This is a genomic window from Nocardia jejuensis NBRC 103114 (assembly GCF_001613145.1).
GTDB lineage: Bacteria > Actinomycetota > Actinomycetes > Mycobacteriales > Mycobacteriaceae > Nocardia > Nocardia jejuensis.
On sequence record NZ_BDBU01000019.1, the window covers coordinates 115343 to 173013 of the forward strand.

The 57671-nt window shown below is 62.2% G+C and carries 44 protein-coding genes (1 of these 44 cut by a window edge); 25 read left to right on the forward strand and 19 right to left on the reverse strand.

Translation table 11 applies throughout. The annotated features are described in order from the left end of the window. From eccD to NJ1_RS15865, 7 genes are all read left to right on the forward strand, one after another. A protein-coding gene (gene eccD / locus NJ1_RS15835; RefSeq protein ID WP_281202129.1) for a type VII secretion integral membrane protein EccD crosses the window boundary here: on the forward strand, positions 1–129 show its 3' portion. Its footprint begins 1320 nt before the window's first position; only the last 129 of its 1449 coding nucleotides appear in the window; the start codon falls outside the window, past its left edge; it ends in the stop codon at positions 127–129. Further along, complete coding sequence (mycP, locus tag NJ1_RS15840) at positions 129–1484, forward strand: type VII secretion-associated serine protease mycosin (protein ID WP_084478303.1); 1356 nt, start codon at positions 129–131, stop codon at positions 1482–1484. The genes eccD and mycP overlap by 1 nt, the downstream gene beginning before the upstream one ends. Beyond that, positions 1481–3193, forward strand: coding sequence for a type VII secretion protein EccE (eccE, locus tag NJ1_RS15845; protein WP_067694224.1), 1713 nt, complete (start codon positions 1481–1483; stop codon positions 3191–3193). The genes mycP and eccE overlap by 4 nt, the downstream gene beginning before the upstream one ends. A gap of 160 nt (positions 3194–3353) precedes the next feature. Beyond that, positions 3354–3569 (forward strand): helix-turn-helix domain-containing protein, encoded by a 216-nt coding sequence (locus NJ1_RS40515; protein ID WP_245717406.1) that lies wholly within the window; start codon positions 3354–3356, stop codon positions 3567–3569. A gap of 74 nt (positions 3570–3643) precedes the next feature. Then, positions 3644–4642, forward strand: coding sequence for a discoidin/SUN/FTP domain-containing protein (locus NJ1_RS15855; protein ID WP_067694227.1), 999 nt, complete (start codon positions 3644–3646; stop codon positions 4640–4642). Positions 4643–5118: 476 nt separating this feature from the next. Continuing rightward, positions 5119–5349, forward strand: coding sequence for a hypothetical protein (locus NJ1_RS39720; protein ID WP_169813150.1), 231 nt, complete (start codon positions 5119–5121; stop codon positions 5347–5349). 139 nt (positions 5350–5488) lie between these two features. Continuing rightward, the gene (locus tag NJ1_RS15865) at positions 5489–10336 is read left to right on the forward strand and encodes an NAD-glutamate dehydrogenase (RefSeq protein WP_084478305.1); all 4848 of its coding nucleotides are present in this window, start codon (positions 5489–5491) and stop codon (positions 10334–10336) included. Positions 10337–10376: 40 nt separating this feature from the next. Here the strand turns inward: NJ1_RS15865 and NJ1_RS15870 are convergent, their stop codons facing one another. Beyond that, positions 10377–11420 carry an SPFH domain-containing protein gene (locus tag NJ1_RS15870; RefSeq protein ID WP_067694676.1) on the reverse strand — a complete coding sequence of 348 codons (1044 nt, stop codon included), beginning with the start codon at positions 11418–11420 and terminating at the stop codon, positions 10377–10379. Positions 11421–11622: 202 nt separating this feature from the next. Between NJ1_RS15870 and NJ1_RS15875 the strand changes: the two genes are divergently transcribed. Both NJ1_RS15875 and NJ1_RS15880 read left to right on the forward strand, forming a co-directional pair. Then, entirely contained in the window at positions 11623–13155 is a 1533-nt protein-coding gene (locus NJ1_RS15875) for an amino acid permease (protein ID WP_067694234.1), read from the forward strand. A 423-nt stretch (positions 13156–13578) separates the two neighbouring features. Further along, positions 13579–15657: a serine/threonine-protein kinase gene (locus tag NJ1_RS15880; protein WP_245717416.1), complete on the forward strand. Its 2079-nt coding sequence runs from the start codon at positions 13579–13581 to the stop codon at positions 15655–15657. Between the two features lie 4 nt (positions 15658–15661). Here the strand turns inward: NJ1_RS15880 and NJ1_RS15885 are convergent, their stop codons facing one another. Then, positions 15662–16015 (reverse strand): DUF1707 SHOCT-like domain-containing protein, encoded by a 354-nt coding sequence (locus NJ1_RS15885; protein WP_157574002.1) that lies wholly within the window; start codon positions 16013–16015, stop codon positions 15662–15664. Positions 16016–16215: 200 nt separating this feature from the next. Here NJ1_RS15885 and NJ1_RS15890 point away from each other — a divergent pair, with 200 nt between their 5' ends. Further along, positions 16216–16953, forward strand: coding sequence for a MerR family transcriptional regulator (locus NJ1_RS15890; protein WP_067694243.1), 738 nt, complete (start codon positions 16216–16218; stop codon positions 16951–16953). A gap of 713 nt (positions 16954–17666) precedes the next feature. Here the strand turns inward: NJ1_RS15890 and NJ1_RS39115 are convergent. The 4 genes from NJ1_RS39115 to NJ1_RS15905 all read right to left on the reverse strand — a co-directional run bounded on the left by NJ1_RS39115 (position 17667) and on the right by NJ1_RS15905 (position 23315). After that, complete coding sequence (locus NJ1_RS39115; protein ID WP_157574003.1) at positions 17667–17804, reverse strand: hypothetical protein; 138 nt, start codon at positions 17802–17804, stop codon at positions 17667–17669. A gap of 1137 nt (positions 17805–18941) precedes the next feature. Beyond that, the gene (locus tag NJ1_RS15895; RefSeq protein ID WP_067694246.1) at positions 18942–20912 is read right to left on the reverse strand and encodes a gamma-glutamyltransferase family protein; all 1971 of its coding nucleotides are present in this window, start codon (positions 20910–20912) and stop codon (positions 18942–18944) included. 240 nt (positions 20913–21152) lie between these two features. Beyond that, positions 21153–22265 (reverse strand): helix-turn-helix domain-containing protein, encoded by a 1113-nt coding sequence (locus tag NJ1_RS15900; RefSeq protein WP_169813151.1) that lies wholly within the window; start codon positions 22263–22265, stop codon positions 21153–21155. Between the two features lie 33 nt (positions 22266–22298). Then, positions 22299–23315 carry an AraC family transcriptional regulator gene (locus tag NJ1_RS15905; protein WP_084478313.1) on the reverse strand — a complete coding sequence of 339 codons (1017 nt, stop codon included), beginning with the start codon at positions 23313–23315 and terminating at the stop codon, positions 22299–22301. Positions 23316–24033: 718 nt separating this feature from the next. On the opposite strand from NJ1_RS15905, the gene NJ1_RS15910 reads away from it, so the two are divergent. The 3 genes from NJ1_RS15910 to NJ1_RS15920 all read left to right on the forward strand — a co-directional run bounded on the left by NJ1_RS15910 (position 24034) and on the right by NJ1_RS15920 (position 27841). After that, positions 24034–25071 carry an SAM-dependent methyltransferase gene (locus NJ1_RS15910; protein WP_169813152.1) on the forward strand — a complete coding sequence of 346 codons (1038 nt, stop codon included), beginning with the start codon at positions 24034–24036 and terminating at the stop codon, positions 25069–25071. Next, entirely contained in the window at positions 25059–25676 is a 618-nt protein-coding gene (locus tag NJ1_RS15915; protein ID WP_067694252.1) for a TetR/AcrR family transcriptional regulator, read from the forward strand. Before NJ1_RS15910 ends, NJ1_RS15915 begins: the two co-directional genes overlap by 13 nt. Positions 25677–27493: 1817 nt before the next feature. Next, complete coding sequence (locus tag NJ1_RS15920; RefSeq protein ID WP_067694255.1) at positions 27494–27841, forward strand: hypothetical protein; 348 nt, start codon at positions 27494–27496, stop codon at positions 27839–27841. A gap of 906 nt (positions 27842–28747) precedes the next feature. Here NJ1_RS15920 and NJ1_RS15925 read toward each other — a convergent pair. Further along, the gene (locus NJ1_RS15925; RefSeq protein WP_067694258.1) at positions 28748–29164 is read right to left on the reverse strand and encodes a hypothetical protein; all 417 of its coding nucleotides are present in this window, start codon (positions 29162–29164) and stop codon (positions 28748–28750) included. Between the two features lie 211 nt (positions 29165–29375). Beyond that, entirely contained in the window at positions 29376–29729 is a 354-nt protein-coding gene (locus tag NJ1_RS15930; RefSeq protein WP_157574004.1) for a hypothetical protein, read from the reverse strand. 839 nt (positions 29730–30568) lie between these two features. Here NJ1_RS15930 and NJ1_RS15935 point away from each other — a divergent pair. Together NJ1_RS15935 and NJ1_RS15940 are read left to right on the forward strand one after the other, a co-directional pair. Then, positions 30569–31738, forward strand: a complete 1170-nt coding sequence (locus NJ1_RS15935) for a histidine decarboxylase (RefSeq protein WP_169813153.1) — start codon at positions 30569–30571, stop codon at positions 31736–31738. 623 nt (positions 31739–32361) lie between these two features. Continuing rightward, entirely contained in the window at positions 32362–33408 is a 1047-nt protein-coding gene (locus NJ1_RS15940; protein WP_067694268.1) for a helix-turn-helix transcriptional regulator, read from the forward strand. A gap of 110 nt (positions 33409–33518) precedes the next feature. Here NJ1_RS15940 and NJ1_RS15945 read toward each other — a convergent pair whose 3' ends face one another. Together NJ1_RS15945 and NJ1_RS15950 are read right to left on the reverse strand one after the other, a co-directional pair. Beyond that, a complete protein-coding gene (locus NJ1_RS15945) occupies positions 33519–34298 on the reverse strand; it encodes an alpha/beta fold hydrolase (protein ID WP_084478375.1) in 780 nt (259 codons plus the stop codon). Between the two features lie 1155 nt (positions 34299–35453). Then, on the reverse strand, positions 35454–36794 hold the full coding sequence (locus NJ1_RS15950) for a class I SAM-dependent methyltransferase (protein ID WP_169813154.1): 1341 nt from the start codon (positions 36792–36794) through the stop codon (positions 35454–35456). A 363-nt stretch (positions 36795–37157) separates the two neighbouring features. Between NJ1_RS15950 and NJ1_RS15955 the strand changes: the two genes are divergently transcribed. Both NJ1_RS15955 and NJ1_RS15960 read left to right on the forward strand, forming a co-directional pair. After that, a complete protein-coding gene (locus tag NJ1_RS15955; RefSeq protein WP_157574005.1) occupies positions 37158–38405 on the forward strand; it encodes an MFS transporter in 1248 nt (415 codons plus the stop codon). Positions 38406–38571: 166 nt separating this feature from the next. Beyond that, positions 38572–39864, forward strand: coding sequence for an LRV domain-containing protein (locus NJ1_RS15960; protein WP_157574006.1), 1293 nt, complete (start codon positions 38572–38574; stop codon positions 39862–39864). 835 nt (positions 39865–40699) lie between these two features. Here NJ1_RS15960 and NJ1_RS15965 read toward each other — a convergent pair. The 8 genes from NJ1_RS15965 to hppD all read right to left on the reverse strand — a co-directional run bounded on the left by NJ1_RS15965 (position 40700) and on the right by hppD (position 47997). Then, on the reverse strand, positions 40700–41275 hold the full coding sequence (locus NJ1_RS15965) for a hypothetical protein (protein ID WP_067694282.1): 576 nt from the start codon (positions 41273–41275) through the stop codon (positions 40700–40702). A 345-nt stretch (positions 41276–41620) separates the two neighbouring features. After that, positions 41621–41845: a DUF397 domain-containing protein gene (locus NJ1_RS38115; protein WP_084478321.1), complete on the reverse strand. Its 225-nt coding sequence runs from the start codon at positions 41843–41845 to the stop codon at positions 41621–41623. 26 nt (positions 41846–41871) lie between these two features. Further along, the gene (locus tag NJ1_RS15970) at positions 41872–42090 is read right to left on the reverse strand and encodes a DUF397 domain-containing protein (RefSeq protein ID WP_067694285.1); all 219 of its coding nucleotides are present in this window, start codon (positions 42088–42090) and stop codon (positions 41872–41874) included. A gap of 680 nt (positions 42091–42770) precedes the next feature. After that, complete coding sequence (fahA, locus tag NJ1_RS15975) at positions 42771–43955, reverse strand: fumarylacetoacetase (protein ID WP_067694287.1); 1185 nt, start codon at positions 43953–43955, stop codon at positions 42771–42773. Continuing rightward, complete coding sequence (locus NJ1_RS15980; RefSeq protein ID WP_067694291.1) at positions 43952–44839, reverse strand: hypothetical protein; 888 nt, start codon at positions 44837–44839, stop codon at positions 43952–43954. The genes fahA and NJ1_RS15980 overlap by 4 nt, the downstream gene beginning before the upstream one ends. Next, positions 44836–46035: a homogentisate 1,2-dioxygenase gene (locus tag NJ1_RS15985; RefSeq protein ID WP_067694294.1), complete on the reverse strand. Its 1200-nt coding sequence runs from the start codon at positions 46033–46035 to the stop codon at positions 44836–44838. Before NJ1_RS15985 ends, NJ1_RS15980 begins: the two co-directional genes overlap by 4 nt. 101 nt (positions 46036–46136) lie before the next feature. Further along, positions 46137–46700, reverse strand: a complete 564-nt coding sequence (locus NJ1_RS15990) for a MarR family winged helix-turn-helix transcriptional regulator (protein WP_245717407.1) — start codon at positions 46698–46700, stop codon at positions 46137–46139. 91 nt (positions 46701–46791) lie between these two features. Beyond that, complete coding sequence (gene hppD, locus NJ1_RS15995) at positions 46792–47997, reverse strand: 4-hydroxyphenylpyruvate dioxygenase (protein ID WP_067694297.1); 1206 nt, start codon at positions 47995–47997, stop codon at positions 46792–46794. A 160-nt stretch (positions 47998–48157) separates the two neighbouring features. Between hppD and NJ1_RS16000 the strand changes: the two genes are divergently transcribed. The 6 genes from NJ1_RS16000 (at position 48158) to hisC (ending at position 55327) form a co-directional block, all read left to right on the forward strand. Beyond that, positions 48158–49783, forward strand: a complete 1626-nt coding sequence (locus NJ1_RS16000; protein ID WP_245717408.1) for an FAD-binding oxidoreductase — start codon at positions 48158–48160, stop codon at positions 49781–49783. 16 nt (positions 49784–49799) lie between these two features. Beyond that, complete coding sequence (locus tag NJ1_RS16005; protein WP_067694300.1) at positions 49800–50258, forward strand: nuclear transport factor 2 family protein; 459 nt, start codon at positions 49800–49802, stop codon at positions 50256–50258. A 32-nt stretch (positions 50259–50290) separates the two neighbouring features. Continuing rightward, positions 50291–51106 (forward strand): N-acyl homoserine lactonase family protein, encoded by an 816-nt coding sequence (locus tag NJ1_RS38120; protein ID WP_084478325.1) that lies wholly within the window; start codon positions 50291–50293, stop codon positions 51104–51106. A gap of 193 nt (positions 51107–51299) precedes the next feature. Then, positions 51300–51785, forward strand: coding sequence for an Lrp/AsnC family transcriptional regulator (locus NJ1_RS16015; RefSeq protein WP_084478327.1), 486 nt, complete (start codon positions 51300–51302; stop codon positions 51783–51785). A 148-nt stretch (positions 51786–51933) separates the two neighbouring features. Further along, entirely contained in the window at positions 51934–54153 is a 2220-nt protein-coding gene (locus tag NJ1_RS16020; RefSeq protein WP_157574007.1) for a cytochrome P450/oxidoreductase, read from the forward strand. A gap of 73 nt (positions 54154–54226) precedes the next feature. Next, entirely contained in the window at positions 54227–55327 is a 1101-nt protein-coding gene (hisC, locus tag NJ1_RS16025) for a histidinol-phosphate transaminase (protein WP_067694310.1), read from the forward strand. Between the two features lie 17 nt (positions 55328–55344). Here the strand turns inward: hisC and NJ1_RS16030 are convergent, their stop codons facing one another. After that, on the reverse strand, positions 55345–55932 hold the full coding sequence (locus NJ1_RS16030; protein WP_067694313.1) for a TetR/AcrR family transcriptional regulator: 588 nt from the start codon (positions 55930–55932) through the stop codon (positions 55345–55347). A gap of 130 nt (positions 55933–56062) precedes the next feature. Here NJ1_RS16030 and NJ1_RS16035 point away from each other — a divergent pair, with 130 nt between their 5' ends. Both NJ1_RS16035 and NJ1_RS16040 read left to right on the forward strand, forming a co-directional pair. Next, positions 56063–56422, forward strand: coding sequence for a nuclear transport factor 2 family protein (locus tag NJ1_RS16035; RefSeq protein WP_067694316.1), 360 nt, complete (start codon positions 56063–56065; stop codon positions 56420–56422). Between the two features lie 63 nt (positions 56423–56485). Continuing rightward, complete coding sequence (locus tag NJ1_RS16040; RefSeq protein ID WP_067694319.1) at positions 56486–57466, forward strand: aldo/keto reductase; 981 nt, start codon at positions 56486–56488, stop codon at positions 57464–57466. The last annotated feature ends 205 nt before the right edge of the window (positions 57467–57671 follow it).

A 57671-nucleotide genomic window follows, 5' to 3' on the forward strand; every position in this document is an offset into this window, starting at 1 on the left:
CTGCCTGCCATGCGGCTCTCACCGGTAGTACGCCGCACGATCGACCTCATCGAATACACATTCGTGCTCACCATCCCCATACTCACCTGCTGGATCATGGGCATCTACACCGCCATGCGAGGGCTCTGATGAGACTGCGTGCCGCGCACGCTCTGCTCGCCGCGCTCTTGACCGTAGCCGCAGGCATCGCGCCAGCTGCAGCGGTACAGCCACCCGCACCGGTGACCGCACCACCGCCCGACGGGGACAAACCGGGACCGGAGTACCCCACCAAACAAGACAAGGGATGCGTCGCAGTCGGTGTGCTTCCCCACAGTGACCTCGCTCAGGTACCTCCACCCGAACGCGCCCTGGACCTACGCCGAGTCCGCGCGTTGAGCTCCGGAGCGGGAATCACCGTCGCGGTCATCGACACCGGGGTCAGCCCGAACATGCGCCTGCCCACCCTCGACGGCGGCGGCGACTACGTCCAATCCGGCGGCGACGGACTGTTCGACTGCGACGCACACGGCACACTCATCGCCGGCATCATCGGCGCCGCACCCGACCCCGCCGACGGATTCACAGGCGTGGCCCCCGATGCCCGCATCCTGTCCATCCGCTACCGATCCGGAGCCTTCACCCAAGACGGAATCGCCAACTACGATCCTGCCCAACAACTCTCGACACAAATGCGGATCCTGGCACGAGCCATCACACGCGCAGCGAACCTCGACGCGAACGTGATCGCCATTGCACTACCGATCTGTGTACCCGCCACTCTCGCGGTGGACCACTCGAGCCTGTCCGCTGCGATCAACTACGCCACCCGAATCAAGGGCGCACTCATCGTGGCCGGGGCAGGAGACACCGGCAACGGCTGCGAGCAAAACCCCGGCATCGATCCCGCCCGCCCCAACGACCCCCGCAACTGGGACGGCGTCAAGACGATCTCCACACCCGGGTGGTACTCCACCGATGTACTGACCGTCGGCTACACCACCGCCACCGGGGAGACCGTCTCCGAATCACTGACCGGCCCCTGGGTCTCGGTCGCCGCACCCGGCACCGGGATCGAATCACTCGGGCCCGGCGGCGGCGACCTGATCAACGGCGTCGGAGCTCCCGACAAACTCTCCGCAGTCGGAGGCGCCTCATTCGCCGCGGCCTACACCGCCGGCGTGGCAGCCTTGCTACGCTCCCGATTCCCCAACGAAACCCCAGCCCAGATCGCGGCCCGACTGCAAGCCAGCGCACACGCACCAGCACGCGGCATCGACAATATCGTCGGCGCAGGCATGATCGATCCCCTCACAGCCCTGAGCTACCGCACCCCGCCCCCCGCCCCCGCGGGACTCTATGGCGCCACAACACTGACTATTCCGGCGCCACCACCCGCCAAGGACCCGCGACCCGCAATCACGGCGCTGTGCGTCATCATCACCGCGCTCCTGCTCGCCATCAGCTCGACTGCGGCGTACCGCACGCTCCGGAGGCGGGGTTGACCGAACCACGCATCGCAGTCGGCACAATCGGCAGAACCCCCCTGGCGGTACTGATCATCGGTGGTGGACCCGCCTTGGCCGCGATATCCACCCGCACACCATGGTGGGTCACCGCGATGCTGGCCTCGGTCGCGATCACCATGACCGCCCTGCGGGTGCGCTCACGCACACCCGCAGAATGGCTTCTGATCTGGGCCGACTACCGACTCGGGCGCAACACACCATCAACACCCCACACCCTCGCAGCGGACCTGATCGATATCGACACCGCCGCCGGCTCGTGCGGTATCCGCAGGGGTGAGACAACACTGGCCGCGATGATCCAACTCGCCCCGAACCTGGACCTGCCCACCATCATCACCGAACAGACGGTGTACACCGAAGACACCCTTCCGGTGGCCCTGCTCCTACCACTGCTGAATCAGTACGGCATCACCGTCGATATCGACATCGTGACCACCGGCCGGCGAGTCCGCCCGAACGGCGACTACAGCATGCTGTACGACCAACTGATCGGCTCGCACCCTGTCATCGGCGAACGCCGGACCTGGCTCGTGGTCCGTCTGGATCAACACCGCAACCTTGCAATGATGACCCACCGCGGACCCAGCGCCGTCGCGGGCCCACGCGCCCTGGCCGCGGCCACCCATCGCATCGCATCACGACTGCGTGAGCGCGGGATTATCGCCCAGGTCCTGCCCTCCGCCGCGGTCCGAGAGGCAACCCTGTTGCTGCACACCGGAGTTCGCGCACCCGATCTGCAGCAGCAATGGGACCACCTGAGCGTGGGCACCGCCGCACGACGCGTCACCAGCTTCACCGTCGACTGGAACCGACTCGGCGACACCGCGCTCGATGACTGCTGGAGCTGGAACCGCGGCTGGACCACCGTCGTCATTGGACTGGCCCACCACCAGGACGGGCCACGCGGCCTGGTCCGATTCGTCGGACCCGAACCCGAACACCCGCTACCTCCCTACCTTCGCCCACTGCCCGGCCGCCAACTCGACGCCTTCCTCGCCACCCTCCCAGGAGAAAAATCGGTACACCAACTACCCCGCCGCCGCGACGGGAGCAACCTCGCATCCACCACACTGCTACCTGAACTGTTCGTACCCATCGGACCCAACGGCCAGATCCTGGGCGCCATCAGCGGTCAGCCGCACCACACCCTCGCGATGCCGCTGTACGACCCGGCCCGATACCACCCCCGCCGCCGATCCATCGACATCCGAGCATCGCTACCGGTCGCCCAGCAGATCGTATTGCGCGCCATGGTCGTCGGGGCCAGCGTAGAAGTGCACTCCTCTCGCGCACACGCCTGGATACCCCTGGTGCACGCGGTCGGAGACCCGCTCTCACTGCGACTGGCGGCCAACCCCGATGAACAGCACGAGGATTCGAACACCCCACCCGCGACCCTGATGGTGTTCGACCAGATAACGCCACGTGGCTCTGGCGCCAACACCACCCTCACCATCGGGGACCCCGGCACCCGGCCACGCAAATCACCCGACCTTGCCATCGAACAGATCGACGAGGCCACCGTCGAGGTCGGCATCCCCCTGCACACGGTGCGCGTCGACCTCATCGAGCCCCGCGGCGAAACCCGATACTTCGAACAACCACCGAACCCGGTCAGCACCGACCCCGCAGCCAGCGACGCGTCACCATCGCCACACCCGCAGATCCCGATCCCCGGTCGATGAAATGAACGGGGACGGGGAAGTAGTGTCCTGGGGTGTGGTAACGGATTCGAAATCGCAGGACGGCGATGCGCGATCGCTCGGTGAAAACCTCGAGCAAACCCCGAGACAGGCTGCAGCGGCGATATTTTCACGCCGGCTCTCGGCGTTGATCTCCGAATCGATGGTCTCGACCGAAGACGGCGCGACACGATCGCTGACCCTGTACTCCCTCGCACAGCACCTGGAGTTGGCATACCCCGATGTGCCTGTCTCCCAATCGGGTCTGTACCGGCTCATCCATGGGGACGCCATACCCCGCCTCGATCTGATCATCGCGCTGGCACGCGTATTCGACGTACCACCGGAATATTTCGTCACCGGAGAAAGAGACCGCTGATCACCCCAAAAGCCTTCTCGGCAGCGGGAATAGCGTGAACTCCTACCGGCGCTGGGCTCGATACCATCCCAGCCATGCCAGACACCGACCCGGGAGATGTCTTTCTTCAACACCGGGAAGCGGTCCTGGAAGCATTGCTGTCCGACCCGTCACTGAACTGGACCGGAACCCCGGAGCCGGAACAAACCCGGCTCGACGGGGTCGACGAAGACCCATTCACCCCCGGTCTCACACCAGCATCCGGTAACGGTCCGAAGGCCAGCGAGCGGATCCTCGCTCTGTTGAACGGACAGAACGCCGATACCGACACCGAGCGGTCGGACTACGTCCCCGCCGATACCGACTACGCGCAGACCCCGGGTACCGAGGACAACACGCAATCCTCGGCCTCCTCCAGCGACTCGCGTGCCTCCCTAGCGCGACGGGGCGCACCGATCCGCGCTCTGCTCCCGCGCATACGCGAACCCAAGGTGGCATTGGCCATCGCGGCTGCGTGCACGTTGGTGGTGGCGCTGGCGATCCTGACCTCCGGCGGTGAAACCGAGCCCACGAACAACCCGGCGGTGCTCGCCACCGGCACCGGTTCGCCCGATCCGCTCACCCCGACCCAGCCCGCCACCCCGACCACCGCCGTGGGATCTCCCATCCAGATCAAATCCGCGCAATCGCACTGCCCTCCAGGCGGTACGCCGGCAATGGACGCGTTCGCCGGAACCGGTAAGGCATGGTCGTGCCCGCGCGCCTACAAAGTCGACGGTCAGATCCTGATCATCGATCTGGGCCGCTCCTATCGAGTCGACTCCATCGGTGTCGTACCAGGATGGGACGCCAGCACCCCCGACGGTGTCGACCAATGGGTGAAATACCGTACTGCCAGCCGGGTTTCGTACCGGTTCGATGACGCCAACGCCACCACCTACACCCAGCAGACCCTGGACCAGCGCGCGTTGGTCATCACGAAGGTCAGCCCGGAGATCAGCGCCACCAAGATCGTCGTGACCGTCCTCGAGTCCAAAGGTGACCCGGTCCTCAACTCGATCGCCCTGTCCTCGATGGTGGTCACCGGACATTGACCGCGCACGATCTGATCTGCGGATACTGCGCGCACCTCAGCCCGGGCGGCGCGGCACGTTGCGCACACTGCGGAGCGCCACTGGCCAAGGCAGTCGCCGACACAGCGCGTACAGGCGAGGCCTTGACCGGTCCTGTTCTCGCCGGCGCCGAAAAGGCCATCGGTCCGATAGGCAAGTCAGTCGAAGCCTCGATCACGGCGATCACCGCCACAGGGTCGCCGTTGCGGCGATGGTGCGCAACTCTCGCAGGGGCTGTCCCTCTGGTGGCCGTGGCCGTCTTTCTGCTGCGCTCGTGCGGCCCGATCCTCCCCCCGATCGGGTGGAGTACCCCGGTCAGCTGGAGCACCCCGGTCACCTCACTGCCTCAGACCTTGCGCTCGGCCGCGGTATGCCACGAGGCAGGTGTCAACGGCGACCGATGCACCATTGCTGCGGATGATCCGCTACTGGCGGCCGGTGTCGGAGGAGGCAAGGAATTGGCCTTCACCGTGCGCATCGTCACCGCCGATCAACTCGCCAACGACCTGCAACAGTGGCGGTCGGTCAAACCCACGCTGGTCTCGGACGGCACAGCATTCGTCGCGATCAGCCCCACATGGAGAATCTGGTACGCCGAAACCCGGGCAGGCCTACAACTCGAAACCAGCCCGCTGCCCAGCGCCGGCGCCGCTCGTGCCTTCTTGATGCGATCGGGACTCCTGCGCTGACCGGGACCGGGTCGTTCCCACCCGCGGAGAGCCACGACCGCAGAATTTGTTACATTAATAGATGAGCCGTTACATAACGGCACAATAAACAGGTGCTGTAGCCTCGGGTGCGGCCCGGATATCGGGAAGGTGCACAACGATGGTGCCGACCACACTACCGATGGTGTCGTGGCAGAAACTCCGCGAAGATCCCGCAACCCTCGAAGCGGTCTACTTCCGGTGGATACGTCCCGACACGAGCGCCACGACGGTGACCGATCGCGCAGGGCAGATCTTCCACCGCCACCTCGAACTCGCCGAAGCACGACGACCGGGTGTGGCGCTCACCCGCGTCTACCGGCCGGGAGACGAGAGCGGACTCGGCGCGGCCATCCAGATCGTCAACGACGACATGCCCCTGCTGGTGGATTCGATCACCTCCATGCTGCGCCGGCACGGCGTCGCCGTCAGCGAGGTCATCCACCCGGTCTTCGATGTGAGGCGCGATGACCGTGGCCGCGTATGTGCGGTCGCCTCGGCAGATGTCCGCCGCCACAGCACCGATACGATCGCCGAGTCGTGGATCCACGTGCAACTAGACCCCACCCTCGAGCACACACTGCTCGACCACATCGCACACACACTGCCCGATCTGCTCGCAGCCGTCAGAGCAGTAGCCTGCGACACCCCCGCTATGGCAGTCACGCTCTCGAAGGTGGCGAAGACTCTCGACCGTGTCCCCACCGACGACACTGATGTCGAGAACACCGAGAACGCACGGCTACTGCGCTGGCTCGGAGACGGCCACTTCAACCTGCTCGGCTACCGATACTGCAGCCCCGCAGCAGATTCCGCGACCACCACCGACCCAGGACTGCATCCCGAAGCAGGTCTCGGGATCCTGCAGCAGCACATCGGCGCAGACCTGACCATTGCGACACTGTTTCCTGATCCACCGATGCTGCGCATATCCAGCGGCTCGCTCGACGGTGTACTGCCCGGCGCGCCGGACGGCTACATCATCACCGTCGCAGACAAGCCGAACCGCGAGTCCGAACACACGGTCCATGGCGCTCACATGTTCATCGGAACCTTCACCGTGACCGGACATCACGAGAACATCCTGGACATCCCTGTGATCTCGGGGCGAGTACACCAGGTCATGGAGTGGGCCGGGGTAGCGATCAACTCGTTCGCCGGTCAAGAATTGCTCGAGATGCTGCAGAGCTTCCCGCGCGCCGAACTGTTCCTGACCGACGCACGCCGCTTGTTCGACACCGTCTCTGAAGTAATGGACTTGAGCCGACGTCGACACGTACGGCTGTTCCTTCGTCCCGATCCCCGCACGAACGCGGTGTATTGCCTGGTCTATCTGCCCCGCGACCGCTACTCGAGCGACGTTCGCCTGCGCATGCGCGACATCCTGCGCACAGAACTGGGCGGTGAACAGATCGACTACTCCGCCAGGGCGACCGAATCCGAACTCGCCGTGGTCTACTTCACCGTCCACCGCCCCACCGGAGCCTCCGCCGCGGACGTCTCGGAAAAGAACCGCGAACGGATACAAGAACTTCTGTTCGCCACCACTCGGTCGTGGTCCGATCTGCTGCTCGCCGAGGCGGCCAAGAGTTCGTCCGTACCCCCCGAACTCGCCGCCGATTATGCCGCCGCTCTGCCCGCCGCCTACCGCCAGGAATTCCCACCATCGCGCGGACTTGCCGACCTTCATCGGCTCCACGCTCTCGTCGAGGGCGGTATCGATACCCACCTGTATCGCCAACCCACCGCCAAGACAGGGGAGTGGCGGTTCGCGCTGTATGTACACGGCCACGAGGTGTCCCTGAGCAGAGTACTGCCCATCCTGCACAGCCTCGGCGTCGAAGTCATCGACGAGCGACCGTATCCGCTGACCCTCGCCGACGGATCACGACGCTGGATCTACGACTTCGGCCTGCGCGTCCCGCTGGACATCGGTGAGACGGATCCGTTGCCGGGCAACGATATCCGCCAGCGCGTCACCGACGCAGTGAGCGCCATGTGGTTCGACGCGATCGAGGTCGACGGCCTCAACGAACTGGTGCTCCGCGCCGCACTGTCATGGCGGCAGATCGCTGTCCTGCGCGCGTACGCGCGCTACCTGCAGCAGGCAGGCTTCGCTTACTCCTTCGGCAACATCACCCGCGTACTGCAAACCCACCCCACCATCACACGTGCGTTTCTCCAACTGTTCACCGCTCGCTTCGATCCCGACTCCGCAGGTGAACTCGGCACCATCCGAGCACAGAGCCTCGAGAACGAATTGAGCGCCCAGATCGACGCCGTGGTGAGCCTGGACACCGACCGAATCCTGCGTGCCCTGCTCGAACTGATCCGTGCGACCCTGCGCACCAGCTACTTTCGCGACGATCGGATCAGCAGCGACCGCGACTACCTGTCGTTCAAGCTCGATCCTCGACGCATCACCGTACTGCCCCAGCCCCGGCCGCAATTCGAGATCTTCGTCTACTCACCCCGGATCGAGGGCGTACACCTGCGCTTCGGACCCGTCGCACGGGGCGGGTTGCGGTGGTCGGACCGCCTCGAGGATTTCCGCACCGAAATTTTGGGATTGGTCAAGGCACAAGCGGTGAAGAACGCGGTCATCATACCGGTCGGCGCCAAGGGCGGTTTCGTGGTGAAACGCCCGCCCACCGCCACCGGCGACACGGTCGCAGACCGACAGGCCCTGCAGAAGGAAGGTGTGCGATGCTATCGCACCTTCATCTGCGGGCTGCTGGACCTGACCGACAACATCGACCACACGACCCGCGAAGTGATTCCCCCACCACAGGTGATACGCCGCGACGACGATGACACCTACCTTGTCGTCGCCGCGGACAAGGGCACCGCCGCATTCTCCGATATCGCCAACGACGTCGCTCAGGACTACAACTTCTGGCTGGGGGATGCGTTCGCCTCCGGTGGTTCAGTGGGCTACGACCACAAAGCGATGGGCATCACCGCGCGAGGAGCCTGGGAATCGGTCAAGCGTCACTTCGCTGAGCTCGATATCGATACCCAGACAACCGATTTCACCGTGGTGGGTATCGGTGACATGAGCGGTGACGTGTTCGGCAACGGCATGCTGCTCTCGCGGCATATCCGTCTGATCGCCGCCTTCGACCATCGGCATATCTTCCTGGACCCCAATCCGCATGCGGCGACTTCTTTCGCCGAACGAGAGCGCCTCTACGCGCTGCCACGCTCGTCATGGGCCGACTACGACCGCTCACTGATCAGCGACGGCGGCGGCGTCCATGACCGCACACTCAAAGCGATCCCGATCACAGCACCCGTACGCGCGACACTGGCCCTCGACCCGGGAATCACGACGCTGCCACCGCACGAACTGATCCGCGCCATCCTCACCGCCCCCGCGCACCTGCTCTGGAACGGTGGCATCGGCACCTACGTCAAGGCCCACAGCGAAACCAACACCGACGTGGGCGACAAATCCAACGACGCGGTACGAGTCGATGCCAACGCCCTGCGCGTCACCGTGATCGGCGAAGGCGGAAACCTCGGCATCACCGCTCTGGGACGGATAGAGTTCAGCCGCGGCGGTGGAAAGTGCAACACCGACGCAGTCGACAATTCCGCAGGCGTGGACTGCTCCGACCACGAAGTCAACATCAAAGTCCTGCTCGATAGCGTGCTCGCCGCAGGACAGCTGTCTCTGGCCGAACGCACTCTTCTGCTGACCACAATGACCGACGAGGTCACCGAACTTGTACTACGCGACAACATCTCACAGAACTTCCGACTCGGGATCTCTCGCGCGCACGCTCCGCAGATGGCCGCCGTGCATCAGCGCCTGCTGACCCATCTGGAAACGACCACCGGCCTGGACCGCGTGCTCGAGGCTTTGCCCTCCGATCAGGAAATGCGCCGCCGGATCGACGCAGGCACCGGACTGACCTCGCCGGAATTGGCGACTCTGCTGGCACACGTGAAGCTGTCACTCAAACGTGAACTGCTGGCCGGTTCACTGCCGGATCACCCGGTATTCACCGCGACCCTGCCCGCTTACTTCCCCGCACCGCTGCGCGAACGCTTCGGCACCGCTCTGCAACAACACCCGTTGCGCCGACAGATCATCACCACCACACTGGTCAACCGCGTCGTCGACTACGGCGGCACCACCTACGTCTTCCGCCTCGCCGAAGAGACAGGCGCGAGCACAGAGGACGCGGTACGCGCGTTCACCGCCGTCGCGCAGATCTTCGATCTACACGACCTGTGGCAGCGCATCCGGACCACCCCCATGCCCACCCAAACCCGCGACGAACTCGAACTCGAAACAAAACGCACACTCGACCGCTCCGCGCGCTGGATGCTGACCAACCGCCCCCAACCCCTCGCAATCAGCGCCGACATCACCCGCTACCAGCACGAGATGCGCGCGCTGAGCCCCCTGATTCCCGGACAACAGCCGGGCTGGATCGCCGACACTCTCCTGGCCCGCTCCCGAGCGGCGATCGATCGGGGCGCTCCACCGGACTTGGCCGAAGCGGTATTTCTGCTCATCCACCGATATCCGTTGCTCGATGTCATCGATATCGCCGAACTCGCCGACCGCGAGACTCGGGACGTCATGTCCCTGTACTACGCCCTCGACCAGCACTTCGACATTCAACGGCTGCTCGATGCGGTAGCGACCTTGGAGCGCAGCGATCGGTGGCGCACCCTGGCTCGACTCGCACTGCGTGATGACCTCTACGACTCGTTGCGTGCGCTGACACTCGACGTACTCAACACCACCACCATCGAGGACGGCACCGCCGACAAGATTGCACACTGGTCCTCGATCAACCGCTCTCGACTCGCTCGGGTACGAGCCGCACTCGAAGAGATCTTCGCCACCGGCGAACTGGATATCGCCGGCCTCTCAGTGGCCGCGCGGCAGGTACGCAGCTTGGCCGGGGGAGCGGACTCGGTCTTGTCCACTCGCGGGACCGCCCCCGACTGATGCTCGTACACGACACAGCCGGCCACGCGCGGATACTCGATCAGGTCGTCGACGGCCGATGAACGATGCGCGCCGTGCCGCACATGCCGCAGAACTTCGCGGTATCACGCAACTCCGCGCCACATCCGCCGCACACTGCGCGTGCGGCGAGTTCGGTGCCGCAGTCGCCACAGAACCGCGCATCCGCCCGCCTGAGACTGTGACACTGCGGGCAGAGCAGGCCACCGGCGGCGACCGGAGTCCGCGAGCTCGTCTGCTGGTGCAAGGCATTGAACCCCAACGCAGCCCCCAGGAACCCGCCATCGCCACCCCCGCGGGCCATGCCATGTCCCGCGCCCAGGGCCATTTCCCCTGCCGCGTAGCTACCGAAGTCGCCGGTCATACGGATGTAGGTGCGGTCCTTCGCGAGGCGTTTGAGCCGCTCGGTGTCCTCGGTAGCGAGCGTGATGTCGAAGTTGCCCATCCGCGGTACACGAAGACCGTACTGGTACAGCAGGATATTGGTCTCGCGCAGTACTGTCGCCTCGATCTGCGCGAAGTGACCCGACAAACCCAGCACAGGCCATTCGCCGCGCGAGATATGCTGAGTAACAGCTACTTTCATGCATTTGAGCAACAGGTCCGCACACCAACGGGGCGCTGTGCCCGGATCGACCGGGTCGGAGGTACCCACCAGCCCGGTGATCAGTTCTGTCGGATCGCGGACCGACAACGCGAATTCACCGAACGCCCGCAGTGTCACCACCTGCTCGCTGAGCGGGTCCAGAACATCGGTGAGTTGCCCACCGAACTTGATGCCTGGCAACTCGCGCGCGGAGACGAAGTACAACTCGGCGCGGTAGAAGTTGCCGCCGGTCAACGTATCCACGAGCGCGCCCAGGACCGGAAGTTCCTGGGCGTCGATCCGATGTCTGCCGGGCCCCAATGCGGCAACGACCATGCCGGATCGGACGAAAAGCGCGGTCTCGTCGGCGTTGACCAGGACGCGGCTATAACGGCGGATGTTCAGATCGGGCCATTTGTAGACGAGTCGGTTCTTGTGAGCTTCGGGGACCGTGATGAATTCGCGCTCGAACCAGGCCACGCGGTCCTCCAAGCTGATGTGACGAAAATGATGACACGATATGCAGCGGCATGCTCGGGGTGTCAACCGCAGTGTGTTCCCACCTATGGGCCGTGTGAGCATGCGATTCGGTGGGAGATCCTCGTACCGATTGGTTGAATGAGCCGCCAGTTGGCGGTACATTAATCAGCGATATATACGGGATCACCTGAGAGGTATCCACATGACTTCCGTTCATCCGCCCGATGCGCCCACGCACACCCTGGCCGACGAGGAGACGGGCTACCACAAAGCCCTTCGCCCCCGTCAGTTGCAGATGATCGCGATCGGCGGTGCGATCGGCACCGGCCTGTTCCTGGGTGCCGGCGCGCGACTCTCCCACGCTGGGCCCGCGTTGTTCCTGGTATACGCGGTCTGCGGCGTATTCGTCTTCTTCGTGTTGCGGGCACTGGGCGAACTGGTGCTGCACCGCCCGTCCTCGGGCTCGTTCGTCTCCTACGCCCGCGAGTTCTACGGCGAGAAACTGGCGTTTGTCGTCGGCTGGATGTACTTCTTCCACTGGTGCGCCACCGGCATCGTCGATATCACCGCGATCGCCACCTACGTCCACTACTGGGGCGCGCTCCAGGCGATTCCACAATGGGTCATCGCTCTCATCGCCCTGGCCATCGTGGTGAGCATCAACCTCATCTCGGTGCGCTGGTTCGGAGAACTCGAGTTCTGGGCCGCGCTGGTCAAAGTGTTTGCGCTCGTGTTGTTCCTGGTGATCGGCTCGGTATTCCTCGTGGGGCGTTTCAAGGTCGGCGGTCACTCCACCGGATTCAACGTCATCTCCGACCACGGCGGGCTCTTCCCCGCCGGGGTGATCCCACTCGTTCTGGTCACCACCGGCGTCGTGTTCGCCTACGGCGGAGTCGAGCTGGTGGGCACCGCTGCGGGTGAGGCGGAGAATCCGGAAAAGATCATGCCCCGCGCCATCAACTCGGTGATCGCCCGCATCGCCCTGTTCTATGTCGGTTCGCTCGTCCTGCTCGGCCTGCTCCTTCCTTACACCGCCTACCACGCCGGGGAAAGCCCGTTCGTCAGCTTCTTCGCAACCCTGGGTGTGCCCGCCGCCAGCTCGATCATGAACATGGTGGTTCTCACCGCCGCGTTCTCCAGCCTCAACGCGGGCCTGTACTCCACAGGCCGGATTCTGCGATCGATGTCGATGAACGGCAGCGCTCCCACGGTCGCGGCCCGCATGTCCCGCACCGGTGTTCCCTACGTCGGAATCCTCGCCACCGGAGCGATCGCACTGATCGGGGTCGCGCTCAACGCCGTAGTCCCCGATCAAGCCTTCGAGATCGTGCTGAATATGGCCGCACTGGGCACCGTGACCTGCTGGACGGCGATCATTCTGTGCCAGCTCAAGCTGTGGCGGCGATGGCGAGCAGGCCAGGTCGAACGACCCGCGTTCCGATTGATCGGCGCGCCCTACACCAGCTTCGCCACCCTGGTGTTCCTGGCCGGGGTCGTTGCTCTGATGGCCCTGAGTGATGACGCGGTCCAGCGTGGGGCCGTGCTCGGCACCGTGCTGGTCATGGCGCCCATCCTGGTCGGGGGTTGGTTCCTGGTACGCAAACGGGTCCAGCACCTGGCCGCCGAACGCCAGGGCTTCACCGGCCAGTATCCGGTAGTAGTCGAGCGCCGCCCCCGCCTGCACGACGCGCCGGCCGCGCTCACGGCGGGTGAACCGACCGACCACGAAGCATAGAAGCCCAGCCCGCTCACCCCACCGTGGCGAACCCCCTCCCACGGTGGGGAATACCCCATACACGCACTACTCCTCCTGCCCCGAGAATGGGACCCCGAATCAACGGGCGGGCGGGAGGTCTCGATGCCGGTGCCGGAACGACCCAGCACCTCCAAGCGGCACCGGCCCACCCCCTGGACCGATCGACGCATGCGGGACACCGTCGGGCCGCAACGGGCATCGAGCCCATGGGCTACCCGCCCAGCGGGAACACTGGGGTTCATGCACCCGCCTGACACGGCGGGACCATCCCCCCAGTCCAGTCAGGGACCCCCACCTCCTGCACCTGTGCCCGATCCGCCCGACCTCGACCCTGCACTCGTCGGGCACCCCGCGCACAGCACCAGATCGCGTCCCAGCGTACGGCTGCTCGGAGATGGCTTGGTGGAGCTGCCGCGGGTCACACCCCTCGATCCCCGCCACGCGGTACTCGACAACCCGGAGGTACCCGAACTCAAGCGATTCTGCTGGAAATGCGACAGCCCTGTCGGGCGACGTACCGACAGTGCTCCCGCCCACAGCGCCGGCGAATGCGCACATTGCCACTCGCCCTTCAACTTTCGCCCGATACTCTCCGCCGGGGATCTGATCGCCGGGCAGTACGAAGTGCAGGGCTGTCTGGCCCACGGCGGACTCGGCTGGATCTACCTGGCAATGGACCACAACGTCAGCGATCGATGGGTAGTTCTCAAAGGGTTGCAGAACCCACTGGACTTCGAGGCACACGTGGTCGCTCTCGCTGAACGCCAATTCCTGTCCGAAGTGACCCATCCCGCAATCGTCAAGATCTACAACTTCGTCAAACACACCGCGCGCCCGCACATGCCCGACGGCTACATCGTGATGGAGTATGTCGGTGGCCGCTCGCTCAAGACCATCCTCGACCAGTACGGTTCCGACCGGATGCCCGCAGCCGAGGCCATCGCTTATGTGATGGAAGTGCTCCCGGCACTGGACTACCTTCACTCGTTCGGACTCGCGTACAACGACCTCAAACCCGACAACGTCATGGTCACCGAGGACGAAGTCAAACTGATCGACCTCGGCGCGGTCGCCGCGATGGACTCCTTCGGCAGCCTGTACGGAACTCCCGGCTATCAGGCACCCGAGATCACCGAAACCGGCCCCACCATCGCTTCGGACGTGTATTCGGTCGGGCGCACGTTGGCGACCCTGGTGCTGGATCTGGGACGAGATCACAACGGCGACCATCTTCCCGGCATCCCCGATCCCCGCACACGCGCAGTGCTGCGTCGTTATCCAGCGCTGCATCGGCTGCTGTGCCGCGCGACCGCGATCGACCCGCACCAGCGCTTCCCTTCGGCTTACTCCATGTACAGCCAACTCGCGGGGGTGTTGCGCATGGTGCTAGCCATCGACACCGGCACCGAGTATCCGCAACGATCGGTCGAATTCGGTTCCATGCGAGGCGACTTCGGTATAGATACCTTGATCGCCCAATCGGACGGCATGGTCAACGGCACACAACACACATCCCGGGTCGACCCCGCCGATATCGCCGCGGCGCTACCGGTCCCGCTCATCGACACTCAGGATTCCTCCGCGAATCTGCTCTCCCCGCTGCTGCACAGCGAGGCTCGACACACACTCGATGCCCTGCACCGCACCCACAGCCGCATACGCACCGGCGCTATCGCCGCACCGGCAACCTATGAACTCGAAGCCGCCCTCACCGCGGTACGCGCACATCTGGACCTCGGCACGACCATGGCGGCCAATGACCTGCTCGCCGCGCTGGCGCCCCGCTACGCACAAGATTGGCGCATCGAATGGTTCAACGGGATCGCGGCACTGCTGGATCACCAGCCCGAACGCGCCCACCGACACTTCGACACCGTCGCAGGCATGCTACCCGGGGAAATCGCCCCCCTGCTCGCACTCGCCGCCAGCGCCGAACTGGCCGTGGAAACCGCGATCGGCAGCGATCCCCTCCCGGCGTGGCAGGCTGCAGCATCAGAGTCCTATCGCACATTGTGGCAGGTCAACCACGGCGTGATCACAGCAGCGGTCGGGCTGGCCCGGCGACTCGTCGCAGACGGGCGCACACTCGCCGCGGTGCAGGTGCTCGATCAGGTTCCGCACTCATCGCGGCACTACGCCGTGACCAGACTGACCGGGTGCCTGCTGTTGGTCTCTCGGCCTGCCGCGGAAATCACCGACAGCCAACTCGAGGCCGCCGCCTCCAGACTCGAGGAGTTCGCACACGAACCGCGCGCCGCACAACTGCGGGTGATCGTGCTGGGCGCGGCACTGGAATGTCTACGAGACGGCCGAACCGTGCGTAACAACTCCATGATTCTCGGCTACGAGATCAGCGAAACCGGCCTGCAACAGGGACTGGAAACTAGCCTGCGCGATCTGGCGCGAACGGTCACCGACCGATTCCATCGTTATCGGCTGGTGGATCTGGCGAACTACGTGCGCCCGCGCACCCGCTGGTAGCACCTCAGCGAGACCGCGTGAGAATCAACCCCACCACCGGAACCGCCCCCAGCAACAGCAGCCACGCCGGGTTGTCGAGCGAGAGCCAGAATTCGACCGCGAAAATCACCACCGCACCGGCCCGCACCGCCATCGCCGGCCAGTGAACTCTCGCCGAACCAGGAACGAGCACCGGCGAGGCAGGCAGATCAACGAACGTCTCCGCGAGCTGTCGGTGAGTCCCGGCAGTCCAGACACGGGTGCTACGTTCCTCGAACTCCGCAGCGGTCAACCGGCCGACGCTGAAATGCTGGGACAACTCCTGAAGTGCGTGTTCGCGCTCGTTGTCGCCCACCCGGGCATCGGGTGTTTCGCTCATCGAGACAGGATAGAGTCGGCCCGCAACCATGCCCGAGTCCGAATTGCCAACGGCGGGAAGGGCTTCCACCTCACGCAGGACTTCTTGACGAGATATGTTACGTACCCAGGAACCGGTGGTAGCTCGCCAGCGGATGGCGCATCGACCAACGCAACACCAGGCACCGGACCGAAACCGTCTCGATATGGTTTCCTGTAAGGATGACCGCAGGGCCCGAATACACGATCGACGAACTTGCACGCGCTGCGGACAGCACCGTACGCAGCGTCCGCGTGTATCACGAGAGAGGCGTTCTCCCGCCGCCGGACGTGCGCGGGAGAACCGGCTACTACGGGGCGGAACATCTCAATCGCGTCCGGACGATCAGTCGACTGCTGGACCGCGGGATCAAACTCAACGGCATCAAAGAATTGCTGGCCGCCTTCGATCGAGGAGATGATCTCGGCGACCTTCTCGGTGTGTCCGACCCGAACCAGTCCATGACACCGGCTCACACCGACGAGGCCACCATCACCGCCGCCGATTTGCAGAATCGGTTCGCCGGAGTGCCCAACGGATTCGCCCGAGTGGTCGCCACCGGCGCATTCGAGCCAGTGGACGCGACCACCTACCGAGTCGCCGACCCAGTAGTTGCCGGCTTGCTGGATCAACTCGAAAACATCGGCGTCCCCATCGCCGATGCCCTGCACGAGGCAGAACGCATGAAAGCCGACTGCGATCGCATCTCCCGACGCGTGGTCGACCTCGCGCGCGAGCATGCGTGGGAGCGATACGCGGACTCCGATCGCACACCACAGGATCTCACCGACCTCACGGCCCGGGTCGATATTCTGCGGTCGATACCGGGCCGCGCCACTGCGGATCTGGTGAGCCGTTCCATCGATCGATACCTGGCCCAGGACACCGAGCTCAGTACCGTGATCCACTCCGATTCCTGACGGTCTGCCTTCCCGGCTTCGACTGCACCACCTGCCATCATGCGCCGCTATCTATCGGTTCATTAATCGATGTCAGGGGCAGTGTCGCAGAACGCGCCAGGACTCGTCGCGCAACGGCAAACGATCACGAAGGCACCGATGCGTATCAAGTCCGACTGCACCGCCCGGGTGCGACCAGTGGCCTTGCCGCCGTGGGATCTTCGCTCGGTGTGACGACGATGCCTGCGCACGCACAGGTATCGACGGGCCCTGGTGCGGAGTACCGACGTGGCGAGACGGCCTCAACCGGGAATGAATATTCGCCTGCGGCTCGACGCCGTCGGCTCCGCTCCGCGCACTGGATTCGTGTTGACCCCGCCGGGGGACCGGCGGGCGCGCCGAATGCCGTCAGTTGCGATACCCCGAGCCCGGCAGTGCAGTGCAGTGCAGCCTCGGGGTCCGCCAACCCGGCAGCGACCGCAACGACTTCTGTGTCGATAGCCAACTCATCTCCGGCACCGAGGATGTCTTCGAGATGTTCACCGCCGGTGCTTCTTGGATATGGCCGACAGTGGCCCATCGCCGAGTGACACTTCGATTCCCCGATCACCGCCTTGCACCGACGTGGCGCTCCTCCAGCATCTGCTTCGTCGGCGCGCTGACGTTGAACGAGCCCACGATCGGGCGCAGACAGGGCGTTATATGCCCCGGCCCGCGCCCTACTACGGTGACCGTCAATGCCCCGGGGTGAACGGCAGACGCGAAGCCCGCTGTGCCTTGTCGCTGTGCCCGTTGTCCCACGGCGCGTCGCCCGAACCCGGAGGCTGATCACGATCGCTGGTCCTGCGGTTGCCGTCGATGTTCGAATCCACGATCCGGTCATCGACTCGCCGACCCTGAGTATCACCCGAATTCCTGCGCTGTCCGTCGGTACGGCGGTTATCCGCACCGACACTCGCATGAGGCCCACGACCGACACGACCCCCGCCCTCGCCACCGGGGGAGTGCCCCCCATGCGTGCCGTGATCTCCGCCCTCGCGCACGAGCCCGGCCAGCGAGTACGGCGATACGGCGTCCGCCGCACCTGCGGCGAGCGCCGGCGCCATCGCCACCGCACACGCAAACAGTGCAGTGGCGAAGAATATGGGAAGGCTGGGTACGCGCATCGCTGATTCCTTACGTGCGGTCGAGTCTCGATTCGTGCCCGCTGCGTCGACAATACCGCCAGTTGATATCAACCAACGTGCCATCAAGTAGCGTCACGTTCAATAGTGTTTCATCATTCGAGGGCTGTCATGTTCCCTCCGATGAGAACCTCCGACGACTCACGCTGCCACCAGGTGCAGCCGCCGAGACGACCCGGCCGGCACGCACCGAACACACAGGCGTAGCCAGAGAACCGCCCCTCAACGCCACATGCCGGGTCGATCGTTGTAACGATCGACCCGGCATGCAAGGACCAGAAAGGACAGAACAGCCCTAGGGCGAATATCTCCTACTGCGGCAGGCAGTCATGGGGCTCAACAACTTCCGAACGACCCACTGCAGACACGAGAAGGCGCAGGCGGACGGCCGTGGCGATAGTCCCGAGGCCCATCCCACGGAGTGGAAGGAAAGTTCTGGAACGGCAGAGCGGGAAACCCAGGGAAAATCAGGCCCGGCTGGCGACCGCTCCACCCGTCATTACCCCATCCTCCGCCACGATGATGCGGGTATTGCACCGCGATACCAGTGGCCGGATCGACGGGTTGCGCGGCGGCAGTGGTATCGACCGCGGCGATCGGCAAGACCGCTAGGGCGGCAAGCATGCACATTCGGGCAGCAGTTCTGCTGATCACGGAGGATTTGGTGTCGAACATCGGGATTCCCTTCTATCGAACCATGTTTCACAACACGTCACGCGCGGGGAGTCTATGGCTGTCGACCCACCTCCGGGACTTCCGCTGTCGCCAGGAATGGGGAGTTGAGCACCACGTCTCTGCAGAACCACACACTCCCAGACCAGCGACTTAGCGTGGCCGTGTGTCCCCCAGCACCGCCCCTTCACGCCGCGGGTCCGCGCCACCGATCCAGCCGCGGCCATCACGGGCCAACGCTGAGGCCCCACTCGACTGCGGTGCAACCGAAACCTCGTGGCCCAGTTCACGCAACCGCCGCACCAGCGCGTCGTGGACACCGTCATCGGTGGCGTCGATTGCCGGATGCTCCCCACCGACATTGGTGACCGGGGAATTGGCCGCACCGAAATCGACCATCGACACCGCCTGTTGCGGATCCAAGCCCCAATCGAGCATGGCCACCAAAGTTTTCACCACGAACTGGATGATGACCGCACCACCCGGGGACCCGGTGACAAAAGTGAGCGGACCTCGGGTGCCATCAGCGCCACGCGCGAAGACCAACGTCGGAGCCATAGAACTGCGCGGCCGCTTACCCCCCTCGATTCGATTTGCCACCGCTACACCCTCGCGGTCCACCGGCTCGGCAGCAAAGTCGGTGAGCTGGTTGTTCAGGACGAACCCGTCGACCAGATGAAACGATCCGAACGCCGACTCGACCGTCGTAGTCATACTCGCGGCATTGCCGTAGCGATCCACAATGCTGATATGGCTCGTGCCGTGCTCGACCTGCGGCGAGCCACGCCCGATGGGAACAGGCCCGAAATCTCCGGCACTCGCAGTACCCATACTGTGGGTGGGATCGATCAGCGCCGCGCGACCCATCAGATAGTCGTGATCGATCAACGTCTGCGGCGAATTACCTGGCAGCGGAACGAAATCGGGGTCCGCAACATACTTGTCGCGGTCGGCATAGGCGAGCCGCTCGGCCTCGGAGATCACATGCACCGCCGCAGCGGTGGGCTTGAAACCATCACGTGCTGACTCGATTCGCCCACCGACTCGCTCGGGTGCCATCGACGCCACATCGGTCCTCGACAAGATGCCCAGGGTCGCCGCGACGGCCGTGCCACCCGAGGACGGCGCAGGCATGCCACAGACCTCCCGCTCGCGATACAGCGCACACAGAGCGGTGCGCTTCTTCGCCTGGTATGCGGCCAAGTCTCCTGTGTTCGTGAGCCCAGAGGAGCGACCACCCGAGCGATCGGCGATCGCGGCCACGATATCGGCGGCGATACTCCCGGTGTAGAACGCGTTCGCACCCTCGGCCGCGATCGCCGACAGGGTCTTGGCCATGGCGGGATTGGTCAGCCGCGTGCCTGCGGCTTTGGCGGTGCCATCGGGATGCAGGAAATAGGCGCGCGCCGCGGGATCCTTGGCCAGACCATCGACGGAGTCCGTGATCTGGGCCGCCAGCCGGGCACTGATCGTGAAACCCTGATCCGCGAGACCTACTGCAGGATCGAACAACTCTCGCCACGACCTCCGACCATGGTCGCGGTGCGCGAGTTCGAGCATCCGCAATACCCCCGGCGTGCCGATCGACCGGCCGCTGGCTCGCGTATTCGGTTGCGGTGCAGTGTGATCGGACGCGCTGATCCACCGCAGATAGTCTGGTGTGGCCGATGCCGGCGCTGTCTCACGACCATCGTAAGCGTCCACGCTCGCTGAGGCAGCGTCGTAATAGAGCAGGAACGCACCCCCTCCGATTCCGGTGGCTTGCGGCTCGACCAGACCGAGTACGGTTTGGGCCACGACCAGGGCGTCCGCGGCGGTGCCGCCATCCCGCAATATCATGCATGCGGCTTCGGTTGCGACAGGGTTGGCTGTCGAGGCAGCGAACGTATCGGTGCGCACGGGCGTCATTCCCGAGCGGTAGCCGGTTGCGATCTCTGGCCGCAGGGACAGATCTGTCGTGAGCGGCCCTGCGGCACCGGCACCGGTGTGTGCGATCCCGTTGGGAGTGGCGATGCAAGATGCTGGACTTTGATTCGATCCAGATGTGCAGGCTGTGAGCAATCCGATCAGCAGCAGGGGGGCGATGCCTGCGGCACCCCAGACCTGCGCTCGTGTGCGCCTCATGGGTTCGGACCCTATCGGTGTCGCCACGATTGGGAAGTGGCGCAACGCAATTCAGTGCCGCCGCCACATCGTCGAAATGTGTTCACAGACAGTCGAATACGACGCCTAGCCAGCACTGCCGACACGAGAGACCCCCACCTGGGTCGCGGCAAAAACGATCCGACCCACCGATGTCCGCTCGTGCCTACCAGCGTAGGAGTTACGCCGCACCGCAACTACCGATACCGATCGGTGACGCGATCAAACCCGTGCACGCTGCTTGCGGTATGCATCGGGGGTTTGGCCTGTCCAGCGGCGAAACGCCCGGCCCAGAGCGCGGTGATCGCTATATCCCAGATGTCCGGCGATCGAGTTCACCGGTAGCTGGGTATCCACCAACATCTGTACCGCCCGTTCGTAGCGGATCGACTCGATCTCTGCTCGCCCGCTGGTCCCGTGCTCGGCAAGGCGGCGTTGAAGCGTCCGGGAACTCATCGACAACCGCTGTGCCACTTCATCCAAGACATTGCTCGAGACGTTAGCGTCTGCGAGAGTTGCGAGCAGCACGCCACGGAAGTTCTCGATCCAGGTACGAACCGGACGCGCCGAGTCCATGATCGACGCGGCGTAGAGCCGCATGATGCGACCGAGTTCTGGATCAGGAGGTTGCTCGGGTGCGGCACGGTCGGGGTCCAGGAATGTCAACGTGTCTGCCTCTTGATCGAACTGAATGTTGCTGGTCCCGAATGCCTCAGCGAGGTGGCCGTGCCGTCCCGGTGCGCGATGTGCAAATCCCACACGAACCGGAATAGCCGCGGCGCCTCTGGCCTCGCACGCACGCCGCATCAGAATCGCGAGGGCGAATTCGCTGATCTGCCCATCGACCGCCTCCGAGTAGGGGCTTCCGCGATACCCCACGGTTACAAGCGGGCCGTCCTGCGCGACGTTCATCACCAAGACGGGATCGGCAACAGTGGCCAGATATCGGGCCGCATCGGTGAACCCTTGTGCCAGCGTGGGGGCACTTGAGAGTAGGTAATCCCACACATGCAGGCGCCCCATTTCCGCCAAGGACGCCACACGAAGCCCTACTCCGGGGCCGCCGGTGCCTAGCACGAGCTCCCACAGTCGATGCTGAGCGACCGTCGGAAAGCGATTGAGGTCATCCTCCAGTGCAGCGGGGGTGAATTCGCTGATGAACGCGATCTCGTGTGGTGAAACTCCCGCATGGGCCGCGCCGTGGAGCACCAATCGCACCAGGTGCGCGGAAACCGTGTTGGTCAGCGCGTTGGGTTGTTCGGGAATCGGATGCGCTGCACTCTCAACCGGTACTGTCACGTGACGAATGTGGGTGAGATCGTCTATCGGTGTCATCCCTGTTCTTTCGGTGAACATGCACTCGCCTGTTCAGTGCTCGTGTCGAAAGGCATCGGGGGTCTGACCGGTCCACCGGTGGAAAGCTCGGCGTAAGGCACGTTGGTTGCTGTAGCCGATTCGACCGGCAATGGACTGGACCGGCAGCCGAGTCTCTCTAAGCAGGCGCGTCGCCTGCTGGCAGCGAACGATTTCCAGTTCACGCCGCCACGAGGTTCCTCGGTCGGCCAACCGACGTTGCAGGGTGCGGGCACTCAGTTCCAACCGCTGCGCGACGACTTCGATGTCGATGCACTGCTTTTCGGCCAATGTGGCACTGATCTGAGCGCGCAGAGTGTCTTCCCATGTCGGAACGGGTCGCGCAGTATCGATGATCACCTGGGCATATCGGTGCAGAATCCGCCGCATCTCCGGGTCGTAGGGCCGCTTGCTTTGCGCGCGTTCGACATTGGGTAGCGTCAACGCGGTGCGATCCTGATCGAAATGGATATTGTCGGTGCCGAACGTATCGATAAGGTAGCCGTGATGTGCAGGTGCACGATGTGCGAAATCGACTCTCAGTGGATCGGCCGCAGAGTCGGCCAGCGCGCGGGCTCGACTTACCAGGACTGCTAAGGCGAATTCACCAACGGCTGCGAAAACAGTGTTGCGGTACCGCATTCCCCGGTATTCGGCGATCACCCGGTGCTCGTTCTCTGTCACCAGGAGAGCTACTGCTGGATCGGCCATAACCGATGCGAATCGCGCCCCATCCGAGAAACCTTCTGCGACGCTCGATGCGCCGACGAGGAGGTAATCCCAAATGTGGAGTTTGCCTGGTTTCGTCATTTCGGCTGCACGCACACCTACTTCAGGGCCCCCTGCTGCGCACATCGCCTCCCACAATCCTCGAAGTGCCAGCGAGGAGACCCTGAGAAAGTCGTCACCCAACAGATCCCGGCCGAGCCCTTCGATCCGGATGATCTCGCGATCGGTAACCCCGCACTGGACAGCGGCCTCGAGCACGCATCGCGTGAGATGCGAGGATACGGTGCCTTCGAGTTCGGACAAAGCAGCTCCTGCGGTTGCTAGCCGGCCTTATGGGCCAGCGCTCGCGTATGGGCAGAATCAACGCCACGCCAACGGTCGTGCGTGGCGGTGGGTCCGGCCGATCGCGTCGACCTGGTCTGTGCGGCTGTTCGGTGCGACCAAGGAACGAATATGGCACGGCCGGGACGCTGAGACCGCAGCGTCACCGGGGCCGGCGAGATGCCTGAGCGTGAGATGACGGTGAATTCTCTGAGAACCGGCCAGAGGCGCTCTTCCCTCGATGATCTCTGGACGCCGTCGGGACCACTCCCGTAGTGCCGACTCGCACGGCGCCACATACGACTCCGCGAACCGGCAGCGAACTTCGGTGCCGGGAGCGGGTGTGCTGCGAGAGCGTCGCGGCATAACGCTGACTGGGTCGACATTGCCCCACCTGCGTGGTTCATCGAAACCATGGCCTTTCTCCAGTACTTTGGGGGGCGATCCCTGCACCGCAAGTGTATCGATCGATCGATTTGGCATGTGAGATTTGAGGAACTCGGACGGCTCGAGAAGGGATGCGCTCCTCGTCTCTGATGTGGGCGCGCCGGTGATCTCCGCGTGCCGCCGCGGGTCGAAGCCCCTCCGGGGCGTCGACGCGCGCATGCCCTCTGTCGCAGATGTCGCGAGTCTCACCCCTGCCGGGTTCGGGCAAATATCTGGTTGCAGATTGCAATCAGATGAAGGTACTCCTCTCTCTGTGGCGGTGCAACAAGCCAGCCCCTCTGCTGTAGAGCGCGGACATGCGATGCCCCAGGCGGGTGGTACATCGATCATCGGGAATGGGCTATTCCGTTCACAGGCTTCGCAGTCGAGCTCAGAGTACCTCGACATCAGCGCAAAAAGAACCTATATTCTGTTTATGGCGGCCAGTTTCACAGCACAGACGATGGCACTGCAGCGAGCGCTGGAGACGGCACGACCAGCCGAATCCCGGCTCTTCACCGACCCCTTGGCGATCGGATTCTTGACCCAGCCGCTGCGCACCGTCGCGGCAATCGCCAGGATTCCGATGATCGGGCAACTGGTGGCACGCGCCTACGATGCGGCCCTGCCAGGGCCGAGGCCTTCGGCGGTGGCACGCACTCGGCTGATCGACGACACCGTGGCCGACCTCGTCGACGCGGGAATCCACCAAGTCGTGCTACTGGGTGCCGGATTCGACGGACGAGCGTGGCGCCTCGAAAGCCTGCGCAGCGCAACAGTTATCGAGATCGACCGACCTCAGACTCAAGAGGTCAAGGAAGCGGCCGTCCGGCGAGCAGGGCTACCGTGTGATCACGTAGTCTTCGTTCCGGTGGATTTCGAATCGATGGATCTCGAAAGCTCGCTACAGTCAGTAGGCTTTACCGAGGATCCGGCCCTGTTCCTGTGGGAGGGCGTCACGAACTATCTCACCGCCGACGCGGTCGATCGCACCCTCGCAGCCATCCGTGCACTGGCCTCACCCGGAAGTTCTCTGCTGTTCACCTTCGTTCACGCAGGAGCTATCGACGGGTCGGTGGCTTTCCCCGAAGCGGCGCGCTGGTCACGCAGTGTCACGCGAGTCGGCGAACCGTGGACCTTCGGACTCCGGCCGGACGAACTGACGAAGTTTCTGGCCGAACGCGGTTACGATTTGATCTGGCAGGAGTCGACCGCCACGGCAGGCCGCCGCTACTTCGACGCACTCGGCCGCGCCGATCGGGCATCGGAGCTCTACCGGGTCGCCCTCGCATCGATCACATGCCCCGCCTGACCCCCGCCACGGCGCAGCAGCGCCGCACTCGAATCATCGACGCGGCCATGGAGTGTTTCGGAGAATTCGGTCTGCATGGAACCACCATGCAGGACATCTGCAGCCGAGCCGTCCTCAGCCCTGGCTCGGTCTACAGCTGGTTTCCGAGCAAAGAGGCGATCATCGACGCCGTAGCCCGGGAGCGGCACCAGCAAGAGCGCACACTGCTCGAACGCGCCCTGACCGCACCCGATCCACGTACCGCACTGCACACTTTCCTGAACGCCTACTTCGACTGGCTCGCCGACCCTGCCGAACGGCAGCGCAGGCGGGTGAGCGTGCAGGTATGGGCAGCGTCGCTGGTCGACGATCACCTGCGGCCGAGTGTGCAAGAAGGTATCGCTCAGCGAACCTTGGCCCTGGATGCGGTCCGCGCAGGACAAGCGGCAGGCGCGATCTCGAACGGTATCGACGCCGACGCGATCACACGACTCATTCTCGCACTCATCCAGGGCTTCATCTTGCAGCAGGCGTGGGAACCGGATGTGAACATCGAAAGTTACCGTCGCGCAGCAGGTCTCGTGATCGACGCCATCGCACCCGAAACCCCGTCTACGACAGCCTGAATAACCGCTGCAGTGCGCCGGCTCGATCTGCCACAGTCGATGAACGAAACACCAAGATCGCCTGCGGAAGCTACCCGCGCCTACCAATTCCGCTGGGGGAGAGGCCCGCTGCTGGGTGACTGTCAAGATCTTGACCGACAGTCAGTATGCCCGGACCTTCGCTGGCAGTCTACGAGGTGAAGCACACCAGCACCGCAAAGGTCCACTCGACCAAATCGTTGGCACGGTCGAAGCCCGCACCAACAGCCGAGTCGCCATTAGGCGCGCCTGCACCAGGTGACCTGCACAAGCTGCCATGCAAACTCCATCGAGGTCCGATCCAAGGGCGTAAGACCACCTCACGCGCGGGCGGTGCCGAACCGCCTACAGAGAGCGGGACACACTGTGCGAACCCATCGAGTAAGCACAGGGAAGCGACGTCATGCCGCAGGTGAGGATGACCACCGTCGTCCGACTTCGCCGCACATATCGGTGTATCCCAGCTCGAGTTCGGCAAGGCTTGTCCATACTCCGTGAGTTCGAGGATCTGCACCGCCGAGTGTCTCGAGGAGATACAGGGCATGGTCGGCGGTTGCGGCCATGTGATCGATGAGCTCCGCGAACGCTTGAGGGCTTGTCAACGTCGGATAAGCCCACGCTAACCGATGAGTTAGCTGGTTGACTATATCGCGCAACAACAATGAATGTTGGTTGGTCAGGTCGTAGATGGCGAAGGGTTCTTCTCTGCGTCGGTGATACAGTTCACGCAACGCAAATACCCGCTCGCACAGCGGCTCGGTAGCTGAACTAATACACAAAGCGCGATGCAACTCACGTGCAGTAGGTAAGAGAGGTGCCGTCTCGGGGGTGAAAGCAGGAGGAAATGTGACACAACTTCGCGGTTGAATATGAGACTTCGGTCGCCCGATGTCTCCGTCTCGGATATCCATCGAAACATCCTCGAAAAGAGGTTCAGGCACCCGCTCGACCGCAATTATTGTGGGAGTTGGCCAGACATCTCGGGATACCTGTCAAATAGCGGAAATGACGTCCAGCCAGGTTGAGCGTATCGACTTCCGACGTGGTTATCCATCACAACTTCCCACTGATGGGGAGCTTGCCCGAGGTGGCAGCTTCGTGGGCATCTCTTCGTTGTACTCAGGAGGCGCAATTGCTGCGGCGATGACTGAAGACGCTATCGGCGAAACGGCAGCAGGAAGTCGTCCCAGGTTGGTTGAATTCGATATTCCCTTCACTGCGCGAGCCTATCGCCACATCGCACACATGTAGGGTTCGGGCTCGCACCATCGCTGCTCGAGTATGTAAGGTCGCAATCCACGTGTTCTGCATCGTGGCATGAACGGAACCGATCAACTGGCTATCAAGCTCCGGCACAGTGGGAAATGCCAGAATTAAGAGCACGCCCAGCTCGCTCAGGCCGCCTCACATAACCGAACAGGGCAAACAGCCTGTTCAGGCGGGACGCACTGCTCATGCGGTCGAGGTTGGCGGCCCGGCCGATTCTCGAAAGCCGCGACTACCCGAGAGTGAAAAGTTCGCAGACGTGGACTGAGCGGTGAAGATTTGCCGCAAAAGCCGACACCTGTCGGCGATGGGGACACGTGTGACAGGACCTGCCGATCGCAGCATCACTAGCTGGCGTAATGTCAGCTGCAGTACCCTCGGACAATCGCACACATACCGTACGGTTTTACAGCATTTGGTCGCATGCCCGACTACGCTTCGCTCACGTACTTCGGATCTCATTCAGGGCAGGCGTCATGGCAAACTCAATACAGGATTCATGGCGAAGAGAGGCTATCTACGCACTCGATGCCATGATCAACCGCGACCACTCCCGAGCGCGCAACCATATCGCGCGCTTGCTGGCTTGCGGGCCCTCAATCGTCGTCGTCCAAGCATGTGCGCTATGGATCGACGAACTACTCAACGTCGTCACGCGTCCCGCCACGCTGCTGGTCGTCCCTGAGTTATCTCCCGCGGATATGCCTTCTCTTCAGGCCTCGGATCTCTGGGCGCTCCGGCTGATCGCCGCACGCGCGAACCAAGACACCGAGGCGGCCCGACAGTTGTTCCTTGAGGCACCCCACGATCCGGGCGTCTTTCTCGAGCGAACGGTCGCGGTCTTGACGTTGGTTGCGTGGAAGTTGGCGTCCTCGAGATGATTCCGCTTAAGCCTTCCGCAACCGTGGTCGTGTAGACCCGCAAGTTCCCCTGCCATAGTTCCGCAGGAGATCGGCGATCACGCGCCGTGTGCTCGGTTGGCCGCGGCGAGTGCAGCTCACGTCCAGTTGCGGCCTATTATCGGAAGAGTCCGCGCGACGACTCCGAGGCCCGGATCCGGCAAACTTTGCCGTGAAGCCGCCCCGGTTGGGTCCCGGATGTGCGCACCCGAATCGAGTGGCTCGAATTCCCTTGCCCGCCAAGGACGATGAGCGTGGTCCGCGCACGAAACAGCTTGCCGACGCGACCTGAAGCTGCCTAACGGGAGTTCATGGAAATGAGGCCCCCGAGACCTGCTTCGATACGTCACAGTGACGTATCGAAGCAGGTCTCGGGGGCCTGCGCGCCAAAGTCTTTGGAAGAACATGCCAGACTGTCTCGACCCCGCCGCAGTGACCACTGTCGGCCTCTGCCTCACCAACGAGTGAGCGCTGAACCGTGGCCCTGCCACCTTATCCGCCATGGCCACCTAGCCACGATCAACTCCGTAGCAACACCGATAATCTACCTTATGTCAATCTAATTCAGGATGCGGGTCCCTCGCGCCCACTCACCGATTCGCCCGGCGGACCGCACCGAACAGCGCAGGTTCAAATTGGAGAGTCGCGCCAAAACGGCACGGACACACGAGCTTTGCACTGTTCAGTCAGCCAGTCGGCGTACTCGACCGAGCAAACTTCTGGCCCACCCAATCGTTGAGGTCAGCCAAGTCGCCACACCTATACAGCACCGGATGCCCGAAGCTACGTGCGGCCGAAGGCAAACCCGTCCAGGTGGAGCGGGTTTGCGTGTCCGCCTGGCAGCGGATCGTCTCCTGACGATCTCTGGTCACGGGCGAAGGCCTTCGGCTACCGGGCGAGTTGCCAGCGCGGTACACCATTGATGCTCTTGCAGAACATCTTGCGCCCCTGGGCATCTCCCCAGATATCGCCCTCCCCGATACAGTAGTCACCGGCCGAGACTGAGTGGTGCGGGTCGGTCGGCAGAATCCCTTCGGCCGGCCACCATACGAAAGCATCGGTGCCGCGGACCTGATCACAGTAGACGGTCTGCCCGGTCGAGGTCTTCGCGGTCGCGCGGGTCGGCGCGTACGTCGACCCGCAGTACGCGCCGATCGTGACAGTATCCTGGGTTGGTTCCTGCTGCGCGGGTTGAACAGGCACAGCGGGTTCGCTCCCGAAGCTGCCGGTCGGCAGCGCTGCCGCATTCGAACCGCCAACGATCACGAACGCGACTGTGGTCGCGACGATCAACTGAGTGCGCATGTCTCCCCAAGATACCTACCGGAGCACCATCTGTCCTGGCATGCCTGGACAGACAGCCGCGCTGACGTCGACTACCGTACGCGCGGGCGTTAGCGCAGACCTCGACAATATTAAACAAACCAAGCAGTACGTATGACTGTCGGAGACGCACAGGCGGCAGACCGTTGTGGCGGTGGACGGTCCCCGATCCAAACACCGATGTCCTCACGCCCTATGCCAAGGTAATTCCGTATCGGTCCAGCTCATAACTGGCAACCGCTACAACCGCCAGCAGGGGAATCGACAATAGTGGCCACACCACCACGACGCGCCGAGACCGCCAACTCCACACCATCAGCACGGCCACAACGACAACGCCAACACACGTCGCGCAAGCCATCACACCTGCGCCCATACCCACGAAGGAATTGCACCCATCTCCACAGCCGCCCGACTCTCCATCAGGTGTCTGGAAAAAGCCCAACATCAACGTCGTGGACATCCCAGTGAAAAAGATGCCCAGAAGCAGCATTACCGCAGCAGCGAGATCGGCTGCGCGCCAACCGGATCGAATACCACTCTTCACGGCAACACCATAGCTTTACGGAACACCCATCCACACTTCCCTGTGTTGGGAAGTTTGCTCTTTCGTGACAATAGCTATGCCTACTCGGCTCTGCGTGCAGAACCACTGACTCGCCCGGACGGCGCCCGGGTCCGATCGTCGAAGTCACGAACCGCGGCTGGTTGGATGCCGAATCTGCACACCTACACCACATGACCGATATCAGGTAGTTCCACGCCCGGCATCGCCTTGAATCGGCCATCTCGAACTGGTTCGATCTGCACGAATCACTCGAATCAGGCCTCACTTCGTCAGGCTCCATCCGGGCGTATTCGGTTCTGCGCGGCAACTCGGGCCGGCCTCCTGAGGCCTCCGCGCCCTCCGCCGATGGTCGCGATTGCCGTCTGTCCACCTTGGTCCGGAAGACGGCAACTGAATGCTGACCACCGGAAATTTCGAATCAACACCCCATGCCCGCGAGGCATATCGCAGTCGATTCATGAATCGACAATCCTTAGCTGGAATCGCCCCCAATTATCTCGAGCCTGAGGTGAACACGGCAACTGGACAATATCCTGAGGCTTGTGGGTAGTCGAAAATTTGCGGTTGAACCCAACTCGGCGAGAAGCCTATAGAGGTCTGGCTGTGCGGGTGGTGTGTTGGTGGACGAGACGCTGAAAACGCCGAGTCGTCGGTGATGATATTACATGATCTGTTGCAGGAGAACGTATCTCGTCCTGAGTGCGGACACGCGTCAAGGGTCTTCCCACGGCTGGAAACTGCGAAGAAAACAATCAATTGACTGCGTTGCTAGTGTCGGCAACCCGTACGAGTATCCCCAGTACAAGAGGACGCGATCGGTGAACCAGGCGGTACCAGTGGCTGCTTCAGTCGCAGATGTATTCAGAATCGACCGGTTCGCTCGGGCCGATGAAGAATTACTAGATCAACTCGACGAATTCATAGCGGCGATGCGGGCGCAGAAACCCTACGTGCTCGGGTATCCGGGAAATCTCGATTTCGACTACCGCAGACTGGGCGGCTTACTGGGAATTCTTTCCAACAACGTCGGCGACCCAGGTAGCTATGAATACCCTGCGGCGGGATCCAAAGCGATGGAACGCGCCGTCGTCGAATTCATGACGCAGCTCGCGAATGGCGATCCCTACGAGACCTATGGTTACGTCGCGTCCGGAGGGACCGAAGCCAACCAGTTCGGTCTCGATCGTGGCTGCACACTGCTGCCGGCAGCGAAAATCTACTGCAGTGCCGCAGCCCACTACTCGATCCGCAAGAACGCAAGGCTGATGCGCAAGCCGTTGGTGGTCATCCCTTCCGACTACACCGGACGGATGGATGTCGATGCCCTTGCGCATCAATGCAGGCAAGAACACGGTCGAGGGGCTGTGGTGGTGGCAACGATCGGAACGACCATGACCGGCGCGATCGACGATGTCGGCGCGATCGCGGCAGCCGCAGCGCACGCCGGAGAAGTCTACATCCATGCAGACGCAGCACTGAGCGGACTCATCCTTCCTTTCACGCCCTGGCGGAACACATGGGGCTTCGGGCACCGCGATGTCGGCAGCATCGCTATCAGTGCACACAAACTACTGGGTATGCCGGTCCCGTGTGCACTGGCGCTGTGCCGGTGGGAGTTCGTCGACCCACAAGTGGAGGGCGAGTACGTCGGAGTTACCGACGCCACTCTGGGATGCTCACGCAGCGGCCTGGCCAGCGCACTCATCTGGTATTCGCTGGCACGAAAAGGCGCGACCGGGTTGGCCAGAAACGCCCACCAGGCGCTCGACACAGCCGAGTACGCCGCAGGGCGACTCGATGAAGCAGGACTCCACCCGATACTTCTTTCGGCCTCGATCACCGTGACGTTCGACCGGCCCGATGAGTGGATCTGCCACAAATACCATCTAGCCACCGAAGGCGACCGAGCACACATCGTCACCGTTCCCCACGTCACCGAGTCGGTCATCGACGAGATGTGCCTCGATATCATCGGAAGTCGTCCATAACAGCGGACCTCGCCGAACCCGATCACGATCACCAGCCCGACTGAAGGAATCTGCCGCACACGCGTCAAACCACGCACATCCCAATCCTCGTACATCAGACCGCAGGCCAGTCGTACGATCCCCCACCCACACCTCAGAAGACCCTGTGTGAGCGCCTCAAACTAGTACACGACCAAATCCCGAACACCCACAATCGGTCCTGAAGGGCCGACTACCTCGACAACCGTGAATGCACAGTCATGGTCTGACACGAGTCGCTCGCATCCGCCCGGAAAGATCGCCGGCCCAGAGCGTGCCACTGGGACACCATCCGCGAACCAGCAGAGAACCTCCTCGCACGACAGTCTCGGACGGATACCCCACAAGCTGGCCGCCATCGTCCCCAATACGACTCACCGGGGGCAAATCATGACCCGGCAGACACGCAGTACACGACGAGTCGGACAGCCGTGGGCCATGAATTCCATAGTGGCACTGGCATATTCGGTCCCGTGCCCAACTGGCGCGAATGCGGTTCCGGCCTCGCGATTCGACACCCCAAGGTCCTCGGCCCCTGAACACAGGGGGTAGAACCCGCCAACCACGCTCGAGGCCGGCACCGGAATCGCCGCTATGCTCCGCTGGTGATCGAAGGCACCATTCCGACCCGTGTCGCAGCACTGATCCGGACGACCGCCCTCAACGTCGGTGTCACGCCCGCGGAACTGGACGCGATCATTCCCACTGTGGATCCGGCGTCACTGGCCGACGACCTCGTCCGAGTTCCCACCGAATGGGCGTGGCGAGCATGGGAACTCATCGACGCCAGCGCAGGAATCGGATCAGGGCTGTTGGCAACCGACATTGCCGACCGCCGCGGACTGTATGTGTGGGACTACCCATTCATCAGCGGCCCCATCCTCGGTGACAGTGCGCGCAACGCGCTGGGCGTGCGCGGAGTGGTTGCCGATCCGAGCATCGGCTGGGTGGTGATGCAGAATGGACGGCTGCTCACTGTGCGCGACACCGTCGCGATCGATCCCGATCCGCTGCTCGCCCCCCTCGAGGAGTTCATGCTCTCGATCATGCTCCGCCGCGTTCGCGCAGCAACGCGGCGGTACCTGGTTCCTGACCGAGTCGCATTCAGCCACCGTGCCAGCAACCGCTACAACTACCTCGTCGATGAGTTCGGCACCAGCCATATCGAATTCGGTTGCCCCTGTGCCGAGATCACGTTCCTCGACGCCGGCACTCTATCCACCCAGACCACCCCGGACCTGGGTGCGATGCTGCGCCACTACGCAGAAATAGTGCTGGCCGCGTCTAACCCTGCACCGAGCTGGCGACAGAACCTACGCGCCACCATCACCATCGCCCTACGCGAAGGCGACCTCACGATCGACGAAGCGGCCCAGAGTATGGCCATGAGCGCACGCACGCTACAACGTCGGCTTCACGAGATGGGAACCAGCTGGCGTCACGAACTCGAGTCGATTCGCTACGAACAAGCATCACGGCTCATGCGCGACACCAACCTGCCCATCCAGTCGGTCGCCGCTCGCCTGGGCTATGCCGACGCTCGCACCCTGCGCCGTGCCATCAGACGCTGGACAGGCCAAGGCACGGACGAGTTTCGGCGGCGCCTCCACGACCGCAACGCGCTCGGAACCAACGCGAACGTCGCCGGCTAGAACCCCACCACGGCAACACCCCACCGAACGCGACCGCACTGCATTACCGCCAACAGCCCGCGTGAACCGCACTCGCGATGTTCACACGTTCCTCGACGCCGCACTCGACACTAGTGTTCGGCGCACCCGGCCAAGAATCGCAGGGCAAGTTCGGCGACTCGTTCCGGCGCATCCACATGTGGATGGTGACCCGAACTCTTCGCCACCACGACCGTACCGAGTCCAACGGGCATGCGTGCTGCGATCGCGAGCCCCTCGGCCTCCGGGTCTGGAAACTCCGGATCCCTCGTGCCCATGATGATCAATGTCGGCCGGATCATGTTCGGCAACTGCGCTTCGGCATCTGCGGGGGTGGACTCGATCGCCTTGAGCAGTTCAGCGAATCGTCCTGGCGCGCACAAACTCTCCGACAGCTCGGCAACGTACTCGCGATAGTCCGCAGGCTTGACCGGATACGTCACATTCAGGTACTTCAACCACTGTTTCGGGCTCTCGCAGAACCGCGCCATCGACCGTCGCACCATGGCCCGGCAGTACCGCGGATTCATGAAGAGCGCAGACAGGGACACGGTTTGCGTCCTCGCCAGAGGGTTCAGCGCGATTACCCCGCGCACGAGCCCCGGGGCCCGCGCTGCGGCGATCACGGCGGCCCCGCCGGAAAAGCCATGGCCGATGATGACAGCAGGTCCACCGAACACTCGGATAACCTCCACGAGGTCTCCCGCGATATCGGTGCGCGAGATGGCATCCCCACCATCGAACGACGTCCAATACATACTCGATTCGCCATGCCCACGCAGATCCACAGTGACCACCCGAAAACCGCTAGAGGCCAGTATCGGTGCCAGAAACCGATACACGTGCCGTAGATCGCCGATCCCCGGTGACATCACCACCAAGGGCCCCTCCCCCGCCACGTCATACGCAATCCGCCCCTCGCCGATAGTCAGAATCCGGGTCGCGCAAACACTCCTCCGATCGCGAAGGCTCCCAGGATTGTCCACAATGAGGTCCTAACTGCCACAAAACACCGCCTGGACGGCATTATTTGCTCGCGCCCCGACGCTTCCTGCGTAAGAGAAATAGTTACCGACACCGTATGCGCAGCCTCACCCGAACCCAGGTAGCCGAAAGCGCCGACAAGGGGGTTGAATACGCCATGGGTACTCGAACATCGGGAACTGCAACCCGAGCGCGCCGGCAACCGAGCCGCGCCACCGCATGACAACTACCGTGCAAGAATCGCCCGCAGTTGTTATGCCTAGGCCAGACCACACGAAGGAAGGAGACCCTCGAGCAAGCACGAACCTTACGTGGCGACAGTCGAACAGGCCCGATGCGTCTGCGGCGACTCACACAGGACGCCTTAGACCATTGCGCGAGCGATCACATCGCAGAAGTTGCGAGCTCGGCACCGCCGCTGATGCTCTCGGCCCCTGGAGCGCGCCGAACCCTGAGCCCTCACCCCGAGACCGCCTTCCTCACGCACAATGTGCGCCAGGAAATGAGCGACTCCGTGACGGGCAACCGCTGCCTCGTCCTGCAGTATCAGCGACAGGGTACGGTCTCGGCCAGTGTCCTACCTACAAAGCTTCTGAGTTGTGTGCCCCGGCACAGAGACACGACACCGAACCGTCCCCGCCGATGAAATCCTCCAAGAGTCGCACAGCTGATCCCCGAGCCGTAGACCGGCGATCCCGGTGCGAATACCAGCAAGACCGGCGATGACAGCATCATTCGAGGCACGGGCACCGACGGTGATCCGAATACCTGTCGAATAGCGCCTCACCCCGCTCCCCGCAACAGCACACTCTTGTGCAACGCGACGGATGCCAACACGATCGCACCGCGGAAGAAAGACATGATTCGCCGAACTATCGGGCACGACAGAGCCCAGCCCTCGAAGGGCCGGCGAGGGCCGATCGCGCACACCGACGATCACGTGGACCACGTTCAACGAGTTCACCCTCAATCGTGCAGCACGCAACCCGTGCTGCGACCTCGGCCGGGCCGACCGGTCGATGGCCTCTAGTTTGGTCTCGTTGTCAACATTTCTTCTGTCCCACGACGACTGCCATGCCTTTGTATCCTTTGCGTGCGGACACATTGCCTCCACGCGGGATCATGCGATACCGACACTCACCATACTCCTCGTACTTCTGACGTATTTGATCCATGGTCAGGCCCACCGCAGGGAAAAAAGTGTCCGAACCCGCAAAATACCCTCTGGAGCCGATCATATGCGCGATAACAAAGAGACCGTTCGGTTTTACAGAAGCCATCAGTGTTGTGGTGGCACGGTCGAACTCGCTCACTCTGTCAGTTATCGATTCACCGACAAAGAAAGACATAACCATGTCGTATCTATTCGGCTCCAACTCGTATATGTTTCCCTTCCGCACCGATGCCGATCGCCGCACCGTTCCGAGGTCGGCGGGGTATCCGAGACTGCGAATGTACTCTTCAAACCCTTCCCAGACAGCGCTATGGTCATTATTCTCGCCCTCGATGACCGCGCGAAGATACGCCAGATTTCGCTCCGCGATATCGATCAGTTCGATCGTGCCGTCGTGTGGTATCAATGGGCTGGCCAATAGTGCCGGATACAGATTAGGGCCTACACCGATATCTGCCACAATCTTCGTGCTGACTGGCTCGATTGTCATTTCCTGCAGCGCGGAAATGACAAATTCGATAATCTGCCTGTCTTCTGCCAGGAGGCTGCGTCCGTAATTTCGTGCGACGTACTCTTCTGCATCGAAGTCGTCCCAGTCGCTGTGAACGTCCTCCTGATGCTCGAAATATATATGCTCGATCCGTCTTGTCATCGACGAATAATCCGTCTGCGCAATAATGTTGAGCGCATCCACCTCGGAAGTGACAAAGCAATCAGGCAAAATAGTCAGAAGAGCGTCGGAATAGAGTTTATCCGACCTGCCATAAATGCACGGAATGATCGGGTTTCCGAACGCGCCGAGTCGGAGGAGATACCACGTCGCCACAAGGGCCGAACATGGGTATCTTCCTCGAGTTCTATAATAGGAAACAATTCTGCGCTTCAATTTACTGTCGGAAATCGAATCGATTACTGACCCGCAGTAATGTGCGATCTCCGATTCGAGAACCACAACATCTGGTACTGCGTCGTTCCGTTGGAGATTCAATAGGAACGCAGTCATGTCGAAACGATCGATCGAAACGCCAGTACTGTAGTCGTCGACCAGAACGACCCTGGAAGAAACGACTCCGTCAGGCAATCTGTGCAGCTCTGCGATACCGAGCCGGTGCTGTTTGGAGAATTGCTGATCAGTGTAGACGTGCGCGTACTCAATCCCCAGGATGCCATTGGATTCGAGCAGTTCCGCGGCCGATATCTCTTCGCTCATGCCTCTGTTTCGCATTCATGAAATCCCTCATGAAACCCAGATCGATCCTCGGTCAACTATTTTACGATCGAGCGCTCCTGCAGAGCGATTCGCGGCCTGGAGCTATCGTGGGAGAAGATATAGCTCTTATGGGCATGAGGCAAATCCCGTTGTTCCCACTGTTGAGGAGCGGTCATGGAGTTCGTATTTCAGAACGTCCTTCTGTATCCACGGGCGCGACCCTCGACGATTTCCTCGATGAAGAACCAGCGCAGGCGCTATGATCCGGTATTATTTCCTCGCGAAAGGCTGTTCTCTCGTGTCGTGGTATTCCACTGGTAATCCCTCCGCCGATCGGTTCGGCGGCACCGTCCAGGTGCCTCGGTGACCGTGTTCGCATGGAGTAATTATCGAGACGTACTCGCGCCCGCCGGAGCAAAGGCGCTAGCAGCGGCAGGCATCCTCTCACGCGCGAGCATTTCCACTGTAGGGCTGGGGATTCTTCAACTGGTTTCCGTCACCCGCGGAGGTTATCGCTTCGCTGGACTGATATGCGGTATGTACATGCTGTGTGCTGCGCTGGGCGCGCTTTTCTGGAGTCGAGTAACCGAATTTCGAGGCCAGAGATGGGTACTGCACCGGACAGCGGCAATTCTCACCGTCGGTACATTCGGTATCCTGTTTTTCGCAGCTACGGACTCGTCAGTCGCGGATCTCATGCTGGCGGCAGCAATAACCGGGAGTGGCATACCGCCAGTCGGTGCGATGATACGCGCGCGATGGACGGTTCTGCATGTGAACACTGCATCTCTGAATGCCGCGTATTCAATGGAATCGTCGCTGGAAGAAATATTGTTCATGACTGGACCACCGATTATGGGGTTCCTCGATATGGTCAACCCTCATATCGGATTGCCTATGGTTCTGACAATAAATTTGATCGGCATGCTTTGGCTAGCCGCGCAACCCGGCACAGAACCACCCCTCGACCTCACCGACCACCGCTATCAGAACGCGGTGCTCACGATTCGCGGTATGCCAATACTCTTCGCAACATCGTTCGGTTTCGGTGGAATGCTCGGTGCCCTCGACGTGGCAGTCATCGCCTTCGCAGTCGCCGCCGGACACGAACCACTTGGCCTTCTGGCTTTGGCACTGTGGGCGACGGCAAGCGCAATCGGCGGGATAATCTACGGCGCGATGCGCGACACCATCGCCACCGACAGACGACTCATCGTTGCGGTCACCGGACTGTGGATTGCTGTTCTCCCACTGCTCTTCGTCGAGGATCTGGGACAACTGATGGTACTGCTCGCGATCGGTGGAACATTCATGGCTCCCGCGATGGCGATCGTGACCGGACTTGCCGCGCAGCTCAGCCCGAACCACTCGCTGACCCTTGCTCTGGGGTGGATCTCGGCAGGCACTGGCTTGGGCGTTGCCGCGGGAACCGTGATCCAAGGCTGGATGGATGACATCGTCGACCACCAACCGGTGTTCATCGTCTCTGCGGCGTTCGCCTCCCTCTGTGTTCTGATCGCATGGCGAGGTGCACCCTCCTTACGCACACCGGTACTCCACAGACGGCTCCTCACGCCCTGGTCCGAAAAGCCGGGACCACCCCGACACTGAACCGGGCACGCCCACTGCGGTCGACTTTCCTCGCCAACACTCCAAAACCAGGAGTTCCGGCTACTTCCCAGCGCTGTATGCACGCATCGATCAGACGCGAAGCTACTTGTCGCGGCTGGGAATGCACGCCAACAAAGCCCACGACGTCAAATGGCATGTTGACCCGGTGAAGGCGAATGTGAAGGCGATAGCGCGCAACCCGAGCGCCCCCGCCAAGGTACTGCTACGGATTCTGGATTCGGGCTGGTCAGGCGCTGCCGCGGTAATCAGCCGGCCGCACCTTCCCGACACCGTGTACGACGCGGCGATCGCCCACCGCGACCAGGACGTCAGAACCATGCTGGCCAGCAGCGAGACTGCCCCCGCAGCGCAGCGCGCACGACTGGCCGCAGACCCCAGTACAGCCGTTCGGTTGCACGTCGCCGCAGGTCCGATTCCCGACCACACCCCGGTCGAGCCGCTACCGGACAAGACATACGCACGACTGATCACCGACCGATCCCCTGCTGTCCGCGCCGCCGCATGCTTGAACTGGCCCGATCCTCCCGTCGCAACATTGGACAGGCTGTTGAACGATCCAGATCTCGAAACCCGTACCGTCGCAGCGGCTCGTAGTTGGCGGCGACTGCCGCACCTACTGTCACTGATTGCCACCGCGGGACACGCAGCGCTCCACCTCTGGTCCGAACCGATCGCGACCGCCCCACTCACCACCGACGCACTCACCACACTGCTGTCGCACGACGAATGGATTCGCCGCCTTCTCGCGGAGAATCCGTACCTGCCGGCAGATATCATCGCCAGACTTGCCGCCGATCAGAATCCCGATGTTCGACTGGCTGTATCGATGCGCCGTGAATTCAGCGAGAACACGACCCCCGAGCTCGACATGCTGATCGGTCGCGGCGATGAGATCACCCCCGCGTTCTGGCCACGCACCACCACCGATCCAGCGCTCATGCGCCACGCGGTCGAGTCCACTCATCTCGGACTGCGCCGCAGCGTTGCGTACAACCCTCGACTGTCCCGCACACTGCTCGCGCAACTCGCAGCAGCAGATGACCCGGAAACTCGACTGATCCTGTGCGAGACGCATCCCCACGCTCCTGCGGACCTGCTCTGGGATGTGCTCCGCGAAAGCCCGACGAGTACAAGGCGAGAGCTGATCGCCCACCCGAACTTTCCGACCCATCGACTACGCACACTGTTCCACAGCGCTGATGGCTTCGAACGGTCTCTGATCGTGTACGACACAGCCGCGTCCGCTGAGCTGATCGAACAACTCAGCTACGACGCTGACCCTCGCGTACGCCGGGCCGCCGCCGGCGACCCGCGACTGAGCATGCTGCGCCTGTTCGAATTGATCGACGATCCAAGCATCTCCAATGGTGCGGCGGCCAACCCCAACCTGCCCGTCCCGATCATGGAGTTGTTCCTGGCTAGAGCCGGGATCCGCTGAACACTTGGCCGGTACTCGCCACAGTTCCGATGCCGGCGACGAACGACACCCGCAGCATCAAACCACCGAGAGTTCTGCATGCCCCATATCCGGGCGCCGCGCTCCCTGTTGCACGGCGCCCTAGGCGGATACGACTGTGACACACCCACCGCACACACGTTCATCATGAACAGCCAGCCCACAGGGACCGAGCACGGGCGAAATACCCTTTCGCGCCCCACAACAATCCCCAATGTTGGGAAGTCTCGATCGCGGTGCGATCCGCGCCGGCGGCTAAGCTCGCATCAGCACGAGATCGATTATCTGCCTAATCATCCCGCGCGCTATGGAAAACACCTCGGGCGCAGCCACGGGAATCCATACCTCCCCAATTGGATCCCCTCCCCGTTGCACCACACGCGAGAACAAGCGGATCTCGCGGCGCCCGAGGTGTTCTCTCCGAAAGACACCTATGCAACCACCAACCCACTGGCATCATCGACCGTCGTAACTCCGTGATTCCATTCAGTTACCAACCCACCTGGGCATCGGCATCGAATCATTCTTCACCATGACACGTTTCAGTGCCCGCGCACTCTGACCGACGGTACCCATCGCGTGGTGAAAATCTCGGACAGACTTCGCGGACTGCATCGTGGAAGGTACGGCGAAGATAATCCCTGTCATACGAGCAGAACAGGTTGACGACCAGTTCGCCTCGACCAGGAACAATCCTCGAGACCGTAGCGCGTCAGCATCGGTCCGATCGGCGCTGTTGATCCATGGGCGAGAGCTTGGCACACGTTCTGTCATGGAGAGGCACTGGAGTGTTTCCGAGGACCACCGCCGAGTAGATCTACGGCTCGAACGTGAGGCCGAACTGTTCACCCAACTGAGTGAGCACATCCGGGTCTCCGAAAACCGCTTCCGCGCTGAGGTCACTGCCCGAGCACTCCACGGAACAGAATTGCTCTACCGTGCCGGTGGGGATAGTGGTGAGATTCGTCGCGAAAGTCAACGTCGCCTCCTCGTCCTCATCGTCTCCAGGATGCACCGGCCAGGATTGCGGGATGCCGTTACAGTCGAACTGAAGCGTCGAATCCGGGTCACTGTCAACCAGTCGGACATTACTGATAATCAACTTTCCGCGAGTACAGGCCGCGATCATTTGCAGTTCCGCGTTGTATCGCTCCCGCCGCTCGCCGAGGCTGCACCTGCTGAGACCGCTGAACGCCTTGTGATCAAGCGTGTAGCGGAACCCCAGCGCGTCGAGAATTTCGAGAACGGCGCTCTGCTCTGTGTCCCCGTACTCGTCCAACAGATCATCGAGAGCATCGCTCAGCAACGCATTCTGTGCGGCACTGTCCAGATCGACAAGCCCCAGGTCGACAACCAGGTCGATGATTTCTCGGACCGTGCGTTCAAGACCCATCGAGGCCTCCTATGGTCAGGATCAGGCGGTAGCGAGGCGAGAGTATCGGCTCGCTACCTCTCGACCACCAGAGTCTGCTCCCACCACTGGGACGCGCTGCACACCCTGCCACACACGCGTTCGAACACGATCTGCTCGACACCCTCGTCGATCCATGCGTGCCGCGGCCGAAGCAGACATCGAACAACCTCGCAACCACCGCGCTCACATCATGACCGCGTACTAGCCGGATCAGCACAGCACTGACCAGAATCGACGCCCAGTTGATCCGAGCCGGTCCAGAAACGCGGCAGCAAAGCCCGAAGCAGCGCCCGTCACCATCAACGAGCGCCACCCCGAGCTCCTCTATAGTTCGGGAAGATCGAATTCTCCACCTTCGACACCGGATAAGAATGCAGCCCACTCACCCGGAGTGAAGATCAGCACACCCCCGAGAGGGTTCCTGGAGTCACGCACAGCCTTGCAACCGTTTTCGAGCTTCGCTACCTCGATGGCAGGCCCTGCACCACCGCCTACCGAACTTCGGAGCCATACAGCGTTCTCGAGATCGGCGTTCATTTCGTTCGGCATCGATAAGTCCCGGAGCGAGTGTGGTGTCAGTGAAACTGATTGTCTCGAGCACCGGCAAGGAAGTTCTCCCACTGATCGGGTTCGAATACCAGCATCGGACCACCGGGATCCTTCGAGTCACGCATCGCGATCCGCCGGCCCGATACATGTGCAACCTCGACGCACTGCGAATTAGCCAGACTTCTATCAGCCTTGAACCAGATCAACTGAAGCAATTCAGCGATGAGAATTTCTGTGCTGTACATGACAACCTTCCTATTGTTACCTTACAACGACAACGTCAAAGTACGGTCACCGAGAAACCATTCCGCACACAAATAATGCAATCGCTGCATCATTCTGATCGTGGCGCAGCGCCGTGAACGGGTAGTCGACACGTCGAGCTCGTCTCTTCGCGACAGACTCGCAAACAATCGGCAATAGAGATTCACCGCCTCCGCGCTGTACCGCATCGTCTCTGTCCCTCGTCGCTCCGTGGCATCTCCGCTCGCACACAGTGCCATGTCGGGTCGGAGTCGCAACGCAGACTGCCGTCCACGACAAGCAAGGAGTCGATCAGGAGTCGATCACTCGAGACGCTGAAGCAGGATTCCCTATATCGTACCAACGATGCCGTGAAAGATTCAGAATTTCATAGCGCTCGCTATTCATGGTCGGTTAGGAACCGGAGCGCGCATAACCACGATCAACAACAGACCTCACCGCCGGGTGACATGAACATGACGAGACTGCTGCGCGCATACGATATTCGATCCAAACTGCTTCCATACCCGCGCGTCGGTGCGACGGACACGATCAGCGCGCACGATACGAGCCACCAGAACTCGGCCGCACTGCCCGCGGCAGAACGCCAGCCCCGGTGAAGCCATCTGCGGGCCGTCACCGCTCCGCCCGCACACCCGCGAGCAACCCGACCGCAGACCTTTCAACGTGCCCGACCGGAAGGAACGACGCGCCCGGCCACGTCACCGAAGCCGATACGCCGCCCCCGCGCCCCTGGAGCCGTTGCCGTGATCACCACCTCGTCACCGTCCTGCACGAAGGTTCGTACCTCCTCCCCGACGATGATCGGTTCGCTACCACCCCAACTCAATTCGATGAACGCGCCACGATCGCTTCTTGCCGGACCGGATATGGTGCCGGACGCGAAGAAGTCCCCTGTTCGCGTCGATGCACCGTTGCTCGTCATGTGCGCAAGCATCTGCGCAGGCGACCAATACATCAGGCCATAGCGTGGATGTGCCACCTCGTATCCATTCCAGGAAACTGTCAACTCGACATCGAGCGCCCACGACCGCGACTCCCGCAGATACGGCAGCGGCACGGGATCCTGCCCAGGCCCCTCGACTCTGGCATTGTCGAGGGCGAGCAGTGGAACGACCCATGATGAGATCGATGTGGCAAAGCTCTTACCGAGAAACGGACCCAACGGCACGTACTCCCACGCCTGGATATCGCGAGCGGACCAATCGTTGACGAGCACGGCACCGAAGACATGCTCGGCGAACTCATCAGGTCCGATCGGTTGTCCTATCGGGGAGGGCGTTCCTACGACGAACCCCATCTCCGCTTCGATGTCCAGTTGCGCCGTCGGCCCGAACTCCGGGTACGCGCCGGCGCCAAGCCTGCGCTGACCAGTCGGTCGAACGATCGGCGTGCCCGACACCACGATTGTGCCCGACCGGCCGTGATACCCGACCGGCAGGTGTTTCCAATTCGGTAGCAGCGGCTCAGTGCCCGGACGGAACAACCTGCCCAAGTTACTCGCGTGATGTTCGGATGCATAGAAATCGACGTAGTCCGCAACCTCGAACGGCAGATGTAATGTCACGCAATCGATCCCATGCACCGACTCGGCAGGCAACGACTCGGACTCGATCAGATCGGTGAGCTGTTCACGCACCTCCACCCAACGCGCACGCCCTTGGGCCATGAACGCATTGAGCGTAGGACTGTCGAAGACCGGGTCGTCCAAAGCCGTACGCAGATCGATGACATGCTCCCCGAAACGGACACCGATCCTGCGCGCGCCCCCACCGATCGAAAAAGCGCCATACGGGAGATTGTCGATTCCGAAGACAGTGTCGTGGGAGAATTCGATTGCGGTCATCGCTCATCCTGCAGGGGAGGGTCCGTCGGTAGAACGAGGGCATCGACCAGTCCGAACCGGACCAGGTCGGTCAGCGGATCGAGGACACTGCACGTACCGAAGGAACGAAACTGGCTGCGCACGCGCACGACCCGTGCCGGCGGGATTTCGGCCACCGCTGCGGCGAGGTCGGTCTCGTCCCGGTTGGCGAGAATTGTCTCGAGGTCAGCGTCGCTGGCCCCACCATCGGCCGCGTCGACCGCCGCGATGAGGTTCAAGAAGCCGTGTTGCTCGAATCCTGTACCAGGATCGGTGTTCCGGACAGCGTGATGCAAACCTGCAGTCGCTTTGAAAACGAGACCACGACGCACGGCGAACCCGACAGCGGCTGCGAGTTCCGCTTCACCGGGATAGAGCTCGGCACGGACACCGCCGGTACGGAACTTGCCCCGGACATCGGACTCCGCCAGTGCCGCAATCACTGTGTTGCACCGCTGGTCGCGAGGTATCTCGACGAACGCGACCACATCCTCGGGTAAGTCATCTGCCATCGCGACGACGACCTCCTCGATCGACACCTCCTTCGGCAGACCCACCTCGACCGCCGCGACGCACAGTCCGGGAACCCGCGCGGCAGCAGCCAAAGAGCGTGCGACACCACCAGGCCCCTCGGGAAAGGTCAACGACACCCGAACTCGGCCAGCATCGGCGGAGCCGCTGCACAGAGCCGACAGTTCCCCGAGTCGTGCGGCAGGTATGACCAAAGGACCGGTGAACCGCGCCAGCGCGCCGTGACTATAGTGCCGATACGCTGCTACCGCTCGATCCATCGGCGAATCGCCCGGCGGGAACAATGCCGCATCATCGAACATCGCATCGAAAACCGCTGTGTGCGAGAACGTCATGACTGCGGACCCCGACCTGCCCACGACCACGCGTACGAGGAATCGTCACACTCGAGTGCGCCTTCACCGAGCTCGAGCGGATGGAACGTGTCGACCATGATGGCCAACTCGTCGAAGAACTCGACACCCACACTCGCCTCGTACGCACCGCGCTGAGGACCGTGCGAGTGCCCGCCGGGATGAACAGAGACCGATCCGGGACCGATCCCGGATCCCTTTCGGGCCGCGTAATCCCCACCGACGTAGAACATCACCTCATCGGAATCGACGTTCGAATGGTAATACGGCACCGGTACCGACAAGGGGTGATAGTCGACCTTACGAGGCACGAAATTGCAGATGACGAAAGACTGCGCCTCGAACACCTGGTGTGCCGGCGGAGGCTGATGCACCCGCCCGGTGATCGGCTCGAAATCCGAGACGTGAAACGAGTAGGGGTACAAGCACCCGTCCCACCCCACCACATCGAACGGATGATCAGCATAGACGTACCGAGTGCCCGTGATGCCGCGCGAGCTGCGATGTTTGAGCAACACCTCGATATCCGTCCCACTGCGTGTGAGGGTGTCGACCGGCCCGTGCAGGTCTCGTTCGCAGTAGGGTGCGTTCTCGAGCAGTTGGCCGAATCGGGACAGATATCGTTTCGGGGGCACGATATGACTGCTCGCCTCGATCATGTAGGCGCGCAACGGTCCATCCGGACCAGGCAACCATCGATGAGTGGTCGCGCACGGGATCAACACATAGTCGCCCTCCACCACCTCGATGGCACCGAACACCGTTTCCACCACTGCGCTGCCCGATTCCACAAATACCAGTTCGTCGCCGATCGCATTGCGGTAGAGCGGCGAATCCCGCTGCGCCACCACGTAAGAGATGCGGACATCGGCGTTGCCGAGGATGAGACGCCGGCCCGTGACCGCGTCGCTCGCGCTCGCGGTCGCCGGGGGGAACAACTCGTGCAGCCGCAGATGCCGGGGCGTGAGGGGGTGATTGGGCGTGGTCGTCTGCTCTGGCACCTCCCATGGAGTCGCATCCACGATGGCAGACGGGATTCGCTGGTGGTAGAGCAGTGACGAGTCACCCGAGAATCCTTCCTCCCCCATCAGTTCCTCGTAGTACAGCCGCCCATCGCCAGAGCGATGTTGGGTATGTCGCTTGGGAGGGATGGACCCGAGTTTCCGGTAGTGCGCCACAGTGGCTCCTCGATGGACGACAGCGCGCGGATCAGACCTACGGCCGTATAGTTCATACATTAACTAATAATCGGAGCTGGCAACAGACTTCTGATAGTGAGTCACCGGCGTTCCTTCACGTCGAAATCAGTTCGATCGGCAATGAGTTTGGTCAGCAGCATGAGCAGGACGGCCTGTTCGGCCGGCGTGAGCGCCCCGACCCAGGTGCGCTCTCTCTCACGTTGCTCCTGAAAGATCTCGAGCAACTCCTGATCGCCGCTGTGCGAGATGTGCAGCAATACCGACCGGCCGTCCTCATCGGCTGGCGTACGTGCCATGAGCCCGTCGGAAACGAGTGACTTGGACAGGTTCGACACAGCGGATCTAGTCATTCCAGCCAGCTCGGCAGCCTTCTTGGGCTCCACAGGGCCTGCCAACCACACCACGAACATGAGCCGGAACGCCGCCCAGGAACGCCCCCTCGCGCGGTGAATCGCGGACTCGAGATCATAGGTGACAACGTTCGACGCGCGATTGAGTGCCAGAAGAATCTCCGTTGCCTCCAGCTCCTCGAAGCCACGTTCACCCAACCCTTGTTTGGCAGTCTCGATGAACGACCAGAAGGTGAGCTCATCGCGCTCGGTGCTCGCCTCCATCGCATGCTCCCGCATCGGTTCGTCGATCATGAGAATCCGGCCAATCTCGCGAACACCCTCAAATTATAATTCATATACGAACTATATGCGGGCGGGTGAACCTCACGAGCACGTACGCGGTTCAGAAGTTTCCGCGGGCGTCCTGCTCTCGTTCGATGGCCTCGAACAAGGCCTTGAAATTCCCGATACCGAAGCCGAGGGAGCCGTGGCGTTCGATGAGCTCGAAGAACACGGTCGGGCGGTCCACGACCGGCTTGGTGAAGATCTGCAACAGGTAGCCATCCTCGTCGCGGTCCACCAGGATGCCCCGCTTCTGCAGCTCCTCGATAGGGACACGGACACTGCCTATCCGAGCACGTAATTCAGGATCCTCATAGTACGAGTCCGGTGTGGCGAGGAACTCGATACCTTCGGCCACGAGATGATCCACCGCGGTGAGAATATCGTTGGTCGCCAACGCCAGGTGCTGTACGCCCGGACCGCCGTAATAGTCGAGATACTCCTCGATCTGCGAACGCTTCTTCGCGATCGCAGGCTCGTTGAGCGGGAACTTCACGCGATGGTTTCCGTTGGACACGACCTTCGACATCAACGCCGAATACTCGGTCGCGATATCCTCGCCCACAAACTCAGCCATGTTCGTGAATCCCATGACACGCTGGTAGAACCCCACCCACTGGTCCATCTTGCCCAGCTCCACATTCCCTACGACATGATCGAGCGCCTGAAAGATCCTCCGGGGCGCGCCATCACGCTTGCGGTACGTCGATTCACGGCGGACATAGCCGGGCAGATACGGGCCAGCATAACGAGAACGGTCGACAAGAGTGTGCCGCGTATCGCCATAGGCTGCGATCGTGGCGAGCCTGACCGTGCCGTGCTCGTCGCTGATTTGGTGCGGTTCGACCAGGACATCGACGCCCTGGCCACGAGCGTGAGCGATGCACGTGTCGACATCCGGTACGGCCAGGGCGATATCCACCACGCCGTCTCCGTGTTTGCGATGATGCTCGATCAGTGTCGAATCCGGGTCGACGGCACCGCGAACGACGAAGCGGACCGCGCCTGACTCCAGGACGAAACTGTGCCCCTCGCGATCACCCGTAGCCGGGCCGGAGTACGCGACAAGGTCCATCCCGAATGCCGACTGGAAGAAATGCGCGGTCTGGGTCGCGTTGCCGACGACCCACACGATCGAATCCCAGCCGCTGACCGGAAACGGGTCCCCGGCAGCGTCGTACTCCACGAGCCCGACCAGTTGACGGAGCTGGTCGATATCCAATCCGGCCAGGCGCTCGTGGTTGGTCAATATCTGCTGAAAAGTCATGTCGGCCACCTCTATTGGCGAAGGAGTAGATACTCGTGCGCAACACCGAACCCACCCCTGCGCAATAAACAAGGCGCTCGTCTTCTGCTGATCGGGATGCGCTGTACGGACGTCCATGCTCACATCCCCGGCAGTCCAATTGTCCAGCTGGCCACCCGAAGTGGACGATCTGCCCGAATCTGTACATCTCCCGGACGAACAGGACTCGAAACGGTCCATTGCATGGCAATCCGTCTCACCCGGCAACCATTCGATAGACAGTCCACAGCTGAGTCTCGATACTTTCGTTACCAGCCGAAAGGTGCCGACGCGAAGGGAGGTAATGCGCATGTCGTCACGCGAACACCTGGAGCGATCGGGGTCCACACGCACTTCCCGCTCGCGTCCAGCGGACCCGGAATTGCCACACGACACCACATCGCTGTTGCACACACTTGCCAGGAAACTGCCCGCCGGAACGCTACTCACCGAGCCCGCGACGATGGCACCCTATCTCGCCGACGAAGCCCACCTGGTGTTACCGGGTGCAGCGCTCGCCGTCGTCATGCCCGCCAGCACCGACGAAGTGAGCGAAGTGCTGCGATGGGCCAGCACATATCGCGTCCCGGTGGTTCCTCGCGGAGCCGGCACCGGTCTCTCCGGTGGCGCGACCGCCGTGGACGGCTGCGTCCTGCTCAGCACCGCGAAGCTCGACCGGATCCTGCGAATCGACCAAGAAGAACTGATCGCAATCGTCCAACCCGGGGTGATCAACGCCGACCTCGGCCGCGCGGCATCTGCGGTGGGCTTGAACTACGCGCCGGACCCCTCGAGCTTCGAAAGCTGCACCATCGGAGGGAACGTGGCCACAAACGCAGGTGGACTGTGCTGTGTCAAGTACGGCCGAACCAGAGATGTGGTGTTGAGCCTCGAAGCGGTACTGGCCGATGGCCGCATCATCCGCACCGGCAGTTCGGCACGAAAAGATGTCGCCGGTTACGACTTGAGCAGTCTGTTCGTAGGGTCCGAGGGCACGCTGGGAGTCATCACGGAAGTGACGCTGAAGCTGATTCCCGCCCGTCGGGCAACCCGTTCCACCGTGGTCGGGTTCTTCTCGACGCTCGCGGGCGCCGGCCAGGCCGCCGCGGACATCATGCGATCGGACATCATCCCGAGCCTGCTCGAGTTGATCGACCAGGAGGTGCTGCGCTGCATCGAACGGTGGCAGCCACTCGGAATCGACCCCGACGCCGCCGCGATGCTCATCGTGCAATCCGACAGTGGGCACGCCGAGCACGAGACCGAGATTCTCACCGCCATCCTCACCGAAGCCGGGGCAACAGATGTAGTCCCCGCCGCCAGTCACAGCGAGAGCGAGATGCTCGTCGCTGCACGGCGCCTGGCATTTCCCGCCCTCAGTCGACTCGGCGTCTGCCTGGTCGAAGACGTGTCCGTCCCCCGCAGCCGACTTCCGGACATGCTCGCGCACATTCCACTGATCGCCGCCGAACACAACATAAGAATCGGAACGGTCGCTCACGCCGGCGACGGAAACCTACATCCGACGATCGTGTTCGACGCATCCGACTCCAGCGCCCACGATCGCGCTTACGCCGCAGCCGAGGACATCTGCCGGGTCGCGCTGCAGTTAGGCGGCACGATCACCGGTGAACACGGTATCGGAGTACTCAAACGCGATTTGCTGGCACATCAATTCGATCCGGCCACGATGAGCGTACAGCGAGCCATCAAGAACGCGATCGATCCCATGAACATACTCAATCCCGGCAAGGTATTGAGTCCGTAAAAGAGAAGGAGAAAAAATGACACAGGAAACGAAGGCCGACCCGGCGGGCCGACTGAACGCGGAGTCGGGCTCACAATCGGAGATCGAGCACATCTTCCAGGCCTGGGATCACGCCTTGGCGACCAAGGACCTGGAGGCCGCGCTCGTTCTGTACGCCGATGACGCAACCATCGAAAGCCCGCTGATTCCTTCTCTCATGGGAACCGACGAGGGGATCGTGCGCGGGAAGGCCGAACTCCGAAAGTTCATCGACATCGTCTTTCAGCGAACCCCAGCGTCGAGGAAGCACTTCCGGACCGGATATTTCACCGACGGAACCCGTCTGACCTGGGAATACCCCCGGCAATCGCCGGACGGGGAGCAGATGGACTACGTGGAAGTCATGGAGATCGTCGACGGTCTGATCCAGAATCACCGGGTCTATTGGGGCTGGTATGGCCACCGTATCCTGAAGAATGACGAATATCGTCGCTGAGCAAGCGATGGTCGTTCAAAGGAGAATGACCTATGCCCATCACGCTCAGGAGTATCAATGTCGGATACCCCAAAGGCTCTGATAAATCACTCATGATCAACCTCCCTCAGGCGAAAAACATACCGTGGACCTTCCCGGCCATAACGTATGTGATCGAGCATCCTGCAGGCAGGATTCTGTTGGACACCGGGATATCGCCGCGAAGCCCCTCGGAATGGATGCCCGAATGGCGACAATTGATCGATCTCGAACTTGTGCCACCCGACGTGTGCCTCGAGAATCGATTGAAACAGCTAGGGCTCGGTCCGGAAGATTTCAAATACGTAGTCATGAGTCACCTTCACGTGGACCACGCGGGAGGACTTCGACTCTTCGAACATGCCGATGTCACGATCGTTATTCATGAGAACGAATACCGACACGTGCGATCCATGCAGTCTTCTGCAGAAGCATTTTACGCGAAGGTCGACTTCGAATTTCTCGACCGTGCGCGAGTGCAATTGGTGTCCGATGACGTCGTAGAATTGGCCGACGGAATAAAATTGATCAGCCTCCCCGGTCACACGCCGGGAACAATGGGGATGCTGATTCGGCTACGGCAGACAGGATGGGTACTGATCGCATCGGACGCGCTGTATCTACACGATTGCTACGGTCCACCCGCAGTCGGATCAGCGATGGTTTGGGACGGGCAGGAGTGGGAACGATCGGCAGATAAGATTCGACAGCTGGCAACCGAGCACGAGGCACTCATATTTCCTGGCCACGACGAGATCGGCATACGTCAACTATCGGATCGCCTCGAATACAACCAGATAGGATTTTGGCCGAACATGACGTACGAATAGCTGGCCGCTCGGGGGCGTCGAACTCCCGGCACCATCGAGTACGGCAGTACAGGCCAGCGGCGGAAGTGCGACCACAACGGGTCGTAGTCGGTCACGGGTACGCTCACAGTGAAGGGTCGTGCGTTCCCGTGACCTGCTCGTTCGCCGGTCCTGTGAAGAGCAGGTCTGTCCATCGAACAGTCGAGGTAGTCGAGTGAAAGAGCACCCTGCTGCACCGCACGATGCTGACGCGACGGTGGACGCCGTGGACATGACTCTTCTGCGGCTACTGGCGCAAGACGCCAGGCTCTCGGTCTCGGCCCTGGCAGAGCAGGGAGCGATCTCGCGAGCATCGGCGTACGCCCGCTTGGGAAGATTGCAGAAGTCGGGCGTCATCGAGGGTTTCACTGTGCGTGTCGATCCGACGAAGACCGGTGCCGGCTTCGGTGCGATCATCCTGCTCACCGGAGGCCAACTCGCCTCCGGCGAGCTACGCACACAACTCACCGACATGCCCGAGGTCGCGTACGCGGCATTTGTTACGGGCGCCTCCGATGCCATCGTGCTCGTCCGAGTCCGCGACATGGACGCATTGCGCGATCTGATTTTTCTCAAGCTTCAAAAGCTTCCCGGAATCCGAGGCAGTCACACCCTGATTGTCATGGAAGAAGTAATACCCCCTCGCATGGTCCTTCCGTGACGTCCGGAATTCACGCATGAGATCCTGAAATGCGTGCCCGCTAAAGGCAACTTCCGCTGGACGAATCGAGTCGGCGATGTCCCGAGTGCGGCAATCCGTCCGAGATACTCGACGAGATCTGGCCGGTACTCCGCACAGTCCGACATGATTGGTTCCCGTATTACCGCGGACAATCTCGACGACTTGGAGTCGGCCAGTGCGCTATGGCGAGCTCGTCACAATCGACCAACTCGATATCGATCCTTTCCCGATTTACGCCCGTCTGCGCCGGGACGAGCCGGTGTCATGGGTACCCGTCGCACACGCACATTTCGTCACCAGATGGGCCGATGTGCAACGCGTAGCACGTGATGAAGCAGTATTCAGCGCTGCAGTCCATGACTCGCCGCTGAGCGTTGCGATCGGCCCGAACCTGCTGCACAGTGACGGCACGTACCATGCCGCGTTGCGCCGCCCGCTCACCGCAGGACTGCGCCCCTCGGTCATCCGTGCACGCGGAGAAAAGATCGTCGACCACCTGGTCACCACCCTGCTGGAGGGACTGCGAGAGCGCACACACGCCGATCTCATCGCCGACTTCGCCCAAGAACTGTCCGTCCGCACCCTGCTGGAGGTCACTGGACTACCGCCAGTGCCTACCAGCACAGTGGTTGGCTGGCTGGACGGACTCGCCGCCGGCGCCTCCAACTACGAGCGCGACCCGATCAAGACAGCGTTGGCCGAGCAAGCCAACGCCGAGGTCGACACGATCGTCGAGACCGAACTCAAACGGGGGCCCGTACCGGGCAGCTTGCTCGAGGCGTTAGCAGCCACGACCGCGAACGACACGCGTGTGATCAGCTCTGCAGAGATCAGTTCCACGGTGAAGTTGCTCATCATCGGCGGAATGCAAGAGCCACGAGACCTGTTCGGCACCGCGATGAACGCCTACCTGAGCTCCGAATCGGTGCGCAACGCCGTCCTGCACGAACCAGACGCGATCACTCGGCTCATCGAAGAGTCTCTGCGGTGGGGATCACCGGTCGGCACCGTCACCCGCAAGGTCATGGAACCGGTGACGATCAGCGGCGTGTCCCTCGAACCGGGCGCCATCGTCGCTGCGGTGCTCGCCTCGGCCAACCGCGACGAGCGCCAATGGGACCATCCCGATGAGTTCGACATCGCCCGGGCCTCCTACCAGCACCTGGCATTCAGCGCGGGCGTGCACTCCTGTGTGGGTGCGACCCTGGCCCGTACCGAAGTGCGCAAAGCACTCGAAGCACTGGTACCCGCACTGCACGGGCTCGAACTTTCCGGACCAGCAACCTTTCGCGGCTGGGAGTTCCGTGGGCCGATCACATTGCCCGTGCAATGGACCCACAGCACCACCGCGAAGCGGCCACGGGTGAACACCGACACCGCCCCTGCGGTCCGAGAACTCGAAGTGATCGATCGGCAGCAAGACACACACGACGTCGCAACGCTCACTCTCACCGATCCCCACCGCGCACCCTTGCCACCCTGGCAACCCGGAGCGCACATCGACTTGCATCTACCCACTCACACAGGCACGCTCATTCGCCAGTACTCACTGTGCGGCGATCCCACCGATCCGAGCAGGTGGCGCATCGCCGTCCAACTCGATGCGTCCGGTCGCGGCGGGTCCGAATGGATACACGAACAACTGACCTGCGGTAGCCGCGTAACGACCACCGGACCGCGAAACAACTTCCCGCTCGCCGAAGCTCCCGAGTATCTTTTGATCGCTGCTGGTATCGGGATTACACCGATGCTGCCCATGATCAGGGCGATCTCTGCGTCCGACCGACCGTGGCGGCTGCTGTACATCGGTCGTTCGCTCGATTCATTCGCGTTTCGCGACGAACTCGCCGACTACGGGGAGCACGTGCAACTCTGGTCGACCAGCGAATCCGGCCGACCCGATCTGAGCACACTGTCACTCCCCTCGGCCGGCGGTGCGGTCTACGCATGTGGACCCGAATCGCTCAACGATGCACTGATCACCCTCTCGGCCGACGGACACGGTGACTGGGCGAGAGTCAGCCTCCACATCGAACGATTCACACCACGAAAGCCGGTCCCCCGCTGCCCCGGCGAGGAACACGAATTCGATGTCGAACTTCTCAACAGCGGTGTGACGGTACAGGTGTCACGAGACCAATCGGTGTTGTCCGCACTCGAAGAGATCGGCGTATTCATCCCATCCGCGTGCCGGGAAGGGATCTGCGGCTCGTGCGAGGTGCGTGTACTCGACGGTGCCGTTGACCATCGAGACAGTCTCTCTGCCGCACGAACATCGCCGGACGAGGAACTCATGCTCGTCTGCGTTTCCCGATGTGCGGGGGAGAAATTGGTGCTCGATCTATGAACAGCCCGATCGCCTCCACGACCTCAGACCCTCGAGCACGACGGGCACAACTCTTCGCGGCAGGAGAATCCCAGTGACTGACACCCCTCGACTGCGTGAGGCGCTACACACCTTACCCGACTACAGCCGCATATCGGCACCGCCGACCGGGCCGGATACTCACGCCTTCACCCTGTCAGCCAACGAAATCCCGGGACCGCCCTTACCCGAAATACTCGAGACAGCCGTGCAGGCAGCAGCCAGTGCAAACCGCTATCCCGATATCAGCTGCGCAGACCTCACCGCGGAACTCGCACGAACCTTCGATGTGCCTGCATCGCACGTCGCCACAGGAACCGGCTCGACCGGTGTCCTTCTACAGTTGCTCCACGCCACAACGGACCCCGGCGACGAGGTGATCTACGCCTGGCGGTCATTCGAGGCATACCCCATCCTCACCAGAATCCGTGGCGCCGATCCGGTCGAGGTACCGCTCAGCGACGAGAGGCACGACCTCGACGCGATGGTCGCAGCCATCTCCCCACGGACCCGCCTGATCATCGTGTGCAACCCGAACAACCCGAGCGGCACCGCTGTTCACCGCCAGGAGTTGTGCGCCTTCCTGGATGCTGTTCCCTCTGACGTGCTGGTGGTGCTCGATGAGGCCTACCGCGAATTCGTCACCGATCCCGACGTCCCCGACGGACTCGAGTTGTATCGAAATCGCCCCAACGTCGCAGTGCTACGCACCTTTTCCAAAGCGTACGGGCTGGCCGGACTTCGCGTCGGATTCGCAGTCGCCCACGACAAGGTCGCGAAAGCGTTGCGCCAGACCGCAGTTCCCTTCGGCATCACCCGTATCGGGCAAGACGCAGCTGTTGCGGCCCTTCGCGCGGACAATGCGATGAGACTACGAGTGCAGTCCCTCGTGCGCGAGCGCGAGCGCGTGGTGGAGAAACTAACGGCGCAGGGCTGGCAATTGCCGCGGACTCAGGCGAATTTCGTGTGGCTCCGACTCGATGACCGGACATCCGAACTCACTGAAAGCTGTGTCCGACAGGGCCTTTCAGTGCGTTCTTTCGCCGGAGAAGGAGTCCGGGTGACGATCGGCGACCCCGAGGCCAACGATCTGTTCCTGAAGGTCACCGCCAACTTCCATCGATCACCGGCGCTCCGCAGACGGAGCGGACAGTAGCGACACACAACACGTCCCTACCCGATCACGCGCGCGCCCTTCTCGAAACACCAGCGCAACGTGTCGAGGTACTCCTGAAAGGGTCGATGCGGATCCCATGTCTCGTACGCAGTGCTCGCCGCGGCCACCGCGAGGTGGAAAAGAAAGGTCGTTTCGACCTGATCACCCGGGTCGGAGTGGTGCTGCCCCAGCCAGGTTCGCACATCAGCGAGAAAACTGTCGCTACTGTCACGTGCGGACTCGGCAAGCGTCGGAGAACGGGACTTGAGCACTTTCTGCAACGCCAGCCGGTCACCGACGAGGTCGGCAAAGCCGAAGAAAACAGCAGTCAAGAACTCCCACGGGGGCTCCTCGACAGATCGAGCCTCGATCAGCGCCCGCCAACGAATGGCGTCCTCGGGATCGGGATCGAACACGACCGCCTCCTTGCTGACGAAGTAATTGAAGAAGGTCGTACGCGCGACTCCGGCAGTGGCGGCGATCTGCTCCACGCTCACAGCTTCGAAGCCGTGCTCGTCGATCAGAGCTAGGGCTGCGGCGCGGATCGTTCGCCAGGTCTGCAACTTCTTACGGTCGCGCAGCGACGCGGCAACAGGAGGGGCCATGCCCAGATTCTATCAGTGAACGCAGACCAAACTTGAACTCAGTACACATATGAGATACGGTTCGGAAACCGAGAGCACAAGCCTCTGCACTGCAAGATCACCAACCATCCGAACGAAACCGGAGCTGACAATGACTGCGAACAAGAACACCGTCGAGCGTTACATCGAGGGCTTCCGCCGCGGTGACCACGAGCAGATCCTCTCGTGCGTGACCGACGACGTCCTGTGGGAAATCCACGGCCACGCCACAGTCCGAGGCAAGAGCGACTTCGCAGGTGCCATCAACAACGAGGCAACACCAGGACTCCCCACGCTCACGATCGACCGCCTGATCCAAGAGGGTGACAGCGTCGTCGCGGTAGGCAACGGCGGCGTCGACCTGGCCGCTGGTGGCCGACTGGAGTTTCTGTTCTGCGATGTATTCACCTTCAGCGGTGAACAGATCTCTCGCCTCGAGACCTACCAGGTCAATCTCAGCGGCACTGTCTAGAAATGTCACCGCCCGCGCCGCCTCCACGGGGCGGAAGTCCCCTCGACACGTAACGAGAACGTAGTGAAACAACGCAGCCTCGGCCGGCAAGGCCTGCAGACCTCCACACTCGGACTCGGCACCATGGGTATGACCATGGCCTACGGGGCCGCCGACGACACGCACAGCACCGCGACCATTCACCGCGCGCACGAACTCGGCGTGACGATGTTCGACACCGCGCAACTCTACGGTCACGGACGCGGCACGAGCGAACAACTCCTCGGCCGCGCCATCCACGACTATCGCGACGACGTCATCGTGGCCACCAAGTTCGGCTTCGACTTCGACAAAACCACCACAATCCCCGGCATGCCCGGTTTCGAGATGCCGACCCTCAGCAGCACACCAGCCAAGATCCGGGAAGTCACCGACGACAGCCTGCGTCACCTCGACACCGACTACATCGATGTCCTCTACCAACACCGGGTCGACCCGAACGTACCGATCGAAGAAGTTGCCGGCACCGTCGGAGAACTCATCAACGCAGGCAAAGTCCGTTATTTCGGGCTCAGCGAGGCGCCACCAGACGTCATACGCCGTGCGCACGCGGTGCAGCCGGTCTCAGTACTGCAGAGCGAATACTCGATCTTCCAACGATGGAACGAACACGATGTCCTGCCGGTCGTCCGGGAACTCGGTATCGGATTCGTGGCCTACTCACCATTAGGGCGCGGGTTCTTGACGTCGAGTATTCGCTCACGTACCGAGTACGACGTGGGGGATATTCGACGCACCGACCCGTTCTGGCAGGACGAGGACTATGAGGCGAACATCGCGGCGATCTTCGAACTGACAACACTCGCGGCCGCACGAGGGATCACCCTCGCCCAGTTTGCACTGGCATGGCTACTGGCCCAAGGTCCAGACATCGTGCCGATCCCGGGTACCCGCAGCCCCGCGCGCCTCGAAGAAAACCTTGCCGCAGCCGAAATCGATCTTACAGCCGACGAATTGGCTCGTGTCACCACCATCCTTCCGCGCGGCGGACACAGAAACCGCTAGTTGCGTTCCGCTACAGCACTCGCGTCGCACATGACGAACTGCCTATGGCCGCAGGCAAATTCCCGGCATGCATATCTACATTCATAAATTAATGCAGATATGCGACTGTTAGCATATTAATCGGGTGAGCCTTCACACGTCGTCCAGATATCGACCGCCGCCTCTAATCGGAGATAATTGCGAGAAAGTTTCGACGGAGCCGCTC

Coding starts and splice junctions, on each gene's coding strand:
- NJ1_RS16035 (WP_067694316.1), top strand. CDS start 56,063: ATGACTGCGAACAAGAACACCGTCGAGCGTTACATCGAGGGCTTCCGC.
- NJ1_RS15950 (WP_169813154.1), bottom strand. CDS start 36,794: ATGAGCGAAGAGATATCGGCCGCGGAACTGCTCGAATCCAATGGCATC.
- NJ1_RS38120 (WP_084478325.1), top strand. CDS start 50,291: ATGCCCATCACGCTCAGGAGTATCAATGTCGGATACCCCAAAGGCTCT.
- NJ1_RS15855 (WP_067694227.1), top strand. CDS start 3,644: ATGCCAGACACCGACCCGGGAGATGTCTTTCTTCAACACCGGGAAGCG.
- NJ1_RS15970 (WP_067694285.1), bottom strand. CDS start 42,090: ATGTACAGCACAGAAATTCTCATCGCTGAATTGCTTCAGTTGATCTGG.
- NJ1_RS40515 (WP_245717406.1), top strand. CDS start 3,354: ATGGTCTCGACCGAAGACGGCGCGACACGATCGCTGACCCTGTACTCC.
- NJ1_RS15895 (WP_067694246.1), bottom strand. CDS start 20,912: ATGAGGCGCACACGAGCGCAGGTCTGGGGTGCCGCAGGCATCGCCCCC.
- NJ1_RS16030 (WP_067694313.1), bottom strand. CDS start 55,932: ATGGCCCCTCCTGTTGCCGCGTCGCTGCGCGACCGTAAGAAGTTGCAG.
- NJ1_RS15865 (WP_084478305.1), top strand. CDS start 5,489: ATGGTGCCGACCACACTACCGATGGTGTCGTGGCAGAAACTCCGCGAA.
- NJ1_RS15965 (WP_067694282.1), bottom strand. CDS start 41,275: ATGGGTCTTGAACGCACGGTCCGAGAAATCATCGACCTGGTTGTCGAC.
- fahA (WP_067694287.1), bottom strand. CDS start 43,955: ATGACCGCAATCGAATTCTCCCACGACACTGTCTTCGGAATCGACAAT.
- hppD (WP_067694297.1), bottom strand. CDS start 47,997: ATGACTTTTCAGCAGATATTGACCAACCACGAGCGCCTGGCCGGATTG.
- NJ1_RS15875 (WP_067694234.1), top strand. CDS start 11,623: ATGACTTCCGTTCATCCGCCCGATGCGCCCACGCACACCCTGGCCGAC.
- NJ1_RS15980 (WP_067694291.1), bottom strand. CDS start 44,839: ATGACGTTCTCGCACACAGCGGTTTTCGATGCGATGTTCGATGATGCG.
- NJ1_RS38115 (WP_084478321.1), bottom strand. CDS start 41,845: ATGCCGAACGAAATGAACGCCGATCTCGAGAACGCTGTATGGCTCCGA.
- NJ1_RS15945 (WP_084478375.1), bottom strand. CDS start 34,298: ATGTCACCGGGGATCGGCGATCTACGGCACGTGTATCGGTTTCTGGCA.
- NJ1_RS15900 (WP_169813151.1), bottom strand. CDS start 22,265: ATGACACCGATAGACGATCTCACCCACATTCGTCACGTGACAGTACCG.
- NJ1_RS15920 (WP_067694255.1), top strand. CDS start 27,494: ATGATCAACCGCGACCACTCCCGAGCGCGCAACCATATCGCGCGCTTG.
- NJ1_RS16005 (WP_067694300.1), top strand. CDS start 49,800: ATGACACAGGAAACGAAGGCCGACCCGGCGGGCCGACTGAACGCGGAG.
- mycP (WP_084478303.1), top strand. CDS start 129: ATGAGACTGCGTGCCGCGCACGCTCTGCTCGCCGCGCTCTTGACCGTA.
- NJ1_RS15915 (WP_067694252.1), top strand. CDS start 25,059: ATGCCCCGCCTGACCCCCGCCACGGCGCAGCAGCGCCGCACTCGAATC.
- NJ1_RS15890 (WP_067694243.1), top strand. CDS start 16,216: ATGACCGCAGGGCCCGAATACACGATCGACGAACTTGCACGCGCTGCG.
- NJ1_RS15990 (WP_245717407.1), bottom strand. CDS start 46,700: ATGATCGACGAACCGATGCGGGAGCATGCGATGGAGGCGAGCACCGAG.
- NJ1_RS15925 (WP_067694258.1), bottom strand. CDS start 29,164: ATGCGCACTCAGTTGATCGTCGCGACCACAGTCGCGTTCGTGATCGTT.
- NJ1_RS15885 (WP_157574002.1), bottom strand. CDS start 16,015: ATGAGCGAAACACCCGATGCCCGGGTGGGCGACAACGAGCGCGAACAC.